The organism is Cupriavidus taiwanensis (assembly GCF_900249755.1).
Taxonomy (GTDB): domain Bacteria; phylum Pseudomonadota; class Gammaproteobacteria; order Burkholderiales; family Burkholderiaceae; genus Cupriavidus; species Cupriavidus taiwanensis_D.
Genome location: NZ_LT976853.1, coordinates 3,326,034 through 3,381,175 on the forward strand (window position 1 = coordinate 3,326,034; position 55,142 = coordinate 3,381,175).

58 protein-coding genes and 1 tRNA gene (1 of these 59 only partly in view) are annotated in these 55,142 nt (G+C 65.3%); 12 read left to right on the top strand and 47 right to left on the bottom strand.

The window, feature by feature from the left end; all coding sequences use genetic code 11:
• Positions 1–578: AraC family ligand binding domain-containing protein (locus CBM2594_RS15220; protein WP_198048136.1), on the bottom strand; the 578-nt coding region annotated here is incomplete at its 3' end.
• A 513-nt stretch (positions 579–1,091) separates the two neighbouring features.
• On the opposite strand from CBM2594_RS15220, the gene CBM2594_RS15225 reads away from it, so the two are divergent.
• Positions 1,092–2,441, top strand: a complete 1,350-nt coding sequence (locus CBM2594_RS15225; protein WP_116357555.1) for a nucleobase:cation symporter-2 family protein — start codon at positions 1,092–1,094, stop codon at positions 2,439–2,441.
• Positions 2,442–2,445: 4 nt separating this feature from the next.
• Positions 2,446–3,867: an amidohydrolase family protein gene (locus CBM2594_RS15230; RefSeq protein ID WP_116357556.1), complete on the top strand. Its 1,422-nt coding sequence runs from the start codon at positions 2,446–2,448 to the stop codon at positions 3,865–3,867.
• 26 nt (positions 3,868–3,893) lie between these two features.
• On the opposite strand, the gene CBM2594_RS15235 is transcribed toward CBM2594_RS15230, so the two are convergent.
• From CBM2594_RS15235 to CBM2594_RS15260, 6 genes are all read right to left on the bottom strand, one after another.
• Positions 3,894–4,538, bottom strand: a complete 645-nt coding sequence (locus CBM2594_RS15235; RefSeq protein ID WP_198048137.1) for a hypothetical protein — start codon at positions 4,536–4,538, stop codon at positions 3,894–3,896.
• 18 nt (positions 4,539–4,556) lie between these two features.
• Entirely contained in the window at positions 4,557–4,862 is a 306-nt protein-coding gene (locus tag CBM2594_RS15240) for a hypothetical protein (protein WP_198048138.1), read from the bottom strand.
• Positions 4,863–5,240: 378 nt separating this feature from the next.
• A complete protein-coding gene (locus CBM2594_RS15245) occupies positions 5,241–5,915 on the bottom strand; it encodes a hypothetical protein (protein WP_198048139.1) in 675 nt (224 codons plus the stop codon).
• Positions 5,916–5,923: 8 nt separating this feature from the next.
• Positions 5,924–6,589 carry a hypothetical protein gene (locus CBM2594_RS15250; protein ID WP_198048140.1) on the bottom strand — a complete coding sequence of 222 codons (666 nt, stop codon included), beginning with the start codon at positions 6,587–6,589 and terminating at the stop codon, positions 5,924–5,926.
• Positions 6,577–8,829, bottom strand: a complete 2,253-nt coding sequence (locus tag CBM2594_RS15255; RefSeq protein ID WP_116357559.1) for a M23 family metallopeptidase — start codon at positions 8,827–8,829, stop codon at positions 6,577–6,579. The genes CBM2594_RS15250 and CBM2594_RS15255 overlap by 13 nt, the downstream gene beginning before the upstream one ends.
• Before the next feature lie 13 nt (positions 8,830–8,842).
• A complete protein-coding gene (locus CBM2594_RS15260) occupies positions 8,843–11,728 on the bottom strand; it encodes a type VI secretion system Vgr family protein (RefSeq protein WP_116357560.1) in 2,886 nt (961 codons plus the stop codon).
• A gap of 531 nt (positions 11,729–12,259) precedes the next feature.
• On the opposite strand from CBM2594_RS15260, the gene CBM2594_RS15265 reads away from it, so the two are divergent.
• The 3 genes from CBM2594_RS15265 to CBM2594_RS15275 all read left to right on the top strand — a co-directional run bounded on the left by CBM2594_RS15265 (position 12,260) and on the right by CBM2594_RS15275 (position 13,449).
• A complete protein-coding gene (locus CBM2594_RS15265) occupies positions 12,260–12,448 on the top strand; it encodes a DUF1484 family protein (RefSeq protein ID WP_116296266.1) in 189 nt (62 codons plus the stop codon).
• A 268-nt stretch (positions 12,449–12,716) separates the two neighbouring features.
• Positions 12,717–12,974, top strand: a complete 258-nt coding sequence (locus CBM2594_RS15270; RefSeq protein ID WP_116357561.1) for a DUF4258 domain-containing protein — start codon at positions 12,717–12,719, stop codon at positions 12,972–12,974.
• Between the two features lie 4 nt (positions 12,975–12,978).
• Complete coding sequence (locus tag CBM2594_RS15275; RefSeq protein ID WP_116357562.1) at positions 12,979–13,449, top strand: hypothetical protein; 471 nt, start codon at positions 12,979–12,981, stop codon at positions 13,447–13,449.
• Positions 13,450–13,993: 544 nt separating this feature from the next.
• Here the strand turns inward: CBM2594_RS15275 and CBM2594_RS15280 are convergent.
• From CBM2594_RS15280 to CBM2594_RS15290, 3 genes are read right to left on the bottom strand one after another with little or no spacing between them, the layout of a single operon-like run.
• The gene (locus tag CBM2594_RS15280; RefSeq protein ID WP_116357563.1) at positions 13,994–15,868 is read right to left on the bottom strand and encodes a TRAP transporter large permease; all 1,875 of its coding nucleotides are present in this window, start codon (positions 15,866–15,868) and stop codon (positions 13,994–13,996) included.
• A gap of 38 nt (positions 15,869–15,906) precedes the next feature.
• Positions 15,907–16,926, bottom strand: a complete 1,020-nt coding sequence (locus CBM2594_RS15285; protein WP_116357564.1) for a TRAP transporter substrate-binding protein — start codon at positions 16,924–16,926, stop codon at positions 15,907–15,909.
• A gap of 35 nt (positions 16,927–16,961) precedes the next feature.
• Positions 16,962–18,407, bottom strand: coding sequence for a mannitol dehydrogenase family protein (locus CBM2594_RS15290; RefSeq protein ID WP_116357565.1), 1,446 nt, complete (start codon positions 18,405–18,407; stop codon positions 16,962–16,964).
• Positions 18,408–18,677: 270 nt separating this feature from the next.
• Here CBM2594_RS15290 and manD point away from each other — a divergent pair, with 270 nt between their 5' ends.
• From manD to CBM2594_RS15310, 4 genes are all read left to right on the top strand, one after another.
• Positions 18,678–19,886, top strand: coding sequence for a D-mannonate dehydratase ManD (manD, locus tag CBM2594_RS15295; RefSeq protein WP_116357566.1), 1,209 nt, complete (start codon positions 18,678–18,680; stop codon positions 19,884–19,886).
• Between the two features lie 34 nt (positions 19,887–19,920).
• Positions 19,921–20,955 carry a Zn-dependent oxidoreductase gene (locus tag CBM2594_RS15300; protein ID WP_116357567.1) on the top strand — a complete coding sequence of 345 codons (1,035 nt, stop codon included), beginning with the start codon at positions 19,921–19,923 and terminating at the stop codon, positions 20,953–20,955.
• A gap of 1 nt (position 20,956) precedes the next feature.
• Complete coding sequence (locus CBM2594_RS15305) at positions 20,957–21,889, top strand: sugar kinase (protein WP_116357568.1); 933 nt, start codon at positions 20,957–20,959, stop codon at positions 21,887–21,889.
• A 141-nt stretch (positions 21,890–22,030) separates the two neighbouring features.
• A complete protein-coding gene (locus CBM2594_RS15310) occupies positions 22,031–22,351 on the top strand; it encodes a 2TM domain-containing protein (RefSeq protein WP_062801911.1) in 321 nt (106 codons plus the stop codon).
• A 37-nt stretch (positions 22,352–22,388) separates the two neighbouring features.
• Here the strand turns inward: CBM2594_RS15310 and CBM2594_RS15315 are convergent, their stop codons facing one another.
• From CBM2594_RS15315 to petA, 8 genes are all read right to left on the bottom strand, one after another.
• Complete coding sequence (locus tag CBM2594_RS15315; protein WP_116357569.1) at positions 22,389–23,150, bottom strand: LytR/AlgR family response regulator transcription factor; 762 nt, start codon at positions 23,148–23,150, stop codon at positions 22,389–22,391.
• Positions 23,151–23,163: 13 nt separating this feature from the next.
• Positions 23,164–24,078 (bottom strand): sensor histidine kinase, encoded by a 915-nt coding sequence (locus tag CBM2594_RS15320; RefSeq protein ID WP_116357570.1) that lies wholly within the window; start codon positions 24,076–24,078, stop codon positions 23,164–23,166.
• A 192-nt stretch (positions 24,079–24,270) separates the two neighbouring features.
• Positions 24,271–24,346 (bottom strand) — tRNA-Thr (locus CBM2594_RS15325).
• 52 nt (positions 24,347–24,398) lie between these two features.
• Positions 24,399–24,887, bottom strand: a complete 489-nt coding sequence (locus CBM2594_RS15330) for a ClpXP protease specificity-enhancing factor (protein WP_116357571.1) — start codon at positions 24,885–24,887, stop codon at positions 24,399–24,401.
• Positions 24,888–24,944: 57 nt separating this feature from the next.
• Positions 24,945–25,556, bottom strand: coding sequence for a glutathione S-transferase N-terminal domain-containing protein (locus CBM2594_RS15335; protein WP_010812311.1), 612 nt, complete (start codon positions 25,554–25,556; stop codon positions 24,945–24,947).
• A 213-nt stretch (positions 25,557–25,769) separates the two neighbouring features.
• Positions 25,770–26,513 (bottom strand): cytochrome c1, encoded by a 744-nt coding sequence (locus CBM2594_RS15340; protein ID WP_116357572.1) that lies wholly within the window; start codon positions 26,511–26,513, stop codon positions 25,770–25,772.
• Between the two features lie 36 nt (positions 26,514–26,549).
• Positions 26,550–27,953, bottom strand: coding sequence for a cytochrome b (locus tag CBM2594_RS15345; protein WP_116357573.1), 1,404 nt, complete (start codon positions 27,951–27,953; stop codon positions 26,550–26,552).
• A gap of 2 nt (positions 27,954–27,955) precedes the next feature.
• Positions 27,956–28,573: a ubiquinol-cytochrome c reductase iron-sulfur subunit gene (gene petA / locus CBM2594_RS15350; protein WP_116357574.1), complete on the bottom strand. Its 618-nt coding sequence runs from the start codon at positions 28,571–28,573 to the stop codon at positions 27,956–27,958.
• A 214-nt stretch (positions 28,574–28,787) separates the two neighbouring features.
• On the opposite strand from petA, the gene mscL reads away from it, so the two are divergent.
• Positions 28,788–29,213 carry a large conductance mechanosensitive channel protein MscL gene (mscL, locus tag CBM2594_RS15355; protein ID WP_116357575.1) on the top strand — a complete coding sequence of 142 codons (426 nt, stop codon included), beginning with the start codon at positions 28,788–28,790 and terminating at the stop codon, positions 29,211–29,213.
• A gap of 56 nt (positions 29,214–29,269) precedes the next feature.
• Here mscL and CBM2594_RS15360 read toward each other — a convergent pair whose 3' ends face one another.
• On the bottom strand, positions 29,270–30,016 hold the full coding sequence (locus tag CBM2594_RS15360; RefSeq protein ID WP_116357576.1) for a Nif3-like dinuclear metal center hexameric protein: 747 nt from the start codon (positions 30,014–30,016) through the stop codon (positions 29,270–29,272).
• 20 nt (positions 30,017–30,036) lie between these two features.
• Here CBM2594_RS15360 and CBM2594_RS15365 point away from each other — a divergent pair, with 20 nt between their 5' ends.
• The gene (locus tag CBM2594_RS15365; RefSeq protein ID WP_112776715.1) at positions 30,037–31,230 is read left to right on the top strand and encodes a Do family serine endopeptidase; all 1,194 of its coding nucleotides are present in this window, start codon (positions 30,037–30,039) and stop codon (positions 31,228–31,230) included.
• Positions 31,231–31,660: 430 nt separating this feature from the next.
• On the opposite strand, the gene CBM2594_RS15370 is transcribed toward CBM2594_RS15365, so the two are convergent.
• The 27 genes from CBM2594_RS15370 to CBM2594_RS15500 form a co-directional block, all read right to left on the bottom strand.
• Entirely contained in the window at positions 31,661–32,755 is a 1,095-nt protein-coding gene (locus CBM2594_RS15370; RefSeq protein WP_116357577.1) for a porin, read from the bottom strand.
• 234 nt (positions 32,756–32,989) lie between these two features.
• Positions 32,990–33,796, bottom strand: coding sequence for a twin-arginine translocase subunit TatC (gene tatC / locus CBM2594_RS15375; RefSeq protein ID WP_116357578.1), 807 nt, complete (start codon positions 33,794–33,796; stop codon positions 32,990–32,992).
• A 124-nt stretch (positions 33,797–33,920) separates the two neighbouring features.
• Positions 33,921–34,442 (bottom strand): Sec-independent protein translocase protein TatB, encoded by a 522-nt coding sequence (tatB, locus tag CBM2594_RS15380; protein ID WP_116357579.1) that lies wholly within the window; start codon positions 34,440–34,442, stop codon positions 33,921–33,923.
• A 95-nt stretch (positions 34,443–34,537) separates the two neighbouring features.
• Positions 34,538–34,771: a Sec-independent protein translocase subunit TatA gene (gene tatA, locus CBM2594_RS15385; protein WP_010812321.1), complete on the bottom strand. Its 234-nt coding sequence runs from the start codon at positions 34,769–34,771 to the stop codon at positions 34,538–34,540.
• Positions 34,772–34,918: 147 nt separating this feature from the next.
• Entirely contained in the window at positions 34,919–35,275 is a 357-nt protein-coding gene (locus CBM2594_RS15390) for a histidine triad nucleotide-binding protein (RefSeq protein ID WP_116357580.1), read from the bottom strand.
• Between the two features lie 61 nt (positions 35,276–35,336).
• Positions 35,337–35,726 carry a DUF4870 family protein gene (locus CBM2594_RS15395; RefSeq protein WP_115705107.1) on the bottom strand — a complete coding sequence of 130 codons (390 nt, stop codon included), beginning with the start codon at positions 35,724–35,726 and terminating at the stop codon, positions 35,337–35,339.
• A gap of 62 nt (positions 35,727–35,788) precedes the next feature.
• Complete coding sequence (locus tag CBM2594_RS15400; protein ID WP_116357581.1) at positions 35,789–36,160, bottom strand: phosphoribosyl-ATP diphosphatase; 372 nt, start codon at positions 36,158–36,160, stop codon at positions 35,789–35,791.
• The gene (hisI, locus tag CBM2594_RS15405; protein ID WP_116357582.1) at positions 36,157–36,561 is read right to left on the bottom strand and encodes a phosphoribosyl-AMP cyclohydrolase; all 405 of its coding nucleotides are present in this window, start codon (positions 36,559–36,561) and stop codon (positions 36,157–36,159) included. Before hisI ends, CBM2594_RS15400 begins: the two co-directional genes overlap by 4 nt.
• A 2-nt stretch (positions 36,562–36,563) precedes the next feature.
• Positions 36,564–37,334, bottom strand: coding sequence for an imidazole glycerol phosphate synthase subunit HisF (gene hisF / locus CBM2594_RS15410; RefSeq protein WP_116357583.1), 771 nt, complete (start codon positions 37,332–37,334; stop codon positions 36,564–36,566).
• Between the two features lie 70 nt (positions 37,335–37,404).
• On the bottom strand, positions 37,405–38,151 hold the full coding sequence (gene hisA, locus CBM2594_RS15415; protein ID WP_116357584.1) for a 1-(5-phosphoribosyl)-5-[(5-phosphoribosylamino)methylideneamino]imidazole-4-carboxamide isomerase: 747 nt from the start codon (positions 38,149–38,151) through the stop codon (positions 37,405–37,407).
• Positions 38,152–38,307: 156 nt separating this feature from the next.
• Positions 38,308–38,961 carry an imidazole glycerol phosphate synthase subunit HisH gene (gene hisH / locus CBM2594_RS15420; protein ID WP_174079115.1) on the bottom strand — a complete coding sequence of 218 codons (654 nt, stop codon included), beginning with the start codon at positions 38,959–38,961 and terminating at the stop codon, positions 38,308–38,310.
• Positions 38,958–39,581: a YchE family NAAT transporter gene (locus CBM2594_RS15425; protein ID WP_116357585.1), complete on the bottom strand. Its 624-nt coding sequence runs from the start codon at positions 39,579–39,581 to the stop codon at positions 38,958–38,960. Before CBM2594_RS15425 ends, hisH begins: the two co-directional genes overlap by 4 nt.
• An 89-nt stretch (positions 39,582–39,670) precedes the next feature.
• Complete coding sequence (gene hisB / locus CBM2594_RS15430) at positions 39,671–40,258, bottom strand: imidazoleglycerol-phosphate dehydratase HisB (protein WP_010812330.1); 588 nt, start codon at positions 40,256–40,258, stop codon at positions 39,671–39,673.
• A gap of 4 nt (positions 40,259–40,262) precedes the next feature.
• Positions 40,263–41,363: a histidinol-phosphate transaminase gene (gene hisC / locus CBM2594_RS15435; protein ID WP_116357586.1), complete on the bottom strand. Its 1,101-nt coding sequence runs from the start codon at positions 41,361–41,363 to the stop codon at positions 40,263–40,265.
• A gap of 29 nt (positions 41,364–41,392) precedes the next feature.
• The gene (gene hisD / locus CBM2594_RS15440) at positions 41,393–42,730 is read right to left on the bottom strand and encodes a histidinol dehydrogenase (RefSeq protein ID WP_116357587.1); all 1,338 of its coding nucleotides are present in this window, start codon (positions 42,728–42,730) and stop codon (positions 41,393–41,395) included.
• A 33-nt stretch (positions 42,731–42,763) separates the two neighbouring features.
• Positions 42,764–43,438 carry an ATP phosphoribosyltransferase gene (gene hisG / locus CBM2594_RS15445; RefSeq protein WP_012354092.1) on the bottom strand — a complete coding sequence of 225 codons (675 nt, stop codon included), beginning with the start codon at positions 43,436–43,438 and terminating at the stop codon, positions 42,764–42,766.
• A 20-nt stretch (positions 43,439–43,458) separates the two neighbouring features.
• Entirely contained in the window at positions 43,459–44,709 is a 1,251-nt protein-coding gene (gene murA / locus CBM2594_RS15450) for a UDP-N-acetylglucosamine 1-carboxyvinyltransferase (RefSeq protein WP_116357588.1), read from the bottom strand.
• A 74-nt stretch (positions 44,710–44,783) separates the two neighbouring features.
• Positions 44,784–45,032: a BolA family protein gene (locus CBM2594_RS15455; RefSeq protein ID WP_062801931.1), complete on the bottom strand. Its 249-nt coding sequence runs from the start codon at positions 45,030–45,032 to the stop codon at positions 44,784–44,786.
• A 51-nt stretch (positions 45,033–45,083) separates the two neighbouring features.
• Positions 45,084–45,905: an ABC transporter permease gene (locus tag CBM2594_RS15460; RefSeq protein ID WP_373457576.1), complete on the bottom strand. Its 822-nt coding sequence runs from the start codon at positions 45,903–45,905 to the stop codon at positions 45,084–45,086.
• Entirely contained in the window at positions 45,902–46,852 is a 951-nt protein-coding gene (locus CBM2594_RS15465) for an ABC transporter ATP-binding protein (RefSeq protein WP_112776708.1), read from the bottom strand. The genes CBM2594_RS15460 and CBM2594_RS15465 overlap by 4 nt, the downstream gene beginning before the upstream one ends.
• A gap of 255 nt (positions 46,853–47,107) precedes the next feature.
• Entirely contained in the window at positions 47,108–47,416 is a 309-nt protein-coding gene (locus tag CBM2594_RS15470; protein ID WP_116357589.1) for an STAS domain-containing protein, read from the bottom strand.
• 145 nt (positions 47,417–47,561) lie between these two features.
• On the bottom strand, positions 47,562–48,191 hold the full coding sequence (locus CBM2594_RS15475; RefSeq protein ID WP_116357590.1) for an MlaC/ttg2D family ABC transporter substrate-binding protein: 630 nt from the start codon (positions 48,189–48,191) through the stop codon (positions 47,562–47,564).
• A 207-nt stretch (positions 48,192–48,398) separates the two neighbouring features.
• Entirely contained in the window at positions 48,399–49,319 is a 921-nt protein-coding gene (locus tag CBM2594_RS15480; protein ID WP_116357591.1) for an MlaA family lipoprotein, read from the bottom strand.
• On the bottom strand, positions 49,316–49,828 hold the full coding sequence (gene mlaD / locus CBM2594_RS15485) for an outer membrane lipid asymmetry maintenance protein MlaD (RefSeq protein ID WP_116357592.1): 513 nt from the start codon (positions 49,826–49,828) through the stop codon (positions 49,316–49,318). The genes CBM2594_RS15480 and mlaD overlap by 4 nt, the downstream gene beginning before the upstream one ends.
• 82 nt (positions 49,829–49,910) lie before the next feature.
• Positions 49,911–50,690 (bottom strand): lipid asymmetry maintenance ABC transporter permease subunit MlaE, encoded by a 780-nt coding sequence (gene mlaE / locus CBM2594_RS15490; RefSeq protein ID WP_116292589.1) that lies wholly within the window; start codon positions 50,688–50,690, stop codon positions 49,911–49,913.
• Between the two features lie 8 nt (positions 50,691–50,698).
• Positions 50,699–51,517: an ABC transporter ATP-binding protein gene (locus tag CBM2594_RS15495; protein ID WP_116357593.1), complete on the bottom strand. Its 819-nt coding sequence runs from the start codon at positions 51,515–51,517 to the stop codon at positions 50,699–50,701.
• A 175-nt stretch (positions 51,518–51,692) separates the two neighbouring features.
• Positions 51,693–52,784 (bottom strand): tripartite tricarboxylate transporter substrate binding protein, encoded by a 1,092-nt coding sequence (locus CBM2594_RS15500; RefSeq protein WP_116357594.1) that lies wholly within the window; start codon positions 52,782–52,784, stop codon positions 51,693–51,695.
• Between the two features lie 219 nt (positions 52,785–53,003).
• Here CBM2594_RS15500 and CBM2594_RS15505 point away from each other — a divergent pair, with 219 nt between their 5' ends.
• Positions 53,004–53,543, top strand: coding sequence for a GNAT family N-acetyltransferase (locus CBM2594_RS15505; RefSeq protein WP_116357595.1), 540 nt, complete (start codon positions 53,004–53,006; stop codon positions 53,541–53,543).
• Positions 53,544–53,781: 238 nt separating this feature from the next.
• Here the strand turns inward: CBM2594_RS15505 and CBM2594_RS15510 are convergent, their stop codons facing one another.
• On the bottom strand, positions 53,782–55,142 hold the 3' portion of the coding sequence (locus CBM2594_RS15510) for a glutamate synthase subunit beta (RefSeq protein WP_116357596.1). Its footprint extends 103 nt past the window's final position; 1,361 of the gene's 1,464 nt are visible here — the last part of the coding sequence; its start codon lies beyond the right edge, outside the window; it ends in the stop codon at positions 53,782–53,784.

Consider the following 55,142-nt stretch of genomic DNA (forward strand, 5'->3'; position numbering starts at 1 on the left):
CTGGCATCCACCGCCGGCACGCCGCTGCCTTCACGCCGCACGCGCGTTTCCGCGCGCAGGTAGCTGACCAGCGCCTGCCAGCGTTCCGCACGGCCATCGTCGGCCACCGGCTGCATGTCGAATTCGATCGGCGCCGGCGGCTCGAAGCTGAACTGCTGGCGGAACGCCTCTTCGATCAGCTGGCGCCGGATCACCACGCTGAAGCGCTCGCAGCCCGGGTCCAGCGACAGCGTGGCCGGCACCGTCGGCGAGAACACGAAGGTGGCGCCCGGCGGCATCAGCATCGCGCCACGCGGCGTTTCCACGCGGCAGGTACCGGCCAGCACGGTCTGGATCACGAACTCGTCCTTGTTCGGCTGCGGCTCGATCTGCACCGCCTGGTTGTAGGCGATCGTCACCAGCGTCAGCCGGCCGATGGTGCTGGTATCGATGCGCGCATCGAGCGCCGCATCCGCCTCCGCCGCGCGCAGCCGCGTGGGGCCGAACACGCGGCCGGACAGCGACTGGATGCGGTCGAGGTCGCCACCGCGGCTGAAGGGCGAGCGGGAGGCGGCGGACCATGCTGCGGTGGGTGGCATAGGCGATGGCGACGGAAAGTTGGGGAACACAAACGCTTGCCTACCGAGACGCATGGCACTGCAGACGGCCGCGGTGGACGCACCCTTTCCCGCGCGCGGGAGAGGGGTGGGGGTGAGGGCCAGAGCGTCGACGAAGTTCACCCCGTCGGTATGCCGGCGCCTGCCCTCACCCCCTGCCCCTCTCCCGCAAGCGGGAGAGGGGAGCAAACCAGCAGCGAGCGGCACGCCCTCGCCACGAAACACGTCCATCCATCGTATGACCCCCGCCCCCCTCACGCAACCCAAGGGAAACCCCTGCCCCCCCGGCGCGCATTTTGCAAGCGCGATTGCGGCCCGGTGCCAGGGCCTTCGCAATAACGCTATGACGGCATGCCGCGCATCACTACTGTGCAAGGCATGCGTGGGCCATGCGCCGCGCATGGCACCGTGACGGACCGAGCCCGGCATCCACAGACCGGGCCAGCCGCCGCCGGCATGGCGCACTTTCCCCAGCACGCGGCAGGAGACAACATCATGCAAGCAGCGGTTCACCCCGTCGACCAGATCCTGCCGGCACGCGCCATGGCGTCGCTCGGCTTCCAGCACATGCTGGTCAGTTACCTCGGCGCCATCGCGGTGCCGATGATCGTTGCCGGCGCGCTCAAGATGACGCCGGCGCAAACCACCATGCTGATCAGCACCGCGCTGTTCACCTCCGGCATCGCCACGCTGCTGCAGACCGTGGGCTTCTGGAAGTTCGGCGTGCGCCTGCCGCTGATGCAGGGCGTGGCGTTCAGCTCGGTGGGCCCGGTCATCGCCATCGGCACCGACCCCACGCTGGGCTTCAACGGCGTCTGCGGCGCGATCATCGCCGCGGGCGTGATCGCGATGCTGCTGGCGCCCGTGATCGGCAAGCTCAAGCGCTTCTTCCCGCCGGTGGTGAGCGGCTGCACCATCACCGCGGTGGGCCTGTCGCTGTTCCCGGTTTCGTTTCACTGGTTTGGAGGCGGAAGGGGCGCGCCGGATTTCGGCGCGCCCATCTTTTTCCTGGTCGCCTTCGGCGTAGTCGCGCTGATCCTGCTGATCAACCGGCACGGCGGCGAACTGGTACGCAACCTGTCCGTGGTGATCGGCCTGCTGGTCGGCGGCGCGGTGGCGTGGATGCTGGGCATGGGCAGCTTCGATGAAGTCGCGCGCGCGCCGTGGTTCACCATGGTGACGCCGTTCGCGTTCGGCATGCCCACCTTCAATATCGGCGCCATCACCACCATGGTGATCGTGATGGTGGTGCAGATGGTGGAATCGATGGGCCTGTTCATCGCCGTCGGCGACATCGTCAAGCGCCCGCTGACCGAGCGCGACGCCACCCGCGGCCTGCGCGCCAACGGCCTGGCCAGCGCCATCGGCGGCATGTTCGCGGCGTTCCCGTATATCGCCTTCATGGAGAACGTGGGGCTGGTGATCGTCACCGGCGTGCGCAGCCGCTGGGTGGTCGCCACCTGCGGCGTGATGCTGTGCGCGGTGGCGCTGGTACCGAAGATCGGCGCGCTGTTTGCATCGATTCCCGCCGCGGCGCTTGGCGGTGCCACCATGGTGATGTTCGGCGTGGTCGTCGCCGCCGGCATCAAGACGCTGGGCGAGGTGGAATACGAGCGCAATCCCAACAATCTCTCCATCGTCTCCATCACGCTCGGCTGCGCGATGATGCCGGTGATGCTGCCCGGCATGCTGGAGAAGCTGCCCGGCTTCCTGCAGCCCTTTGTCCACAGCAGCGTGATCATCGCCTGCGTGGTTTCCGTGGTCCTCAACCTGATTCTCAACGGCCTGCCAGCCCGTGAAGCCGACGAGCTGCCCGCCAGCGCCGACAACGTCCAAGGGGTCTGAAAACATGGTGCAGAACATCAACACCAACGCCAACACTAACGCCACCACCGCGCCGGCCGGCGCCCTGCTGATCCGCAATGCCGCCGCCGTGATGACCGGCCGCGCCGGCACTGCCGCACGCGCCGGCGCCGCCGACATCCGCATTCGCGACGGCCGCATCGCCGAGATCGGCCCCAGCCTGCCACGCCACGACGGCGAAGCCGTGCTCGACGCCAGCGGCTGCGTGGTCTACCCGGGCTGGGTCAACACCCACCACCACCTGTTCCAGAACCTGCTGAAGGCCGTGCCCGGCGGCATGAACGTCGGGCTCGAGCAATGGCTCGCCGCCGTCGCCTACCCGCGCCTGGCACGCTTCAGCCCAGAGATCTTCCGCACCGCGGTGCGGCTCGGCATGGCGGAGCTGCTGCTGTCCGGCACCACCACTTGCGCCGACCACCACTACCTGTATCACCACGGCCACGGCGCGGAAACCGGCGACGTGCTGTTCGAGGTTGCGGAGGAACTGGGCATGCGCCTGGTGCTGTGCCGCGGCGGCGCGATCCAGTCCGCCGCCGACCATCCCGGCATGCGCGCCACCGCACTGGTGCCCGAGACGCTGGACGAAATGCTGGCCGATATCGAACGGCTGAAAACCCGCTACCACGACGCCGCCCCCGACGGCCTGCGCCGCGTGGTGGTGGCACCGACAACCCCCACCTTCTCGCTGCCGCCCGCGCTGCTGCGCGAACTCGCCGCCTTTGGCCGCGGCATGGACCTGCGGCTGCATTCGCACCTGTCCGAGACCGACAACTACGTAAAGTTCTGCCGCGAGAAGTACCAGTGCACGCCAGTGCAGTTCGTCGCCGACCACGACTGGCTGGGCCCCGATGTCTGGTTCGCGCACCTCGTCACCGTCAACCCGGAAGAGATCCGCATGCTGGCCGTGACCAATACCGGCATGGCGCATTGCCCCGTCAGCAATGCGCGGTTGGGCAGCGGCATCGCGCCGGTCAGGGCGATGGCGGACGCGGGCGTGCCGATTTCATTGGGCGTCGACGGGGTGGCGTCCAATGAATCGGGCAGCATGGTGCATGAGGCCAACTTTGCCTGGCTGGTGCATCGCGCGCTCGGCGGCGCCGCGCAAACGCGCGTCGAGGAAGTGATCCACTGGGGCACTGCCGGTGGCGCGCAAGTGCTTGGGCTGCCGGGAATCGGCACGCTGGCGCCAGGGCAGTCGGCGGACCTGGCGATCTATGACGTCCGCGGGCTGCGGTTCCACGGGTTCCATGACATCGGCACCGCGCCGGTTGCCGCCGGAGAGCCGACGCCGGTGCGGGATGTGCTGGTGCGGGGGCGGCAGGTGGTGCGTGATGGGGCGGTTGTGGGGCTGGATCTGGAGAAGCTGAGGCGGGAGGCGCGGGAGGCTTTGGTGGGGTTGGTGGATTGAGGGGGCGATTGGGGGTGGCTTGGGTGTTATGGGTTGGCGATGAACCGCATCGAGCGGATGATGGCTAGGACGTCGGGGAGTGCGTGTTCCGAGCGTTTCAAGATCGGCTTGCCGCGCGTTTCGGTGATCGCGCGCGGGTCGTAGCCCAACAGCCAGTCGCCGTTCTGAGTCATCACTGCACGATGTTCATCACCCATGCAAAAACTCAATGTCCGAGGACGAGGTGGCGCTACGGCGCTCCATGTCTGGATGTACGCTTCGCTGTAGTAGTGCGGGTTTAGATCGCCAAGGCGTCGGAGTTGTACATCCTGGGCATAGCCTTTTTCAACGCCACGGTATGCTTCCATTAGCTTGGTGCATATCTCCCTCGCGCTTCCAGGGTGGCAACTGATCGAAAAGGACATCTCACGTGATAGCCGACCCTTGGGATAATAATTGTCGTGTTGGAAATATCCCGATGCTAAAGGACCGGACCTGACGATGTCAGTGTAGCCCCCCGCTTTTGCGCTGAACTCCACCGCACAATCCTTGATCGGGATTACATAGCGCCGGGTCCATTTTTGGGCCGACGCATCATGGTCTTGTGCCGCGACTTGCGCATTCAGGCTGACGGCTAGGACACCAAACGCTATCCTCCGTCGCGCCAATGCACTGCGATCTTTTGGTGCCATCTCAATGCATTCCCATGCCTACCGGCTGTCTTGTTTGGGTGCAGGATCAGGTACGAACCGCATCGACCGGATGATGGCTAGCACATCGGGCAGTGCGTGTTCCGAGCGTTTTAAGATCGGCTTTCCGCGCGTTTCGGTGAGTTCGCGCGGGTCGTAGCCTAATAGCACGTCGCCGTTCTCACTCATAACCGCGCGCCGCTCGTCACCCATGCAAAAACCCAATGTCCGAGGACGTGGCGGTGCAGTCGCGCTCCATGTCTCTATGTACGCTTCGCTGTAGTAGCTTGGGTGCAGATCGGCAAGTCGTCTGAATTGAATATCCATGGCATGGTCCTTATCAACGCCGCGGTATGCTCTCATTAGCTTCGGACATATCTCTTTCGCATCCCCGGCATGGCAGCTGATCGAGAAAGCCATCCGACGCGTGTAGCGGCTCTTGGGGAAGTAGTTGTCGTGATGAAACCAGCCTATCGGGCGTTGAGGCCGTTTCATCGATCCTTGCCATTCCGCCGCCTTTGGCCAAGAACGCCACCGTGCAACCTTTCATTGGGATCACGTAGCGCTGCATCTCTTTCGGGACAGACGCATCGTGGTCTTGCGCTCTGACTTTCGCCGCCAGACCGACAGTAAGGATGCCAAACGCTATCCACCGCCGCGCCAATGCACTGCGACCTTTTCGCGCTATCTCATGCATTCCCATCCCTACCGGCTGTCTTGTTTGGGTGCTGGATCAGGTACGAACCGCATCGACCGGATGATGGCTAGCACGTCTGGCAGTGCGCGCTCCGAGCGCTTCAAGATCGGCTTTCCGCGCGTTTCGGTGATCTCGCGCGGGTCGAATCCAACGACGATGCCACCATTCATCGTCACGATCGTACGCGTTTCGTCGCCTAGACAAAAATGGAGGTCACGGCTGCGCGGTGTCGCTACAGCTGTTGCAGTGGCAATGGCGGCATCGGAGTAATACCGCGGGTTAAGGCTGGTGAGGTCACGCTGTTGAGTATCCCGGATCATCATCGGGTCAGACTCCCGGCGTTCGCTCATTTCTCGCGGGCACAACTCGTGCGCATTGCCATACTGGCAACTGATGGAGAAGGACATCGCACGTGAGTACCGATCCTTGGGATAGTAATTGCCGTGTTGGAAATATCCTGATGCTAAAGGACCAGACCTAATGATGTCAGTGTAGCCTCCGACCTTTGCTATGAACTCCACTGCGCAACCCTTGATCGGGATTACGTAGCGCCGCATTCCTTTGGGGATAGACGCATCATGGGCTTGTGCCTCGACTTGCGCATTCAGGCTGACAGCAAGGATGCCAAACGCTATCCGCCGTCGCATCAATGCACGGTCAGCATTTGGGGCTATCTCGTGCATTCCCTGGCCTACCGACTGTCTTGTTTGGGTGTTGGATCGGGTACGAAGCGAATCGACCGGATGATGGCGAGCACGTCTGGCAGTGCGTGCTCCGACTGCTTCAGGACGGGCTTGCCACGCGTTTCTACAATCTCCCGGGGGTCATAGCGTAAGTTGATGCCGCCGTTCTCGGTAAGAATCGCCTTCGTTTCATTCCCCATACAAAGGTCCAGATCGCGCCTGCGTGGGGTCGGAACGCCACTATCGGATGCTATGTACGCCTCCCCATAGTAGCGGGGGTTCAACCTGGTCAGACGGCGAAGCTGGATATCACGTGCTTGCAATTTGTCGAGATTTCTATAATCAGCCAGTAGCTGTGGGCATAGGTCTCTCGCATTGCCGGCATGGCAGCTGAGCGAAATAGACAGTGACCGGGAATAGCGGTCTTTCGGATAGTAATTTTCATGATGAAACCATCCCACCGGGAGAGAGGCCGCTTTGTCCGCGGCAACCCGGCCACCTGCCTTCGCCACAAACTCCACCGCACACCCCTTAATTGGAATGACGTAGCGTTGCATCCCCTTGGGCACATGCGAGTCAGCGCCCGCCTGCGCACTCAAGCTAAGGACCAGTAATGCAAGCACCTTCCAACGACTGGCCAGTGCTAGCCATCCTTGCTGTTTCACTTCTTCCATTCATAGTCCTCTGGTTTAAATTGCAGCACACCGGTCTCGTCTGGGAAAGTGGGGTGGTCGAACAGCAGAACCTGAGCATATCCATATGCATGGTACCGGTCCACAAGGCCATTCAGCGAAGGAGTCTCCCGTTCCAGGTGCCCTGGCAGGTTTACGATGCAGGCCACGCGCCAGAAGGGAACGTTTTCATAGAATGCGAACAGCGCTCCCTTCTTGAGCTGGCTGCTGAGGTGAATAGTGAAGGTTCGGCGTGTACTTCCTGCGTTCACGTCGGCTTCCTTGTAGGCGCGGTTCTTGAGCCAATAGTAGCCGGCGCTGTCTGCTGCATCGTATGTCATATCGGTAACATCCCCGCGCCATTGGCGTATGGCGGAAGGCAGCGATTCTTCAACGCTATGCAATGGCACGTTACTGCGCAGTTCATCCGCTCTTGCATGAGCCCGCGCAAGCCGCGCGCTTACCGCGGAATCGATGCTGCGCCCTCTGAACTTCCAATAGTTGATGTAGTTGCCCGGGTGGGTTAATTGAAGAAACCCACGCCCGTACCAAGGGGCATACCATTTGCCACCCGACTCATCCTCAGACGTGGCACGCAGCCAGCCGGTCTCTTGCACCGAATTCCCCAAGAATGCTGCTAGCCGCGCGCGGCTCGTTATGCCGTACTTGCGCCAAGAGGCATTCAAGGTGTTCTTATTTGGCATGACCAGCCGGCCGGCAGATGGACGAGCGTTCTCATAGACGATCCTCTTCGGAACGCCGGTCCCCACACCCCGCAAGGCTCTTGCGGGTACGGCTTGCTTTAACTCGTTGGCACTAAGCCACAGCGCCCGACGCATATGATGAATGAACTGCAGCGGATGGAAATGCCATACCGCACGGGGCAATCCTGTGTGCTGCCAGAATCCCAGTTTCTGCGCCTGCTCCTTGAACCGCTGCCAGCTATCTTCCGCAACCAGCGGCAGGCCCGGCTTGCACAGGCGCGCAAAGCGTGCATCCAGGTCAGCGACATCCCATTCAGTCGGATGCTTGACCACCAGATGACGCAGCGCCGCCTTGCACGCATCGCCGTTGTCGCCCAGCATCTGTAGCGTCGCTGGATCGTCGACGATGGCATCGCCCGGACTCAGCATCGTGCCTTCTTCCACCTTCTTCCAGCCCAGCCAGTGCGGGAAGTCCGCGTCAGACAACTGCACGATGCCGGCCTGCGACAGGTCGATATAGCCTGCTGATCCGGGGGCATAGGGCACCAATTGCCAATTATCGGTGTGGCGGCTGCGCTCTTCGCTGAGCACGCGCCCGAAGGTCAGCCACTCCAGGCCGGCGCTTGGGTTGTCCGGATACAGCGCCTCCGCCAGAGCCAGCATGGCATACGCATAACCTGGCTGCACTAGCCGGCCGATTTCGCGGTACTGGCCCTGCGCTGTGCGTATGCGTGTGGTGGTGATGCGCTTGTCCTTGTCCAGTCGGACGCTGACATAGAGGCACTGCCCGGTATTGCTCCCCGCTGTGCCGGCCGGAAGCATCGGGTTGCCCTCCTTTTCCGCCGTCCGCCATACCCCGTTGCCCGCCGGCAAGCGCGGATGCGCCGCCACAAATGACTTGTCTTCCGGGATAACGAAGTGCATGTCGCCATAGACATCGGCGCTGCCCTTGTCCGTGATGCGGCTGCTGTCGTGGAAAAAGCCGGCGAGTGCTTCGTCGGTACAGAAGATCTCGAAATGGAAGCCGCTGCGACCGGTCTGGTGCTGGCTTCCCGGATAGCCGAGTATGTCGCGCCGGTAGACCTTGGCTTTCCTGGGATCGTCCGGCATGCGCGCGTCGTGGCTGGTACGGGTTCGGTAACACGCCGGCAGCGTGTCGGTACGACCGTGCAAATGCTCAGCGGCGGCCAGGTTCATGTACAGCGAATAGAACACCACTGGCGTGGCGGCGCCGGTTTCGGTCTCATGGCGCAGCAGCACGAAACTGGTGTCGTAGGGCTGGCCTTCGTAGGCTTCGGTCCTGGGCGCCAGCCGGTAGGCCACGATGGTGCCATCTGCGATGGCCCGAACCGGCGTGGCCTGATTGGCGCCGATATGCAGACCGCCGTGCCAACAGTACGTGGCGCCGATCCTGCGTGCCGGATACGCGCCCTTCGGGTCGTCCGATTCGGCCAGCAGCCGCGCCAGCCAGGCGTCCTCCGACTCTTCCATGGCGTTGCCCGTCGGCGGCATTGTAATGATGGGATAGCTGATGATCATGAGGCAATGCGGCTCAGGAGTATGGGAAGGAACCGGGTATCTCCCATGGAGTGGCCGGCGCCATGGGTAGCGGATAGTCGTGGCGGACGCCTGGCTCAAACTTCCTCTGCGCTGCCTTATAGGTAATCGGCCCCGGACATTCAAAGGTGATATTGCCGCCCTCAATCGTGCTGGCAGCCCCACCGGCGGTCGCAATACGAATGCGCTTGGCGGCCGCAAAATCCACATTCATATTGGCCGAGACAATGGTCAGATCCTCCCGCGCCGCCAGCTTCAACAAATCATGCTGCGCCTGCAGATCGATATCGTCCTGGCCCGCCGTCAGTTGCAGGCCGACATTTCCTTCGCCAGCCGCAGACAGTCCCGCCGCCACGCCAATCGCGTGACCCGCATGCACGCGCGCCTGCCCCGCGACGGCGATACTGTGGTCCTGCCCGCTGGCCATTACGACGCTTTCGCCGCTGGCAATCTGCAAGTCCTGTCCCGCGACAACTGCCACACCAGCCCTGCCGTTGAGGTGGACCATCGGCTCGCCCTGATGCGGCACCTTGCCTGGCGTGCTGGTATTGCCGCTGGCCGCGTCCTCCCTGGCCGCTTCGAGCGATTGCCCATCGACCATGCCGGCTGCGGCCTTGGCCTGCTTCGCCAGCGGCGCCTCGTCATCCTTCCCCGTCGAGAGGGCTTGGCTCTGGTGCGTGGTAGCGCCATCGCTCAGCGTCCTGACCAGATCGCCCGCCTGTCGCAACAGCGCGATGCCGGCAGCGTTGTCGCCTGTCGGCAGCACCCGCTTGGTGACGGCATCGCGATAGGTCGTCAGCAATAACCCCGCTTGCCCGCGCACCGCGGCATAACCGTCGGTGCGCAGCTCGAACCCCTGCCCGCGGAAGCTGCCGCGGCGGTTGTCCTGCTGGTGAATCACATGGCCGAGGTTGAGTTGGGTGGCCTGTTCCGTCGTGGCGAGTTGCGTGCGCAGCTGGTCATCGGTGTCGTCGAACACCAGCTGGCTGTAGCCCTTGCCGCCGTGTTCCTGGCTTTTGAAGCCAGTCAGCGCGGCGTCGTTGCGGTGGCCGTCCGGGTCGGCACTCATGCCGTGCCACGCCGGGCTGTTGCCGCCGGCAAGGTTGCCCTGCGCGCTGGGCCGGCTGTCGGAACCCATCGCATAGAGACCGCTGGCGTCGTAAGGCTGGAAGAACGTGGTGGCGGCCATCGATTTGCCGCCCGGCGTGGGCGCGATGCCGGCTTCGCCGTGCCCGTTGTAAAGCGCGCCGATCACGAAAGGCTGGTCGATATCGTTGTCCGCAAACTTGACCACCACCTCCTGGCCGATGCGCGGCAGCCATTGCCAGCCCATGCCGGCGCCGGCTTGCCGTTGTGCGACGCGCACCCAGCGGCTGCTGCGGTCGTCGGCGCGTTCTCCGCGCTGCCAGGGGAAGCGCACACGGATCTGGCCGCTTGGGCTGGCGTGGTGTTCGGCATTGCCGTCCGGCTGCGTCTGCCCGTCGGGGCCGACCACGATCGCGGTATGAACGCCCAGCGGGGTGGAATGGCTGTAGAGGCGCGGACAATCGCCCTCCAGCACGGCGGCGCGCCGGGGGCGGCGTGCATCGAAGGCCCGGAAAGGCGCCGCATAGCCGTGTTCCCGTGCGGCCTTCCGCAGGGATTCGGTCGGTACCAGCCGCTCGGCTGTGTCGTCGAAGACGCTGCGCATCAGACCGGTGGTAGTCGCCGCAACATCCGGCGCCGGTGGTGGCATCTCGAAACACAATGCCGCTTCCAGCGGCCCGATCCGGTCGGCGAGCGCGGCACGCGTTTCCACGGGGAGGTTGTTGATGCCGCAGTGTTCGACCGCATCGAGCAGCAGCGGGTAGCCGGCCGTATCGTCTTGTTGCGGCGGCAGGTGCGGGCAATCCGTGACGGTCAGGCGCGTGCCGCTGCGCAAGGTACGTACGGAGGCGCTGCCGGTGAACACCAGCGCGCGGGCTTCGATGGCTTCTATTACCTGCTCGGCGATGCGCTGCGCGCTGACCGTGTCCGGCGCCAGCGACAGGCTGACGGACAGGTAAGGATCCGGACTGGCGGCATGGCTGGCAAATCCGCCGTAGCGCGCCGGCGCGTGACCGCGGATGGTGCGCTTCGTCTCAGGGTCCCAGGCGCCCACCGCGACACCGCCGACCGCCGCACGCGTTTCACAGATCAACTGCTGGATCGCGTCGGCCGATTCCTGGCTATGTGCGCGGTGATAACGGATGCCGCCGCCAGCCGCTGATTCGGGATCATCGGGCAGTTGTGTGCTGTCGGCGAAGATCACCACGGCATGCCCGAAGGGCGCTTCGTCGTCTTCCACCACGGTATATCCGAGCCCGGCCTCGGCCAGCAGGCGGGACAGGAAGTGGTGGTCGGTCTCGCGGAACTGCGCGATGTGGTCGCGTTCACCGAACACGTCGATGCGGGCTTCGGCGCCGGCGGCATAGCGCCATCGCGCATACGGCGCGTAGTCCTGTAGAACGGTTTCGATGATGCTGTCGAGCTTGCGGTGCTGGAACACCTGGCTGTGGCGCTGCTGCGTGGTCAGCCACAGCCATGGCACCACGGTCAGGCGGTAGCGCGCGAGGCTGCCGTCGGCACCGAGCTTCTCCGCCTGCCGGATAAGCCCCGTGCGGCGCAACTGGCCACCGCCGGCAAGCGTGGTCAGCAGCGTGACGCGTTGGCCAAGCAGGCTGTCGAGCGCGATATCGACCTTGGCACTGACCGCGACGATGCGCCATTCGGACAGCGCAGAGATGGCATCGCGGCCGATCCAGGCTTCGACGCCCAGTTCACCCAGCGCGCCTTCACCTTCCAGCGCATACAGGCGATGGGTAGAGGAAAAGGGCTGTTGGTGGAAGCGTGCAAGATCCATTTTGTCGATGCGTCAAACCGCCTTGGTGTTCGAACGCGCTATGGCGATCTCGCGCATAGCAATCGGCTATTTGTGCGCTTGCATCTAACGGAAATCAACGGAGGAATGCCGATTCGAAGCGCGATCTTCATCTCGATCAAATACCCGGAAGTTCTCCCTTCAACGGCACGAGCTTTCGCTTCGCATGCGCTCTTAGGATTTCGGCTATTTGCTGGCGGGCGGGGCTCGGGCAGGATGAGGCGTCCGTATGGGAATGCGAACTGTCTTATCGCGCTGCGTGTCGCGGCGAGGGAGACTGGGGCTGTCATCGAACAACGGTGACCGAGTGTGGAAACTCGAATGTCTCAACCGAACGGTCGTCCGTGACGACCGTTCCAGCCTATACGTGCAAGCCATCCATGGCGGGCCGGATGAGGCAGCCGCAAGGCTGACCGGGCAATGGTTGTGACACCGGTTTCCACCCTCATCGTCAGGCCCGCCGCCCTCCCCTTGCGTCGCGCGGCGGACCTTCATGTAACGATAGGAGGTCCTATGTCGGAAATCGATCTATCTACGGCGCGGTACAGTCTTTTGGCGGTGGCAGCGGGAATAGATGGGGTGCTTGCGCTGCTGGAGCAGCAGAGTGAATGGTGGGAAGGCGGCTTTGCGGCGTTTTGCCTGTTGGGATTGGTGAAGGCGCAGTTGGAGCGGGTGCTGGAGGACGAGTTGCCGGCTTGCTGATGTAGACCGCTTGCCGGCGCGAACGCATTGCGGTTAGGCGCCGTGAAGCGCGTCTCCTCCCGCTTGTTCGCGCCCCTCTCCCGCGCGCGCGGGAGAGGGGCGCGGAGGGCCAGAGCATCCACGAAGTCACGTGGAATGCGAAGTGTCCTATCGCGCCAGGCACCACGAAGCGTGAAACTGGGATACACTTCAACCTATCAAAATAATAGGTGGCCCGGTGAGGCACCCATCGACACGTCAGTTGGAAAAGCACATTCACGCATGTGCAATGGAAACGTCGAACATCGTCTTCGTCCCTCATGCGCGAGAGCGAATGTGGCTACGGATGATCAACGACCCGATGGTTCTCGAAGCGCTTCGTAAAGGCGTCATCTCGCGTGAACCGGAGCTCGACATGCGGGCACCCGGTCTTCGCTGCGTGATGGAACGCTATGTTTCGGGAATCAACGTTGGCGTCGTTGTTCTGGTCGATTATCCCGCGTCCGACTTGACGGTCATTACGGTGATGGATGTGACCAAAAGGTAAGAAGATGTACCACTACACAGACGGCGGCCTCAAGAACGTGTGGCTGGTCAATGGATACAAAGTCCAGAAAACGCCCTATGGCGAAGGCGTGTCTATCGAGGACCTGGATGGTCTTTGCGTCGCCATTTGCCTGGCTCTGGCAAAGAAGCCCTCCCCTCTCACCGGTACGGAATTTCGCTACATCCGCAGCGCCGGGTTGATGCAATCGCAAGCCGGCCTGGCGAAATTACTTGGCAACAATGAGCAGGCCATTGCGCGTTGGGAAAAAACCGGCAAGTTGCCAGGCTGGGCTGACAAACTGGTGCGCCTGCTTTACCTGGCGCGCGCAGAAGGCAATGCACCGATTGCCTCTGTGATTGAGCGCATCAACACAATCGAACGCGCGGAGAAGCAGAAGATCGTGCTACGCGCCGCAAAGTCGGGATGGGCATCCAAGGTGGAGTCGCAAGGCAGCGACGGAAACGTTGCGGCATAAGACTGCATGCCCCGCTGCCGGCAGTAGTCGATGCAGTCCGTAGGGCGCCTTAGGATTTCGCATCGTTGTCGAACCATCAACCCTTGTGGCTGCTGCCTGCGTAGCGGTACATCTTCCATGTTTGTTAGGTTGGTGACTTCGTGAAGCGCGTCTGCTCCCGCCTGCTTGCTCCCGCTTTGGTAGAGTCGCACGCTGGCCATGCCGACTTGCTCCCAGTAACCGACACGTCGTCCCCGCGTAGGCGGGGACCCAGTGTCTTTGAAGCGCAAGCGCTTCTTAAAGTCGCTGGGTTCCCGCTTTCGCGGGAATGACGGTGGGCTTCGGTTTTCTGGTGGCACTAACCAAATCAAACGCTTGGCGAAGGTGGTCACTTCGTTGATGCGCCCGGCCCTCACCCCCGCCCCTCTCCCGCAAGCGGGAGAGGGGAGCAAACAAGCGGAACGGAAAGCCTTTTGGGCCCGCCCGCGACAGCGCGATGCACGCGCAGCCCTGCACTCCCGCGCTAGAGCCTGAAACCCGCAGTGCCGAGCCACCCAGAATCCAATCACAAAAACCCAATCGAAAACCAGGGCACCAACGTCAACAACACCAAGGCCACAAACAGCGCCGCCATATGCGGCCACACCCGGGGCATCGCTACGTCCGGCGAGACCCGCCCGATCGCGCAGGCGGCATAAAACCCCACGCCAAATGGCGGTGCGAACAGCCCTAGTCCCATCGCAAATATCACCACCATGGCATAGTGCACTTCATGCACGCCAACCAGCTTCGCAATGGGAAACAATAACGGCCCGAACAACACAATGGCGGGTATGCCTTCCAGCAAGCTGCCGAGGATGACGAAAGCCAGCGCCGATACCAGCAGGAAACCGGTCTTGCCGCCAGGGACTGCGGACAGAATCCCCACCAGGTCTTGCGCGAAGCCGGATTGCGTCAGCGCCCACGCCATCGCGGTCGCACAGCCGACAATCAGCAAGATCGCACCAGACAGCGCCGCGGTATCCACCAGCATCGGATAGATCCGACGCAAATCGAACCGGCGATACACCAGCACCCCCGCCACCACGGCATAGAAGATGCCGATGGTGGACACCTCGGTCGCGGTAGCCACACCCTCCACCACAGCCGTGCGGATGATGACGGGCAGGGCCAGCGCCGGCAGCGCGACCAGCAGCGCTTTCACGATCGCCTGGCGCGACGGCCTTGGTACGCGGCTCATGTCTTCCTTGCGGGTCTGGAACCACACCACCAGCGCCATCATCACCAGCCCCACCGCCGCGGGCATCAGCCCGCCGATGAACAGCGACGTGATCGATACCCCCGTCACCGATCCCACCGTGATCAGCACGATGCTGGGCGGGATGGTCTCCGACATCGCGCCCGAGGCCGACAGCAGCCCGATCAGGTCGCCGTCCCTGGCGCCGCGCCGCTTCATTTCCGGGAACAGGCTTGGCGCCACCGCGGCCATGTCGGCGGCCTTGGCGCCCGAAATGCCGGAGACGATATACATCGCGCCCAGCAGCACATACTGCAGGCCGCCGCGCAGATGGCCGATCAGGCTGACCAGGAAATGGATCATCGCCCGCGCCAGTCCGGTCATCTCGATCAGCGCGCCCAGGAAGACGAACAGCGGCACCGCCAGCAGGATCAGGTGCGACATGCCCTCCTGCATGCGGTTCGGGATGATGGACAGCGGCGTGGCCGTGGACAGCGACAGATAGCACAGCGTCGCCAGCCCGAAGGCGAAGGCGATCGGTACGCCGATGGCCACGCATGCGACCAGCATCAGCAGGAAAAAGATCACCAGGTTGGCATTGCCCAGCGTTATCAGCGTGGGCGACAGCAGCCACAACAGTCCGCCGCACAACGCCACCGTCAGGCCTGTCGCAACCACCGGCTTCCAGCGCGCCGCAAGCAGGCGCAAGCTTGCCGCCACCAGCATCAGCACGATGCCGGCGAGCACCGCGGCGGCGCGATAGCCTTCGCTGATTTCCAGCGTAGGTGTCGACACCTCGATATGCTCGGTCAGGTGTTCCCAGGCGGGCCGCAGCAACAGCGCCAGGAACGCCACCACCAGCCACATGCCCAGCGCATCCACCCACGCGCGCCTGGCCGGTGGCAGGTTCTTGATGAAGGTGGTCAGCTGCATATGCGCGCCGCGGTCCAGCGCGATGATGGCGCCGAGCATCGCCAGCCACAGGAACAGGATGCTGGCCAGTTCGTCCGTCCAGGGAACCGGCTGGTGCAGGGCGTAGCGCGCGAACGCACCGCCGCCCAGCAGCAGGATCTCTGCCAGCACGATCAATGCGGCCGGCACCTCGACCATGCAGGCCATCAGGCGGCGCCAGCACGCTGCGGCGGCCGGCGGCGCTGACGGCTTCAGCGGCGCTGGTGCGATGGCATCAGCGGTGTGCTCCATCGATGTCTCCTTTTCTGTTTTATCGTTGGTGCCAGCGGTCATGCGAGACGGCCGGCGTATTTCTCCAGCCGGGACCACGCCTCGTCGCCGTACTTCTTCTTCCATTCGGCATAGAAGCCGGCCCCTTGCAGCAAGGCGCGGAATGGCGCCGGGTCGGGTTGGCTGAAGACGATGCCAAGACGGGTCAGCTCGGCCTGGGCATCGGTATTCAAACGCGCGATGTCTTCGCGTTGCTTCAGCGCCGCCGCGGTGAAATGGGCGGTGATGGCGGCGCGCACCTCAGCCGGCAGCGCCTGGAACTTTTTGGCGTTGCCGAAGATGAAGTGGCCATCCCAGGTATGTCCGGTCAGCGCGCAGAACTTCTGCACTTCATAGAGCTTCGCGCTGCGGATCAGCGCCAGCGGGTTTTCCTGCCCGTCGACGACGCGCGTCTGCAGCGCCGAATAGAGTTCGCCGAACGGGATGGCGGTGGGCGACGCGCCCAGCGCCTTGAACATCGAGATCCACAGCGGGATGCCGGGCACGCGCACCTTGAAGCCCTTCAGGTCGGCCGGCGTGTTGATCGGCCGGCTGGCCGAGGTGATGTTGCGATAGCCGTTGTCCAGGCATTTGTCGAACACATGCAGGTTGACCTTGCTCAGCGCGGCCCGGACATAGGCGCCCACGTCGCCATCCATCGCGGCCCAGACCGTGGTGTAGTCCTTGAAGGCGAAGGCCACGCCGTTGATGCCGGCGGTGGGCACCAGCGTTTGCAGGTTGGTGCCGGCCGTGGACATGAAATCCATCGCGCCGGTGCGCACCTGCGCGATCATGTCCGGTTCGCTGCCGAGCTGGCTGTTGGGATAGACCTGCAGGTCGACCTTGCCGCCGGTGTCCTGGCGGATCGCCACCGCGGCCTGCTGGATGCGCAGCGTGCCCGGATGGTCGGCGGGAAAGGCGGTGCCGTACTTCAGGCGGATGGTGGCGGCCTGGGCGAATACGTGTGCCGCCGGCAGCGTCATCGCCAGCGTGCCGGCGGCTAGCGCGCCAAAGCGGCGCCGGGTGAACAAAACGGTCATGGTGTGTCGGTCTCCTTGTTATAAGGTGGGGTGGCTCAGGACGACAGCAGCGCAGCAGCGCCGCCAAGGCGCAGCACCCCCAGGTGGCTGGCCAGCCGGTCTGCCAGTGAGGCCGGCCAGGGCTCGCTGCCAAAGACCGGCGTGTGCGCGAGTGCCTGGCGCACGGCATCGGCATCGCTGTGCGCGCCACGCAGGCACGCCGCCAGCGCGGGCGCGCCGGGGTCGTCGAAGGCAAGCGGCTGGCCGCCATCGCTGCGCCCGCCGCGCAGGCAATGCAGCCAGACCGCAAGCGCGCGCTCCAGCCAGGGCCGCTCGGTGCCGGCACTGGCGCGCAGCGCGGGCAGCCAGCGCACCGGCACTTTCTGCGTGCCGTCGGCTGCAATCTGCACGGTGCGGTGGCCGAGCGCCGCATTGCGCAAGCGCTGCAGCAAGGCCTGACTGTAGGCGCCTGCGTCATACCCGGGCGGCGCTTGCACGGTGGCGCGCAGGTCTGCCATCACGCCGCAGGCGAAAGCGCCGACCAGCGGATCCTCCATGGCCTCGGCAACGGTCTGCAGCCCGCACAGTTGCCCGGCATAGGCGATGGCCGAATGCGTGCCGTTGAGCAACTGCAGCTTCATCGCCTGGAACGGCCGGACATCGCCGGTCAGCAGCGCGCCGCCCGCTTCCCATGCCGGCCGCGGTCCGGCGAAGCGGTCTTCGATCACCCACTGCGTGAAGGCTTCGCAGATGATCGCGGCCTCGTCGCGCAGGCCCAGGCGGCGCTGCGCGTCACGGCGCGATGCCGGCGTGGCGGCGGGGACGATGCGGTCCACCATGGTGTTGGGGAAGGCCACGTCGTCGCGCACGCGCCGGGCCAGCGCCGGGTCCTTCAGCATGGCGTACTGCGCCAGCAGCTTGCGCAATGTATCGCCGTTGGCGGACATGTTGTCGCAGCAGACGATGCTGAGCGGCGCGCCGGCGGGCCTGCGGCGCAAACCCGCGGCCAGTACGCCGAGCGTGCTTCTGGGCGTGTCTGGATGGGCCAGGTCGTGCCGGATATCGGCGTGGTTCGGGTCCAGGTCGGCGCTGGACGGATGCTGGCAGTAGCCCTTTTCTGTGACCGTGCAGGTCACCACGGCGACAGCGGGATCGGCCAGCGCGCCGAGCACCTCGCCCAGCGCATGCGGGGCATACCAGGCCTGCATCACGGCGCCGACGATGCGCGTGGTAGCGGCCGCGCCTTCGCACTCGGTTACCGAATACAGGAAGTCCTGCGCCGCCAGCGTGCGCGGTGTGCGCGGCTCGCGCAGGCTGACGCCGGCAATGCCCCAGCGCTTATCCCCGGCGCGGATCGCGGCCTCGGTGTACAGCGCCTGGTGCGCGCGGTGGAATGCGCCAAGGCCCAGATGCAGCACGCCGCGCGACAAGCGGCTGCGATCGTAGCCGGGCTGTTGCACTTCAGCGTTGGCGCGGCAACTGTTGCGTTGCGTGAGCCTCATCGGCGGTACCTCGGCGGGACTGTTGGCGGCAGCATCGTGCGTGCATCCGGGCAGTGTTTTCGATGCGAAGAAGTTTGCACGTAGCCGTGGTGTCGAATGTGCGGTGCTTTCGCGATTCAAACGCGGCAATCGCTGCATTTGATTGCGGAATCGGCCGTACTCCGCCGCATTCCGTCGGCAGTACTCTGGCGCCATCCACACCGATGCAGGCGTTGCGCCACCAGGCAGCGCCTTCGGGCCAACCCAACGACGATCCGGCCGGAGACACCCTTGAAGATCGAACAGATAAAAACCATCGTCACCTGCCCGGGGCGCAACTTCGTGACGGTCAAGGTGGTCACCGATGCCGGCGTGTACGGCCTGGGCGACGCCACACTCAATGGCCGCGAACTGGCGGTGCGCGCCTACCTGGACGAGCATGTGATCCCGTGCCTGATCGGGCGCGACCCGCGCCGGATCGAGGACATCTGGCAATACCTCTACCGCGGCGCCTACTGGCGGCGCGGGCCCGTCACGATGACCGCCATCGCGGCCATCGACATGGCGCTGTGGGATATCCTGGGCAAGCTGGCCGGCATGCCGGTGTACCAGTTGCTTGGCGGGCGCAGCCGCGATGGCCTGATGGTGTACGGCCACGCCACCGGCCGCGACCACGCCGAAGCCATCGACGCGGTGCACAGCCATCTCGAGCAAGGCTACAAGGCGATCCGAGTGCAGTCGGGCGTGCCGGGCTTGTCCAAGGTTTACGGCGTGGGCACGCAGCCGGGCCGCTATGAACCGGCGCAGAAGGGCCTGCCGCCGGAGGAGCCCTGGGACACGTCGCTCTATCTGCGCCACACGCCCGAGCTATTCCGCAAGGTGCGCGAAGCCGTGGGTTTCGCCCCGCATCTGCTGCACGATGCGCATCACCGGTTGACCCCGATCGAAGCGGCTGGCCTGGGCAAGGCGCTGGAGCCGTTCAGCCTGTTCTGGCTGGAAGATGCCACGCCGGCCGAAAACCAGGAAGCGTTCCGGCTGATTCGCCAGCACACCACCACCCCGCTTGCGGCCGGCGAGATTTTCAATTCGCTGTGGGACTGCAAGGACCTGATCAGCCAGCAGCTGATCGACTACATCCGCACCACCATCGTTCACGCCGGCGGCATCACGCATGTGCGCCGCATCGCGGACTTCGCCGCAACCTACCAGGTGCGCACCGGCTTCCACGGCGCCACTGACCTGTCTCCGGTATGCATGGCGGCGGCGGTCAACTTCGGGCTGTGGGCACCTAACTTCGGCATCCAGGAACTGATGCCGCATGGCGACCTGATCGACGAGGTGTTCCCGCACAACTACCGGCTGGAGGACGGTTACCTGGTGATGGACAACGTGCCGGGACTGGGCGTCGACATCGATGAGCCGCTGGCGGCCCGCTATCCATACGAGCGCGCCTACCTGCCGGTGGCGCGGCTGCGCGACGGCGCGATGTGGAACTGGTAGCCGCCGCGCCAGTTGACCGGAACAAGGAGCCAGCATGTTCAGCATAGTCGTCGAGCAACCGCACTGCATGGCCGTGCGCGAGCGCCCAATTCCCGTCCCTGCCGAAGGCGAGGTGCGCGTGCGCGTCCGTCTCGCCGGTATCTGCGGGTCGGACCTGCATATCTTCCATGGCAAAAACCCGTTTGCGACCTATCCGCGCGTGATCGGCCATGAGTTCGTCGGCCATGTCGATGCGGTCGGCGCCGGCGTCAGCGCGTTGCGCATTGGCGAGCGGGTGGTGGTCGATCCGGTGGTCAGCTGCGGCCAATGCCACGCCTGCCGGATCGGCCGGCACAATGTCTGCCAACGGCTGCAGGTGATTGGCGTGCACCGCGATGGCGGCTTCAGCCAATACGCATGCGTGCCGGCGGGTAATGCCTATGTGGTACCCGATGGCATGCCGAACGCCAGTGCCGCTGTGATCGAGCCGTTCGCCGTGGCGGCCAACGTCACGCACCGCACCGGCGTGCTGCCCACCGACGTGGCGCTGATCTACGGGGCCGGGCCGGTCGGCCTGAACCTGCTGCAGGTGCTCAAGCGCGTGTATGGGGTACGCACCTTCATCACCGACCATGTCGATGAACGGCTGGCATTGGCGCGTGGCTGCGGCGCCGGGGAAGACGAAATCATCAACACCGCGCGCGAGCCGCTTGCCCGCGCTTTGGAACGGCGCGGCGTGGCGTGGGGGCCGACGCTGATCTACGATGCGGTGTGCCATCCTGCCATCCTGGAGGAAGCCGTGGCCATCGCGGCACCGGCAGGCCGCATCGGCGTGCTTGGGTTTTCCGCCACGCCGTCGGCGCTGCCGCAGCAGGCGCTGACCGGCAAGGAACTGACGCTGTACGCGTCGCGCCTGAACTGCGCGATGTTCCCTACCGTGATCGACTGGATCACGCGCGGGCTGGTCGATCCGGGCCGGATCGTCACGCATCAGGTCGACTTCCGCGACGTGGCAGACGCGTTCGATCTTGCAGAAAGCCAGCCGCGCGCAAGCTGCAAGGTGCTGCTCGACCTGGGCGAGGACGCCTGACATGCGCGCGAGATTCGACATCGTCGCCCTCGGCGAGGCCATGGTGGAATTCAACCACGCCGGCGCGCGGGGTTCGCGCACTTACGTGCAGGGCTTTGGCGGCGATACCGCCAACGCCATCATCGCCGCGGCGCGCCAGGGGGCGCGGTGCGCCTACGTGACCCGGCTGGGCGACGACGAGTTCGGGCGCATGTGCCTCTACCTGCTGCGCGCCGAGCACGTCGATACCAGCGCCGTCGTCATCGATGCGTCGGCGCCTACCGGGCTCTACTTCGTTCATCACGGCCCCGGCGGACACACTTTCAGCTATCGGCGCACGGGCTCCGCCGCCAGCCGGATGCAGCCGTCGGCGCTGCCGGTGGCATTGCTGGAACGGGCCACGTGGCTGCACGTCTCGGGCATCAGCCAGGCCATCAGCCCGTCCGCCACGCGTACCGTGCGCGAGGCGATCCGCATCTCCCGCCAGGCCGGCAACAAGGTGGCCTACGATCCGAACCTGCGCCTCTCGCTGTGGCCGCTGGAGCGCGCCCGCGACGTGATCCTGACGACCATTCCGCTGTGCGACCTGTTTCTGCCCAGCCTTGACGACGTGCGCCTGCTCGCCGGCATCGAGGAACCCCTGAGCATCGTCGACTGGTGCCATCGGATGGGCGCGCGGCACGTGGTGCTGAAGCTGGGCAGCCAGGGATGCCTGGTGTCTGAGGGCGGACCGGTGACCGCCGTGGCGCCATACCCGGTTGACGCCGTCGATGCCACCGGCGCGGGAGACTGCTTCGACGGCAGCTATCTGGCGCGGCTGGTGGCCGGAGACGACGCCGTGTCGGCCGCGCGCTGGGCCTGCACGGCAGCGGCGCTGGCCACCACGGGCTACGGCGCGGCGGCGCCGCTGCCGCGTGCACAAGCGGTGCGGGAGGCCTTGCAAGCGCAATCATGAGGGTGCCGAAGCGGTGACATTCGCGCTGCCCGCGCGCCCGCTCGCGAACGAAATCCGTCGATTCGGCCCATGGGCCTGGAACGATGCCTGGTGGTGGCCTATACCTGTCGCATGCCAACCTTCCTGACGACGAGGTATCCCATGCACCACGCCTTCCCGCCCAACGACCCCAACGCCATGGCCTACTGGCGCGCGCGCCGCATGGTGCGCGCGCTGCGCGGCTGGTATATCCACCTGCTGGTCTACGCCGTGGTCAATGCGTGGCTGTGGTTCCGCTTCTTTTACTTCCCGTCGCCGTCATGGTCGCATTACGCCACCACGGGCTGGCCCTGGCCGCTGACCACCACGCTGGCCTGGGGCCTGGGGCTAGCGCTGCACGGGTTGCTGGTGTGGACGCGGCTGTCGCGCCGGGGCCGTGACTGGGAGCAGCGCAAGATCCAGGAATTCATGGATCGGCACTAGCCAGATCACTGGACCGGCGCTGCACGCGCCGGCCGGCTTACATCTGCCGGAACCGATGCATATAGGCGCGCGACACCGGCAGTTCGGCATCGCTGCCGCGCATCCTGACAAAAAGCCGGCCCGAGTCGTCGCGCCGCGTGCCGGCCACGTATTCCATATTGACGATGGATGAGCGGTGGATCTGCCAGAACACCTCCGGGTCCAGCCCCGCCATCAGTTCCGCCAGCGGCGTGCGGATCAGGTGCTCGCCATCGCGGGTATGCACCACGACGTATTTGTCGTCGCTCTGGAAATACATCACCTCCTGGATCGGCACATGGCTGGTGGTATTGCCGCGGCTGGCCCGCACCCACCGCAACTGGCCGCCGCCTTCCGCGCGCGGCTGGGCGCGTGTCAGCTGGTTCAGCAACTGCGCCAGCTCGGGCAGCGGCGCGGCTTCCTGCAACGCCTTGCGCAACCGCTCGATGGTGCGGCCGAGGCGTTCCTCGCCGACCGGCTTGACCAGGTAGTCCACCGCCGCGCGCTCGAACGCATCGAGCGCGAATTCGTCATAGGCCGTGACGAACACCAGCCGCGTATCGGTCTCGATGCCCTGCGCCACTTCCAGTCCGGACAGCCCGGGCATCTTGATATCGAGGAAGGCAACGCTCGGCGACAAGCGCGCAATGGCGTCGGCGGCTTCGATGCCGTTGGTCGCCTCGGCCACGATCTGCAGCTCCGGCCACAGGCGCTGCAGCTTGCCACGCAGGTACGCGCGCAGGTGCTCTTCGTCATCGGCAATCAGCGCAGTGGGCGTCATCGGCGTCTCCAATTCAGGATGCAGGCGGCAGCGGCAGGTCGATCAGCACGGCGGTACCGGGCGAGCGCTCTTCTATCCTGACGTGGGCGTCGCCGTCATACAGCACCGCCAGCCGTTCGCGCAGGTTCGACAACCCGACACCCGCACCGGCCGACGGCCGGAAGCCCATGCCATCGTCCTCGATCGTCGCCAGCATGCGCGCGCCGCGCCGCTCCAGCCGGACCAGCAGCCGCCCGCCTTCGATCTTGGGCTCCAGGCCATGCTTGATCGCATTCTCGACCACGGGCTGCAGCAGCATCGGCGCCAGCGGCATCGACTCCAGTTCAGGGTCGACCTCGACCGAATAATGCAGCCGCTCGCCCATGCGGATACGGATCAGCGCCAGGTAGTCGCGCAGCAGCTTCGCCTCCTGCGCCACCGTGCCTTGCGTCGCACGGCTGGCGGCCAGCGACGCACGCAGATAGGCGATGAAATGCTCCAGCATCATCGTGGCCTTCTGCGGCGCGGGCTCGATCAGGCTGACCACGTTGGCCAACGTGTTGAACAGGAAGTGCGGCTCGATCTGCGCCTGCAGCAGCTTCATGCGCGCCTCGACCAGCTGCTTTTCCGTCGACAGCGTGCGCACCTGTTCCTGCGCCATGTATTCGGCAATCTTGCGCTCCTCCCACCGCCGCCCGAGCAGGCCCACACGTCCCCAGGTCATGATGCCGTGCACCGCCAGGCCGATGCCCCAGCCCATCAGCGGGCCGCCCGCCCAGGGGCGATGCGACGATCCCATCAGATGGAAGCCGATCAGCATCGCGTTCACCACCACGTAGACCATGGCGTGCAGATAGAAGAAGCGCAGCGCCCGCACGCGGTGGCGGGCTTCTTCGTAGGCGCGTTGCTCGGGGGCGGGGCGCCAGAGGCGGGAGTGGGGGAAAGGCACGGGTGGGTGCGCGGGTGGACGAGTGACCTGGCGAGATTACCACCGCGTGCCTCGGCATCGATATGGCGTTGGCGGGAACCGCCAGATCGGCGGCGCGAATCGCGAGAAATCCGCCGCCAACACCCGCCGGCTGTCATCGCCGTCAGCCAAAACAAAAACGGGCTACGCAATGCGTAGCCCGTTCTTCAATTCTGGTGCCGGCTGCAGGACTCGAACCCGCCACCTGATGATTACAAATCAACTGCTCTACCTGATGAGCTAAGCCGGCATGTCTGGTGCAGACCGCGATTCTACTGCATTGCGGTCGGCTTTGGGATGGCTTACTTCACCACTTTCAGTGCCGGCTTCTTGCCGCCGATGCGGGGCACCGGAGGCGGCGTGTCGTCGTCGCCGGGGCCGGTGTCATTGGTGGTTGCCGGGGTTTCGGCTTCGACCGGGGCGAGCTTGGGCGGAGGGTTGTTTTCGCGTTCGGTGGCGGCCTGGGTTTCCGGCACGCTGCGTTCGACCGGGAAGGCCATGCCCTGTCCGTTCTCACGCGCGTAGATGGCAAGCACGTTTTCGACGGGCACGTCGATCTTGCGGGAGACACCGCCGAAGCGTGCACTGAAGGTGATCCACTCGTTGCCCATGTCCAGGCCGCTGGTGGCGTCGAAGCTGACGTTGAGCACGATCTCGTTGTTCTTGACGAACTCGCGCGGCACGTTGGTGTTGGCGTCGACGAAGACGGCGATGTACGGCGTGAAGCCGTTGTCCGTGCACCATTCGTAGATGGCGCGGATCAGGTAGGGCTTGGTGGAGGTTTCAGGCATTGTGCTTCCAATGGCGCCGCGATGGCCCGAGGGCGGATGCCGTCGGGCCGGTGCCGGTTAGCGGCGCATCACCTTTTCGGACGGGGTGAGCGCTTCGATGTACGCGGGACGGCTGAAAATGCGTTCAGCATACTTCAGCAGCGGCGCGGCGTTCTTCGACAGCTCGATGCCGTAGTGGTCCAGGCGCCACAGCAGCGGCGCGATGGCGACGTCGAGCATCGAGAACTCTTCGCCCAGCATGTACTTGTTCTTGACGAAGATCGGCGCGAGCTGCGTCAGGCGGTCGCGGATCGCGGCGCGGGCGCGTTCGTGGTTCTTTTCCGCGGCCTTGCCCTTTTCGTTCTCCAGCGTGTAGACGTGGGTGAACAATTCCTTTTCGAAGTTGAACAGGAACAGGCGGGCGCGGGCGCGCTGCACCGGGTCGGCCGGCATCAGTTGCGGGTGCGGGAAGCGCTCGTCGATGTATTCGTTGATGATGTTCGACTCATACAGGATGAGATCGCGCTCGACCAGGATAGGCACCTGGCCGTACGGGTTCATCACCGAAATATCTTCGGGCTTGTTGAACAGGTCGACGTCGCGGATTTCAAAATCCATGCCCTTTTCGAACAGGACAAGGCGGCAACGTTGGGAAAACGGGCAAGTCGTACCCGAATACAACACCATCATGGTTGGATTCCTTGGGCTTAGCCGGAGCTGGGTCGGACAGTAAGGTCTGCCATTCTGCCAAAGTCGGCTACCGAAAAGCAAATACGTGGCAAACGAGGCACTTCTTAGTACTGTTTTCGGCGTTCCGTCCGCAAAAAAGCCAGGGGCGGCGCTGCTTTACAGCGACCGCCCCTGGCTTTTTTGATCAGGGCCCGAACCGGCCCTTGTCACAACTTACTTCACGTCCTTCCAGTACGCGGCGTTCAGGCGCCAGGCGAACACGGTGAACACGCCCAGGAACAGCAGCACCCAGACGCCCAGGCGCTTGCGGTGGTTCTGCGCGGGCTCGGCCATCCAGTCGAGGAAGCTGACCAGGTCGGCCGTCATCTGGTCGTACTCGACCTTGCTCAGCTTGCCGGGGCTCAGTTGCTCGAAGCCGGCGAACTTGTGCACCTTCTCGCCGTGCTCTTCGACTTCGGTGAACTTGGCGGCGCGCTGGCCCTGCAGTTCCCACAGCACGTGCGGCATGCCGACGCTCGGGAACACCAGGTTGTTCCAGCCGGTGGCGCGGCTGTCGTCGCGGTAGAACGTGCGCAGGTAGGTGTAGAGCCAGTCATCGCCGCGGGCACGCGCAATCACCGACAGGTCCGGCGGCTGCGCGCCGAAGAAGGCCTTGGCTTCCTTCGGCTGCATGGCGATGTTCATGGTTTCGCCAACCTTCTCCGCGCTGAACAGCAGGTTCTCGCGGATCTGGTCGTCGGTCAGGCCGATGTCCTTGAGCCGGTTGTAGCGCATCATCGACGCGCCGTGGCAGTTCAGGCAGTAGTTGACGAACACCTTGGCGCCGCGCTGCAGCGACGACAGGTCGGCGGTGTTCACCGGCGCCGGCTCGAGGGGGAAGCCCCCCTCCGCAGCCATGGCGGGCGCGCCGGCAATGCAGGCGCCGGCCAGCGCGAGGATCGAAAGCAGCTTTTTCATCTTGTGTCCTTGTGCTCTTGTCGGGGTTCGCTTCGCTCAGTGCGGGTGGAACGTGACACGTTCCGGGACCGGCTTGAACTCGCCGACACGGCTCCACAGCGGCATGGTCAGGAAGAAGGCGAAGTACAGCAGCGTACCGAGCTGCGACACCTTCTCACCGACCGGCGACGGCGGTTGCACGCCGAGATAGCCGAGCACCAGGAACACCACCACGAAGACGATCAGGATGGTCTTGTGGAAAGCGGGACGATAGCGGATGGACTTGACCGGCGAGCAGTCGAGCCACGGCAGGAAGAACAGGATCACCACCGAGCCGCCCATCACCAGCACGCCCCAGAACTTGGCGTCGATGAAGTAGAAGCCCACGGCCAGGATCACCGCGACGGCAACGGCGCCGATCTTCACGCGCGCGTCCTTGCTGCGCAGGAACACCATGCCGAGCAGCAGCGCGAAGAACACCCACAGGATCGGCAGGAAGCTCGACGTGGTGGCGCGCAGCATCGAGTAGTACGGCGTGAAGTACCAGACCGGCGCGATATGCGGCGGGGTTTTCAGCGGATCGGCCGGGAAGAAGTTGTTGTGTTCCAGGAAATAGCCGCCCACTTCCGGGAAGAAGAAGATCACGGCCGAGAACAGGATCAGGAAGCCGCCCACGCCCAGCAGGTCGTGCACCGAGTAGTACGGATGGAACGGGATGCCGTCCAGCGGGATACCGTTTTCATCCTTCTTGGCCTTGATCTCGACGCCGTCCGGGTTGTTCGAGCCCACTTCATGCAGCGCGATGATGTGGGCGATGACCAGGCCCAGCAGCACCAGCGGCACGGCGATGACGTGGAACGAGAAGAAGCGGTTCAGCGTGGCGTCGCTGACCACGTAGTCGCCGCGGATGAACAGCGACAGGTCCTGGCCGATCACGGGAATCGCCGAGAACAGGTTCACGATCACCTGCGCGCCCCAGTACGACATCTGGCCCCACGGCAGCAGGTAGCCCATGAAGGCTTCGGCCATCAGGCACAGGAAGATCAGGCAGCCGAAGATCCAGACCAGCTCGCGCGGCTTGCGGTACGAACCGTACAGCAGGCCCCGGAACATATGCAGGTAGACCACGACGAAGAAGGCCGAGGCGCCGGTCGAGTGCATGTAGCGCACCAGCCAGCCCCACGGGACTTCGCGCATGATGTATTCCACGCTGGCAAAGGCTACGGGAATGCCGGCGGCGTTCAGCGTGCCGTCGGGCTTGTAGTTCATCACCAGGAAAATGCCGGTGACGATCTGGATCACCAGCACCAGCAGCGCCAGCGAACCGAAGAAATACCAGAAGTTGAAGTTCTTCGGCGCGTAGTAGCGCGACAGGTGGTCTTCCCACAGCTGGGTCGCGGGGAAGCGGGCGTCGATCCAGCCCAGCAGGCCGGTCGTCTTGACTTGTTTTTCGGCCGCCATGATCAGGCTTCTCCTTTCTCGTCCTTGCCGATCACGATCTTGCTGTCGGACAGGAACTGGTAGGGGGGAACATCGAGATTCTGCGGAGCCGGCTTGTTCTTGAAGACGCGCCCGGCAAGGTCGAAGGTCGATCCGTGGCAGGGGCAGAGGAAACCGGGATCAGCGCCGAGCTGAGGATTGGCGCCGGGGGCGAAGGGGCCCGACGGGGAACAGCCGAGATGGGAACAGATGCCCACGACGACCAGCACATCCTTGTGTTCCGGACGGGAGCGGGTTTCGTTCTTGCAGTACTCGGGCGTCTGCATGGTGAACGGAATATCGGAATTGGGATCGGCCACTTCGCCGTCCGTCTTCTTCAGCGACGCCAGTTGCTCCTCCGTGCGCCGCATGATCCAGACCGGTTTGCCGCGCCACTCGACGGTCATCATCTCGCCCGGTTTCAGGGCGCCGATATCCGCCTCGACTGGGGCACCCGCGGCCTTGGCCTTCTCCGATGGTGCAAAGGTACTGACGAAAGGAACCGCTACCGCTACGCCTCCGACGCCGCCAGCGACGGATGTCGCGATCAACCAATTGCGGCGACCTTTATCCACGCTCTTCACGTCTTGCTGGTCACTCATTCCAAACCCCAGGGGAAGTCAATTTAGATTTTGCGTCAACCATAAAGTGTACCTTAGACACCTGCGCACTAGATAGGCAGAAAATGCCACGGCCTCGCGCGATTATCGGACATGCATCCCGGAAATCCGCCTGCGCGCTTGATTTCCGGTGAGTGATGCGGCAGGCTTCCAGCTTGAAACCGTTCATCCATAGCCACAAGAAGGAGAACCCCCCATGGGCATGATCTCGGAATTCAGAACCTTCGCCGTACGCGGCAACGTCATCGACCTGGCGGTTGGTGTGATCATCGGCGCGGCCTTCGGCAAGATCGTGGATTCGGTGGTGAACGACCTGATCATGCCGTTGGTGAGCCGTGTTGTGGGCAAGCTGGATTTCTCCAGCCTGTTCATTGTTCTGGCGGATCCCCCTCCCGGGACACCGCAGACGCTCGATGCCATGAAGAAGGCCGGCGTACCGGTGTTTGCCTATGGCAACTTCCTCACCATCGTCGTCAACTTCATGATCCTGGCCTTCATCATCTTTCTGATGGTGCACGCCTTCAACCGGATGCGTGCCGAAGAACCCGCACCGCCGCCCGCCGCGCCTCCTGAGGAAGTCACGCTGCTGCGTGAGATCCGGGACAGCCTGAAAGCACGCTGATTTCGAATCCCGAACGATAGAACGGCCCCGCTGGGGCCGTTTTGTTTTTTGTCAGATCAGACCGGATTCGGAATATCGATAAAGGTATGGCGCAGGCCGAAGCGCTCGGCCACATGCTCGCCCAGCGAGCGGATGCCATAGCGTTCGGTGGCATGATGGCCTGCCGCCAAGTACGCCACGCCGCTCTCGCGCGCCAGGTGCGTGGTCTGCTCCGAGACCTCTCCACTGAGATAGGCATCGACGCCCGCGGCCACCGCGGCATCGAAATACCCTTGCGCCCCGCCCGTGCACCAGCCGACGGTGCGGATCATCTGGCCCGGCTCGCCGATCGCCAGCGGCTCGCGCCCGAGCACGCCGCCGACATGCGCTGCCAGCGCGGACAGCGGCATCGGTGCGGGCAGCGTACCGGTCCAGCCCAGCTGGTCGTCGCTGAAGCGGCCGGTGGGAGTAAAGCCGAGCTGCAGGCCAAGCTGGGCGTTGTTGCCGAATTCCGGATGGTTGTCCAGCGGCAGGTGGTAGGCGAACAGATTGATATCCGCCCCGAGCAAACGCTTCAGGCGCGCATGCTTCTGCCCCACCACGCGCGCATCCTCGTTTTTCCAGAAATAGCCGTGATGCACGAGGATGGCATCGGCGCCCGCCTCGACCGCGGCATCGACCAGCGCCAGGCTCGCCGTGACCCCCGTCACCACGTGTGTGATCTCCGAGCGACCTTGCACTTGCAGCCCGTTGGGACAATAGTCCTTGTAGCGGGAAACTTCCAACAGGTCGTTCAAGTACAATTCAAGCTCTTTTGTTTTCATTTTCTGCTCAAAACTCCAATATGTTGCGGCGCTTTTGGCTGTTCTTTGCCCAGGCTGTCACCGTCGTGCTGGCGGTCTGGTTCGTCGTGGCAACGCTCAAGCCAGAATGGCTGCAGAGGGGGCGCGTCGCGGTCCAGTCCGGCTCGCCCATCGTGGCGCTCAAGGAGGTTGTGCCCAACGTGTCAGGCCCTGCGGCCGAAGGGTCATACAGCGAAGCCGCCCAGCTGGCCATGCCGGCGGTGGTCAATATCTTTACCAGCAAGAACGGCAACAAGCGCTCGCCCAACCCGCAGGCCGAGGATCCGTGGTTCCGCTTCTTCTTCGGCGACCGCCTGCCGGAGCGGCAGGAGCCGGTCTCCAGCCTGGGCTCGGGCGTCATTGTCAGCGCCGAGGGTTACATTCTAACCAACCATCACGTGGTGGACGGCGCCGACGAAATCGAGATTGCGCTGACCGATGGCCGCAAGGCCAATGCCAAGATGGTCGGCTCCGACCCGGAAACCGACCTGGCCGTGCTGAAGGTGACGCTCAAGGACCTGCCCGCGATCACGCTGGGCCGGCTCGAGAATGTGAAGGTGGGCGATGTGGTGCTGGCCATCGGCAATCCGTTCGGCGTGGGCCAGACCGTGACCATGGGCATCGTGTCCGCGCTGGGCCGCAGTCACCTGGGCATCAACACCTTCGAGAACTTCATCCAGACCGATGCCGCGATCAACCCGGGCAACTCGGGCGGCGCACTGGTGGATGCACAGGGCAACCTGCTGGGCATCAACACGGCAATCTATTCGCGTTCGGGCGGTTCGCTGGGTATCGGCTTCGCCATTCCGGTATCGACGGCCAAGCAGGTGATGGAGTCGATCATCTCGACCGGCAGCGTGACGCGCGGCTGGATCGGCGTGGAACCGCAGGACATGACACCGGAGATTGCCGAATCGTTCGGGCTCGATGCCAAGGAAGGCGCACTGATCGCCGCCGTGGTCCAGGGTGGTCCGGCCGACAAGGCGGGCGTGCGGCCCGGCGATGTGCTGACCAAGGTGGATGGCTTGTCGATCACGGACACCACGGCGCTTCTCAATGCCATTGCGCAGCTCAAGCCCGGCGTAGACATCAAGATGACGGTGATCCGCCGCGGCAAGCCGACTGACCTGACAGTGACCATCGGCAAACGGCCGCCGCCGCCGCGCCGCTCGCTGCCGTTCGAAGAGGAAGAGTAAGCCGGACCTTCGTGTACCGGAGTGAGCAAACCCGCCAGCGATGGCGGGTTTTTTTTATGGCCGTGTCGATTCCGGAAGCCTGGATCGTGGCAACGGCAAGAGGCGGGGACGGCTTGCGCCCGCATTTGGCAGAGTCGCATGCGTCATGCCTCACGACAGCAGTTGTGCAGGCGATTGCAACGCATCCATATGGGTCCGCCGGCATGCAATGCTTGACGACCCAACCCGCGCAGCCTGCGGGGAATATGCCGACCGGTCCTGCCTCAATGGAGAGCCGCGCCGGCTGACAGAGAACGCGAAAGCCGCGCAGGGCGCGCCGCCATGTTCACCGACTGTCCAACCGTGGAGTAGCACAAAAGAAAACGCCGGCATCCTTGCGGATGCCGGCGTTTTTCAAGCCAACCTTAAGCGGGCGGAAGCCCGCGTCAGATTAGAACTTGTGGCGCAGGCCGACCACAGCACCGAACTGGTCCTTGCCAGCCTGGACGGTGTTGAAGCCGTTCACGCCCAGCAGCGAACCGTTGTCGTTCAGAGCGTACGACAGCGAGGTGTACACGTCGGTGCGCTTCGACAGCGCGTAGTCGGCGGTCACGACGAATTGCCACGGATCGGCGTCGGTCTTGCGGAAGTCTTGGTAGTACGCAGCGCCCGACAGCGAGAACGCCGGGGTCAGCTGGTAACCCAGACCCAGCCAGTACAGGTTGGAGGTACCGTTGATGCCCAGCGGGTTGGCGGTAGTTGCGACTTGGCCCGGCAGGCTCGCGCCGTCAGCAGCCTTGGCCCAACGGTAGCCAGCGTAGACCTTGGCCGGGCCGAAGGCGTAGTTGGCACCAACGGTGGCGCGGCGGATACGCTGACCGCTTGCGTCGACAGGAGCAGCGGCGGGGCCGGTGGTCGTGCCGTGCACTTCGTCATAAGCAGCACCAACCGAGAACGGGCCGGCTGCGTAGTTCAGCATGGCGCCATACTCTTGGCCGCGGCGGAAGGCGCCGGCAACTTCTTGGCCGTTGTTGTTGAAGCTGTAGAAGGCCGACGCGGTCAGGCCACCGAACTTGCCGATGTACTTGACGGTGTTGTCAGCGCGCGAAGCGAAAGCGGCGTCCTGAGCCAGGATACCGTAGCGCGACGAGATGGCCATCGGGTCATAGATCAGACCGAAGTCGTAGAAGGCGGTCTGTTGACGGCCCAGCAGCAGCGAACCGAAGTTGCTTTGCAGACCGACATAGGCTTGACGACCAAACAGACGACCACCTTGAGCCGAACGGCCGTCATCGAGGTCGAAACCGCTTTCCAGGACGAACACGCCCTTCAGACCGCCACCCAGGTCTTCCACGCCACGCAGGCCCCAGCGCGAACCGGACTGGTTACCCGACGACATGCGGAACAGATCGTCGCCGGCAGCGTTGGCCTTGCTGACGTATTCGAGGCCGACGTCAGCCACGCCGTACAGGGTCACGCTCGACTGGGCATACGCGCCACCAGCGGCCAGAGCGGCGACGGCAGCAGCAAACAGTTTCATCTTCATATCGACACTTTCCTTGTCAACTGATTGGGAAATCTTGGTTGCCCAAGTGCTTGGGCGACGCATTTACATTCACGTCTGCTGCGTATTATGTGCCAGCCCCCCCGGCCGTCAGAAGGCTTTTTCGGCGTAAACCATGCTTACTGGCGGTTTTTGTTGTCGGGGAGCAACAGGAAAGCGGGCAAAAATCCCCACTTTGGTGCAAACACGCGCAGCGGCCTCCGAAAAAGCCCTGCCTCAGCGCGATTCGTCGGGCTGCGTTTCTGCTGAAGTGGCTTCTCCGGCGGCGGGGCGGCCGACAAAGCGCGCCAGGATCAGGCCAAGTTCATAGAGCGCCACCAGCGGAACGGCCAGCAGCAACTGCGAAAGCACGTCCGGCGGCGTCACGATGGCGGCAATGATGAAGGCCCCGACGATCACATAGGGGCGGATCTGCTTGAGCTTTTCCAGTTCCACCACGCCAAAGCGCACCAGCACGATCACCACCACCGGCACTTCGAAGGTAATGCCGAAGGCCAGGAACGTGGTCATGGCAAAGCTGAGGTATTTGTCGATGTCGGTGGACATCTCCGCCCCCAGCGGCGCGTTGTAGTGCGCCATGAAATGGAACACCGTGGGAAACACCAGAAAATACGCAAACGCCACGCCGCACAGGAACAGGAAATAACTGCTCGATACCAGCGGCAGGATCAGGCGTTTCTCATGCTGGTACAGGCCGGGCGCGACAAACTGCCAGACCTGGTACAGCACCCACGGCAGCGCGATCAGGAACGCCACCAGCAAGGTCACCTTCATCGGCACGAAGAACGAGCCGGTCACGTCCGTGACGATCATCTTGCCGCCCTTGGGCAGCGATTCCATCAGCGGCGCGGAGAACAGGTTGAAGATGACCGGCGCCCAGTAGACCAGCGAGACGAACACCAGGATGATGCCGGCCACCGCCTTGACCAGGCGCTGGCGCAACTCGATCAGGTGGGAGATGAAGGTTTCCTGCTGCGACTCGTCTTGCGGGTCTTGGGGATCGGAGGACCGGGTGTCGCTCATGGCGTGAACCGCTCAGCCGCGAGGGCTGGCAAGTGGATCGATGAAACCGCAACGGGGCGGCGTGGGGAGGCGGACACAACGACAGCGGCCATGGCGGCCGGCAGGATTTCGCCGCGCGCCATGTTTATTCGAAGAAGGAACGGGATGGCCGGGTGGCCGGCCGGTGCCGCTTGACGCGTGCCGCGCCGGACTGCACCCAGACGCGGACATTGTGCTGGCGCTTGAACCACAGCGGACGGGCGCCCTGCTTGACGCGCCAGCTCTTGCGCCCGTTGTGCGCCTTGTGCGCGGCGTCCCAGCTGGGCACGAAGCCGCCGCTGGCGTCACTGCCGGCGCCAGCGCCGGTGGCTGCGCCGGCTTCCGTGCCGCCCAGCGCTTCGTTGAGCGCCTGGGTCTGCTCGCTGACTTCCTTGTGGATAGTGCGCTCGACATCGCGCGCGGCATCCTCGAATTCCGTGCGCATCTTGCGCAGTTCTTCCAGCTCGACCTCACGGCTGACTTCGGCCTTGACGTCGTTGATGTAACGCTGGGCGCGGCCGACCAGCGCGCCCACCGTGCGCGCCACCTTGGGCAGCCGTTCGGGACCGATCACGATCAGTGCCACGGCGCCGATCAGCGCCAGCTTGGAAATGCCGAGATCAATCATGCGGACACATCATGCGGACAACATGCGGAATAGCGCGGGCGCGGGACAACACGCAGGCAGCGAGGTTTGCGTAGAAGGGATGGCACACCGCCGGATTACTGCTGGCGGGTCTTTTCCTTGGCTTCGACGTCGATGGTGGTGGAGTCGCGCAGTTCCTTGGACTGGGCAGGATCGGCGGCCGCCTTGCCTTCGCCGTCCTTCATGCCGTCCTTGAAGCCCTTGACCGCGCCGCCCAGGTCCTGGCCGATATTGCGCAGCTTCTTGGTGCCGAACACCAGCATGACGATCACCAGCACGATCAGCCAGTGCCAAATGCTAAACGAACCCATTTTTTGCTCCTGATGCAGCCGCGGGCGCAATCATTGATGCCCGGACCCGTTGTTCCGTCCCGTGATGGCCGCGCCGGGCGACGGTTGCCGGCGCAGCTTCTGCCCGGGCGTTGCCGCCGCGGACGCTCCCCTGCCAAGGCTGCCCGGTCAGGGCAGCGGCCCACCCCAGGCGTGGCGCGGTCCACCGAGCACATGCAGGTGCAGGTGGTAGACCTCCTGTCCGCCGTCCGGCCCGGTGTTGATCACCGTCCGGAAGCCGTTGGAACAGCCGGCCGCGCGCGCCAGTTCAGGCACCTTCAGCATCATTCTAGCAAGCACCTCTCCTTCGCCGGTGCCGCAATCGGCCAGCGAGTCGACATGCGCTTTGGGAATGACCAGCAAGTGTACCGGGGCCTTGGGATGGATATCGTGGAAAGCCAGCATGTCGTCGTCTTCATAGACTTTGCGCGACGGTAGCTGGCCGGCCACGATCTTGCAGAAGATGCAATTATCCTGAGCGTTCATGAAAGTTTCATTGCGACGACCGCGGCACCGGCGACCACCCGATGCATCGGTGCGCCCGACATCAGAACTGCTGGTCCGGATACATCGGCTTGCTGTCGTTCAGATACAGCCAGCCCTTGACGATACGATACAGCATCCACAGCGACAGCACGCCCCAGACTGCGAAGGCCAGCGGCATCAGCACGACTGTCGCGAACAGCACCCCGCCCAGCACGCCCCACGCCACAGACCACCAGAACGAGCGGATCTGCCAGGCGAAGTGCGACGCATACAGCGACCCGCGCGCGTCGTCGCGCTTGACGTAGTCGATCACGATGGCGATCAGCGCGGTGATGCCGCCGGTGAGCCAGAAGATCGCATACAGCGCGTAAAGAATGTGCAGCAGCTTGCGCAGGCTGCCCAGCTGCTCGCCGCTGGGGGTGGTGACCTGCCCGGTGTAGTCGTTCGCCATGATCGCCCTCGGTTGGAAGCCTGCCTTGCGGCAGGCGGGAGACCGGCCGGCATGCGCGCCGGCTAGTCCTTGCGCCGGGCCTTCTCTTCCAGGCCGGACAGCCCTTCGCGCCGCGCCAGCTCGTTGACCACGTCAGCCGGCGTCAGGCCGAAGTTTGCCAGCAAGACCATGCTGTGGAACCACAGGTCGGCCACTTCATAGACCAGCTTGCCGGCCGCGGCGCCGCTTTCGCCGGCGGCGCGCGCGTCCTTGGCGGCCATCACGGTCTCGGTGGCTTCCTCGCCGATCTTCTTCAGGATGGCGTCGTCGCCCTTGCTGAACAGGCGCGCCACGTAGGACTTGTCGGGGTCGCCGCCGTTGGCGGGCTTGCGCGATTCCAGCACCTCGGCCAGGCGCGCCAGGACATCGTTGCTGCTGAGTACGTTGTCGCTCATGGCTTGGTGTAGATCTGGGCAGGGTCCTTCAGCACCGGCTCGACGGTCTGCCAGTCGCCGGTATCCGCATCGCCCTCGAATTTCTGGAAGAAGCAGGAATGGCGCCCGGTATGGCAGGCAATGCTGTCGACCTGCGTTACCTTCAGCAGCACCACGTCTTCATCGCAGTCCAGACGGATCTCGTGCACCTTCTGCACGTGGCCCGACTCTTCGCCCTTGTGCCACAGGCGCTTGCGCGAGCGCGACCAGAACACGGCCTCGCCCAGTTCCGCGGTGCGCAGCAGCGCCTCGCGGTTCATGAATGCGAACATCAGCACGTCGTTCGAGCCGACTTCCTGCACGATCACCGGCACCAGGCCGTTGTCGTCCCATTTCACCTTGTTGAGCCACTTCTTCGGCATGATCAGATCCGCACCGGAATGCCCTTGCGGGCCATGAATGCCTTGGCTTCGCCCACGGTGTGTTGGCCGTAGTGGAAGATGCTGGCGGCCAGCACCGCGTCGGCGCGGCCCTGGGTGATGCCGTCGGCGAGGTCCTGCAGGCCGCCGACACCGCCCGAGGCGATCACCGGCACGGGCACCGCATCGCTGACCGCGCGGGTTAGTTCAAGATCGAAGCCGCTTTTGGTGCCGTCGCGGTCCATGCTGGTCAGCAGGATCTCGCCGGCGCCGCGCATGGCCATGTCACGCGCCCATTGCACGGCGTCCAGCCCCGTTGCCTTGCGCCCGCCGTGGGTGAAGACCTCCCAGCGCGGCGCTTCGCCCGGGGCGGAGCTGCGCTTGGCGTCGATCGCAACCACGATGCACTGCGAGCCATAGCGCGCGGTGGCGTCCGACACCAGCTGCGGGTTGGCGATCGCCGACGAGTTGACGCTGATCTTGTCGGCGCCGGCATTGAGCAGGCGGCGCACGTCTTCGACGGTGCGCACGCCGCCGCCGACCGTCAGCGGGATGAACACCTGAGAGGCGACGTCCTCGATGATATGCAGCATCAGGTCGCGCCCGTCGCTGGTCGCGGTGATGTCGAGGAATGTGATCTCGTCGGCGCCCTGCTCGTCATAGCGGCGCGCGATTTCCACGGGATCGCCCGCGTCGCGCAGCTCGACAAAGTTGACGCCCTTGACCACCCGCCCGTTGGTCACGTCCAGGCAGGGGATGATACGTTTGGCTAGCATGAGATTCCTTGTCCGCCACCGCTGCCGTACCGGCAGCGGCCAGGCGGCCGCGCCCCGCGGCGCCGTTGCCTTATTGCCCGTTGCGCAGCTTGTCGGCGCGCGCCTGCGCGTCGGCAAAGTTGAGGTCGCCGGAGTAGATCGCGCGGCCGCAGATCACCCCTTCGACGCCCTCGCCTTCCACCGCGCAAAGGTTGTCGATATCGGCCAGGTTGGACAGCCCGCCGCTGGCGATCACCGGGATCGACATCGACTGCGCCAGCTTGACGGTGGCATCGATGTTGATCCCCTGCAGCATGCCATCGCGGCCGATGTCGGTGTAGATGATGGCCTCGACGCCGTAGTCTTCATACTTGCGCGCCAGGTCCGCCACTTCGTGGCCGGTCAGCTTGCTCCAGCCATCGGTGGCCACCTTGCCGTCCCTGGCATCGAGCCCGACGATGATATGGCCGCCGAAGGCCGAGCAGGCGTCCTTCAGGAACCCCGGGTTCTTCACCGCCGCGGTGCCAATGATGACGTAGGAAAGCCCGTCGTCCAGCCAGCGCTCGATGGTATTCAGGTCGCGGATGCCGCCGCCCAGCTGCACCGGGATCTCGTCGCCGACCTCGGCGATGATGGACTTGATGGCCGCCTCGTTGCGGGGCTTGCCGACGAACGCGCCGTTCAGGTCCACCAGGTGCAGGCGGCGGGCGCCCTGCTCCACCCAGTGGCGTGCCATGGCGGCGGGATCTTCGGAAAAGACGGTGGCCTGGTCCATGTCGCCTTGTTTGAGGCGTACACACTGACCGTCCTTCAGGTCGATGGCCGGAATGAGCAACATATGCGTGACGAGCGTGGTTGAGTGAGTGAGATTGAGCGAGACCGGCGCGTGCCGGTCAGGTCGGGTCGATAGTCGATCGGAAACGGTTCAGGTGCCGGGTCGGTTAGCGGTCGAGCATCGGGTAAACAAGCGAATCGCGAATGGCAAGGCTGCGCTTCAGGGATTCCAGTGGACGAAGTTCCGGTACAGCTGCAGGCCCAGGGCCGCGCTTTTCTCGGGGTGGAACTGCGTCGCGAAAATATTATCGCGCGCTACCGCGCTGGTAAACACGACTCCGTATTCCGTTTCGCCGGCAATATGGGCCGGATCCTGCGCCTGCACATAGTAGCTGTGGACGAAATAGAACCAGCTGTCGTCCGGAATGCCGTGCCACAGCGGGTGCGGCCTGGCCTGGCGCACCCGGTTCCAGCCCATCTGCGGCACCTTGTAGCGCGAGCCGTCGGGCTGCGTCATGCCGTCCAGCGCAAAGCGTACGACTTGTCCGGGCATCAGGCCCAGCGCCGGGGTGCGATCCGCGCCGGCGCGGCTTTCGGTGCTGAATTCGAACAGCATCTGCTCGCCCACGCACACGCCCAGCATCGGCTTGCTGGCGGCGGCCTCGACCACCGCTTGCTGCAATCCGGACGCACCCAGCGCCGACATGCAGTCAGGCATCGCGCCCTGGCCCGGCAGCACCACGCGGTCCGCCGAGCGGATGCCTTCGGGCGCATCCACCACCCGCACATCGGCTTCAGGCGCCGCGGCACGCAGCGCCTGCGCCACCGAGCGCAGGTTGCCCATGCCGTAATCCACAATTGCTATGGTAGTCATGATTTCAAAACAGGCAACAATGTCTTCAGCCCGTCCACAATGAATTCCACGGCCAGCGCCGACAGGATCAAGCCCATCAGGCGCGTGCCGATATTGATGCCGGTGCGCCCGATCACCCGCGCGATCGGGTCCGCCGCGCGGAACACCAGGTACACCACCGCGCCCAGCAGCGCGCCGATGCCGACCAGGATCAGCAACTGGTACCAGTGCTGAGTCTTGCCGGCATAGACGATCACCGTGCTGATCGAGCCCGGCCCGGTCAGCAGCGGCAGCGCCAGCGGCACCACCGCGATGCTGGACTTTACCTCGGCCTCGTCCTCTTCTTCCGGCGTCGCCTTGGTGCGGCTGGTTTGCGCATTCAGCATGTTCATGGCCATCATGATCATGATGAGCCCGCCGCCCACCTGCAGCGACGCCACCGAGATATTGAAGAACTCGATGATCTGCTGCCCCAGCAACGCCGATACCGCCACCACGATCGCCACCGAGATCGACGCGATCTTGATGGTACGCAGCTTTTCCGCTTCGGTCTGCAGGCTGGTCAGGCTGATGAAGAACGGGATCGCCCCGATCGGGTTGATCAGCGCCAGCAGCGAGATAAACGACTTGAGCGTATCCATCGGTTGCGGTTGCCAGCATTGCTGGCCGTATGGGCTAGAGAGGTGGGCGGGCGCCGCAACCAGCCGGCACGCCTACGGGTTCAGAAGGCTCAGAGCGTACCCTTGGTCGACGGGATCGTGTTGGCCGCGCGCGGGTCCAGCTCCACCGCCATGCGCAGCGCCCGGCCAAAGGCCTTGAATACGGTCTCGCACTGGTGATGGGCGTTGATGCCGCGCAGGTTGTCGATATGCAGCGTGACGCCGGCATGATTGACGAAGCCGCGGAAGAACTCGATGGTCAGGTCCACGTCGAAGCTGCCCACGCGCGCACGCGTGAAGGGCACGTGGAATTCCAGGCCCGGGCGGCCGGAGAAATCGATCACCACGCGCGACAGGCATTCATCCAGAGGAACGTAGCTGTGGCCATAGCGGGTGATGCCCTTCTTGTCGCCGATGGCGCGGGCCACCGCCTGGCCGAGCGTGATGCCCACGTCTTCCACCGTATGGTGGTCGTCGATATGCGTGTCGCCGGTGGCTTCGACCTCCAGGTCGAACATGCCATGCCGGGCGATCTGGTCCAGCATGTGGTCGAGGAACGGCACGCCGGACGCCAGTTTCTGGCGGCCGCTGCCGTCGAGATTCAGGGAAACGCGAATTTGCGTTTCCGAAGTATTGCGGGTGACCTCTGCAACACGCATGGTGTTAATCCTGCAGCGACGCTGCGAATGCCTCAAGGAACTGCGCGTTTTCTTCGGGCGTGCTGACCGTGACGCGCAGACAATTGGCCAGCAACGGGTGCATTTTACTCACGTTCTTGATCAATACCTTCCGCGCCAGCAGGCGCTCGAAGGTCTGTGCGGCATCCGGCACGCGCACCAGCAGGAAATTGGCGGCGCTGGGGAACACGGTAACCCCGGCCTGGGCGGCCATGCCGTCGGCCACGCGGGTGCGTTCGGCACGCAGCTGCGCGGCCTGTTCGTCGAGCACCGACACATGCTCGAGCGCGAACAGCGCGGCGGCCTCGGTCAGCACGTTGACGTTGTAGGGCGGCCGCACCTTGTCCAGCTGCGCCAGCCATTCGGGCGCGCCGGCCAGGTAGCCCAGGCGGATGCCGGCCAGGCCCAGCTTCGATACGGTGCGCATCACCAGCAGGTTGCCGAACTCCGTCAGGCGCGGCATCCAGCTGTGCTGGGCGAACGGCTGGTAGGCCTCGTCGACCACCACCAGGCTGTTGCAGACCTCGCCCTGGGCGGCGCGGATGATGGCCTCCATGTCGGCGGCGTCGAACAGGTTGCCGGTGGGGTTGTTCGGGTAGGCCAGATAGATGATGGCGGGCTGCTGCGCGGCCATCTCCGCCAGCATCGCGGCGCGGTCAAGCGTGAAGTCGGCGCGCAGCGGCACGCCGACGAACTGCAGGCCGGCAAACTGCGCCGACATCGCGTACATGACGAAGCCCGGCACCGGCGCCATCACCTTCGCGCCCGGCCTGGCCGCGGCCAGCGCCAGCATGCTGATGAGCTCGTCCGAGCCGTTGCCGAGCAGCACGTCCATGCCGGCCGGCACCTGCATCACGCGCTTGAGCGCGGCGCGCAGCGCTTCGCTGCTGGGCACCGGGTAGCGGTTCAGCGCCACCTCGCCCAGCCGCTCGGCCAGCTGCCGGCGCAGCGCGGGCGGCAGGCGGTACGGGTTTTCCATCGCGTCGAGCTTGACCAGACCGTGCGAATCCGGCACGTGGTAGGCGCCCATGGCGCGCACGTCGTCACGGATGATGCGTTCGATCAGGGAGGGCTCTACGACTGACATGGAAGCTCCAGGTGGGTTGGGTCAGGGATTCAGCTACGCTTGAAACGGTATTCCGCGCTGCGGGCGTGGGCCTGCAGGCCTTCGCCGTAGGCCAGTTCGGCGGCGATCTGGCCCAGCATCTGCGCGCCGCCCTCGCTGACCTCGATCAGGCTCGAGCGCTTCTGGAAGTCATAGACGCCCAGCGGCGACGAGAAGCGCGCGGTGCGCGAGGTCGGCAGCACGTGGTTGGGGCCGGCGCAGTAGTCGCCCAGCGACTCGCTGGTATAGCGGCCCAGGAAGATGGCGCCGGCGTGGCGGATCTTCTCGCTCCACTGGCGCGGGTTCTCGGCGGAGATCTCGAGGTGCTCCGGCGCGATCGCGTTGGCGATCTCGCACGCTTCTTCCATGTCGCGCACCTTGATCAGCGCACCGCGGCCGGAGATCGACGCGGCGATCACGTCGCGGCGCGGCATGGTGCCGAGCTGGCGCTGGATGCTGGCGTCGACGCGGGCGATATAGTCCGAGTCCGGGCACAGCAGGATCGACTGCGCCAGTTCGTCGTGCTCGGCCTGCGAGAACAGGTCCATCGCCACCCAGTCGGGGTCGGTGGTGCCGTCGCAGATCACCAGGATCTCGGAGGGGCCGGCGATCATGTCGATGCCAACGGTGCCGAACACGCGCCGCTTGGCCGCGGCGACATAGGCGTTGCCCGGGCCGACGATCTTGTCGACCTGCGGCAGCGTCGCGGTGCCGTAGGCGAGCGCACCAACTGCCTGCGCGCCGCCGATGGTGAACACGCGATCGACGCCGGCGATCTGCGCCGCGGCCAGCACCAGTTCATTGCGCACGCCGCCGGGCGTGGGCACGACCATGATGATTTCCTTGACGCCCGCCACGCGCGCGGGAATCGCGTTCATCAGCACCGACGACGGATACGCGGCCTTGCCGCCCGGCACGTAGATGCCGACGCGGTCCAGCGGCGTCACCTTCTGGCCCAGCATGGTGCCGTCGGCCTCGGTGTATTCCCAGCTGTGGCTGCCGCACTCGATCTTCTGCTTCTCGTGGTAGGCGCGCACGCGCGCGGCGGCGGCCTCCAGCGCGGCGCGGCGCTTGGGCTCGAGGTCTTCGAGCGCGGCCTCCAGCTGCTGCTGCGATATCTCGAGCGCGCCCATCGACGCCGCTTCGACGCGGTCGAAGCGGCGGGTGTATTCCAGCACCGCGGCATCGCCGCGCGACTTCACGTCGGCCAGGATCTGCGCGGCGGCGCGATCGATGGCCTCGTCCTCGCCGGCCTCGAAGGCCAGCACCTGGCGCAGTGCCTCGGCAAAGCCCGGTTCGCTGGAATCGAGCCGGCGGATCGGCAGGCTTTCCATATCGGTTGGGTTCATGACTTCTGTTCCTGTCAGGCGGCGACCCCGGCCTCAGGCCAGCGCCGCTGAAGCGCGTTCGAAGGCGTCGAGGATCGGTGCCAGCCGCTCGCGCTTGAGTTTGAGCGCGGCCTGGTTCACCACCAGCCGCGACGAGATCTGCACGATCTCTTCCACTTCCACAAGATTGTTGGCGCGCAGCGTGCTGCCGGTGCTGACCAGGTCGACGATGGCGTCGGACAGTCCCACCAGCGGGCCCAGCTCCATCGAACCGTACAGCTTGATCAGGTCGACGTGAACGCCCTTTTTCGCAAAATGCTCGCGCGCGGTCTGCACGTACTTGGTGGCCACGGCCAGGCGCGCGCCCTGGCGCACGGCATTGGCGTAGTCAAACCCGGCCGGCACCGCCACCGACATGCGGCAGCGCGCGATGTTCAGGTCGATCGGCGCGTACAGCCCGGCCATGCCGTTTTCCATCAGCACGTCCTTGCCGGCCACGCCGAAGTCGGCCGCGCCGTACTGCACGTAGGTCGGCACGTCCGACGCGCGCACGATCACCACGCGCACCGCCGGGTCGGAGGTCGGCAGGATCAGCTTGCGCGAGGTCTCGGGGTCCTCGGTGACGCGGATGCCGGCGGCTTCCAGCAGCGGCAGCGTCTCGGTGAAGATGCGGCCCTTGGACAGCGCCAGCGTCAGCTGGTTGGGCGATGCATTGAAAGCGGGGCTCATCGGGCTTCAGTCCTTGGTGCTCAGGCAATGCGGCGGATCTTCGCGCCCACTGCCGACAGCTTGTCTTCCATGCGGTCGTAGCCGCGGTCCAGGTGGTAGATGCGGTCGATCACGGTCTCGCCGTCGGCGACCAGGCCGGCGATCACCAGGCTGGCCGAGGCGCGCAGGTCGGTCGCCATCACGTTGGCGCCGGACAGGCGCGGCACGCCGTTGACCACCGCGGTATTGCCTTCGACGGTGATGTCGGCGCCCAGGCGGTTCAGCTCCTGCACGTGCATGAAGCGGTTTTCGAAGATGGTCTCGGTCACGCGCGCGGTGCCTTCGGCCACCGCGTTCAGCGCCATGAACTGGGCCTGCATGTCGGTCGGGAACGCCGGGTATTCCGAGGTGCGGAAGCTCACGGCCTTGGCGCGGTGCGGCATCGCCAGGCGGATCCAGTCGGCGCCGGTCTCGAGCCTTGCGCCGGCTTCGCGCAGCTTGTCGAGCACGGTGTCGAGGATCTCGGGCTGCACGCCGCGCAGCACCAGGTCGCCCAGCGTCGCGGCCGCCGCGCACAGGAAGGTGCCGGCCTCGATGCGGTCGGCGATGACGCTGTGGCTGGCGCCATGCAGGCGCTCGACGCCATGCACCACCAGGCGGTCGGTGCCGATGCCGTCGATCTTCGCGCCCATCTTGACCAGCAGGTGGGCCAGGTCGGTCACCTCGGGCTCGCGCGCGGCGTTTTCCAGCACGGTCTCGCCTTCGGCCAGCGTGGCGGCCATCAGCAGGTTCTCGGTGCCGGTCACGGTGATCATGTCGGTGACCACGCGCGCGCCCTTCAGGCGTTTGGCGCGGGCATGGATAAAGCCGTGCTCGATGGTGATCTCGGCGCCCATCGCCTGCAGGCCCTTGATGTGCTGGTCGACCGGGCGCGCGCCGATGCCGCAGCCGCCCGGCAGCGACACGCGGGCCTCGCCGAAGCGCGCCACCAGCGGGCCCAGCACCAGGATCGAGGCGCGCATGGTCTTGACCAGCTCGTACGGGGCCTCGAGCACATTGACGTCGGCGCCGTTCAGGGTCACGCGCGCGCCGTCGAATTCCGCCTGCATGCCCATCAGGCGCAGCAGCTTGAGCGTGGTGCGCACGTCCTGCAGGTTCGGCACGTTGTCCAGCGCGACGGTGTCGGCCGTCAGCAGGCCCGCGCACAGGATCGGCAGGGCGGCGTTCTTGGCGCCCGATACGCGGATTTCACCCTTGAGCGGGCCGTTGCCGTGAATCTGGAATTTGTCCATGTTCTGAGGTCTGGTCCGGGCACGCGCCCGGCATCATTGTTCTGGAGCCGCGCAGGGGCGCGGCGCATTGTGCCTTACTTGCCTTCGCCCGCCTGCCACTCCGCCGGGGTCAGGGTCTTCATCGACAGCGCGTGGATCTCGGCGCGCATGCGGTCGCCCAGCGCCGCGTAGACACGCTGGTGGCGCTGGATCAGGCGCTTGCCTTCGAATTCGTTGCTGACGATGGTGGCAAAGAAATGCTGGCCATCGCCCTCGACCTGCAGATGTTCGCAGGGCAGTCCCTGGGCAATGTAGTCCCTGACTTGTTCCGGTGTAGGCAGCATGGGGGTTCTCTTCAGCGTGATTCAGCTTGATTCAACAGGGCCGGCCACAGTTCAGTGGCGCAGCTTGTACCCGGACTTCAACAGGCGCAGCGCCAGCGCGGCCAGCACCACGAATGCCGATCCGACCACCGCCAGGCTGAACAGCGGCGACACGTCCGAGACGCCGAAGAAGCCATAGCGGAAGCCGTCGATCATGTAGAAGAACGGATTGGCGTGGGATACCGCCTGCCAGAAGGCCGGCAGCGAATGGATCGAATAGAACACGCCGGACAGGAAGGTCGCCGGCATGATCAGGAAATTCTGGAACGCGGCCAGCTGGTCGAACTTCTCGGCCCAGATGCCGGCGATCAGCCCCAGCGTGCCGAGGATGCCCGCGCCCAGCAGCGCAAACACCAGGATCCAGCCCACGTTGGCGAAATGCAGGTTGGCGAACCAAGCGGTCACCAATAACACGCCGAGGCCGACGGTCAGCCCGCGGATCACCGACGCCACCACGTAGGCGCCGAACATTTCCCAGTGCGACAGGGGCGGCAGCAGCACGAACACCAGGTTGCCGGTGATCTTGGACTGGATCAGCGACGAAGAACTGTTGGCGAACGCGTTCTGCAGCACGCTCATCATCACCAGCCCGGGCACCAGGAAGGCGGTGTAGCTGATCTGGTCATAGACCTTGACCCGGTCTTCCAGCACATGGCCGAAGATCAGCAGGTACAGCACCGCGGTCAGCACCGGCGCGGCCACGGTCTGGAAGCTCACTTTCCAGAAGCGCAGCACTTCCTTGTACAGCAGGGTGCGGAAGCCGACCAGGCCGCCGACGGCCATCGGCCCCAGGCCGGTGTCTTCCAGGACTTCGATTTCGCCAGGCTGCTTCATGCCGCGGCCTCCATCGCCGGGTCGGGCAGCGCGCCGGGCATATGCCCCTCGCGGCGCATGATCTGCACGAATACGTCCTCGAGGTCGGCCTTGTTGATTTCCATGTCTTCGATGTCACAGCCCGCTTCGCGGCAGGCGGCCAGGATCGGCTCCACCGCCTGGTAACCCGACAGCCGCAGCCGCACCGCGCGCTCGCCGGGGTTGGCCGGCATGCGCAGCGGCTCCAGCGCGGGCGGCAGGCCGCCGCGCGCGAAGGTCAGCACCAGTTGCAGCCCGGCAAACTGGGTCAGCAGGTTGCTGGTGCGGTCCAGCGCCACCACTTCGCCGAACTTGAGCATGGCGATGCGGTCGCACAGTGCCTCGGCCTCTTCGAGGTAATGCGTGGTCAGGATGATGGTGTGCCCTTCGCGGTTCAGGCGCGAGATGAATTTCCACAGCGTTTGCCGCAACTCCACGTCGACGCCGGCGGTGGGCTCGTCGAGCACGATCACCGGCGGGCGGTGCACCAGCGCCTGCGCCACCAGCACGCGCCGCTTCATGCCACCGGACAGCTGGCGCATATTGGCGTCCGCCTTCCCGGTCAGGTCCAGGTTGGCCATGATCTCGTCGATCCAGTCGTCGTTGCGGGTCAGGCCGAAATAGCCGGACTGCAGCCGCAGCGTCTCGCGCACCGTGAAGAACGGATCGAACACCAGCTCCTGCGGCACCACGCCCAGCATACGCCGGGCCATCCGGTAATCGGCGACGACATCGTGCCCAAGCACACTGACGCGGCCGGAATCGGCCCGGTTCAGGCCGGCGAGGATCGAGATCAGCGTGGTCTTGCCGGCGCCGTTGGGCCCGAGCAGGCCGAAGAATTCGCCGCGTTCGACGGTGAAGCTGACGCCCTTGAGCGCCTGCAGGTTGCGGTAGCGCTTGCGAACGTCGTGGATTTCAATGGCTTTCATGGCCGATTGTTTGTGGCGGGTCCGGCTCTTTCGGGGCTGGCCGCCAGGAAATGGCGAGCAACTGCGTGCCCGGGTATCCTGCTCCGGCATGGATCGGGCCGGCAACAGGCGGGGGATGGGCGAACAACCCGGAATTATAGGGGATGCGGGGTTGGTCCCGCTTGATCCCTGCCGGATGCGCCCGGGCTCGGCAACCGCGCCGGCGGTTGCCGCGGCATCGCGTGCGGCCGCCTGCTGGCGACCGGCGATGCCGGATCAATGTCGGTGGTGGTGTCCCGGTGGGGTGGCGGCAGGCGCTGCTGCGCTTGCCAGGCCGAGCAGGCCGTCGACGCCGTACAGGCTGGCCAGTTGCGCCAGCTCCGCCGGCACGCCGCGCAGCACCAGCGCCTGGCCGCGCGCCACGGCGGCCCGGTGCCACGCCAGCAGGACGGCGACGGCAGCGGAGTCCACCTGTGCCAGGCCGGTGCAGTCCACCTCGACATCGCCCTGGGCCACGCGCGCCAGCCCGTCGCGCAGCACGGCGGCGGCATTCTGGTTGGTCAGCGAGTTACCCGTGGAAAGCATGGCGTCAGTGGCCTGGATGGGAAATGAAACAAGAGGTCCGAAACGACGGCTCCCGCCTGAAGGCGGGAGCCGGGATGGCGAACGGCCATTGTAGAGCACTTCGGCGCGCCGTGCTGCATTGCAGCGGCGCAGCGCGCGGCGCGCGTCAGCTCTTGGCGTTGGCCAGCTGGCGGTTGCGGTCCTGCAGCGTCTTGATCACGCCCTCGACGCCCTGCTGGCCGACGATGGTGTTGAAGCTGCCCTTGTAGGCCTCGGTCAGCCACGCGCCCAGCACGTTGATGTCGTAGACCTTCCAGCCATTGGCGGTCTTTTCCAGGCGGTAGTCCATCTGGATCGGCTCGCCCTTGTTGATCACCTGGGTGCGGATGGTGGCATCGGTATCGTCGGCGGTGCCGCGGTACGGACGATATTGCACGGTCTGGTCGCGGATCTGCGCGATGGCGCCGGCGTAGGTGCGGATCAGCAGGGTCTTGAATTCCTCGGTGATCTGCTTCTGCTGCTCGGGCGTGGCCTTGGACCAGTTGCGGCCCATGGCGATCTGCGTGGTCTTCTGGAAGTTGGCGTTGGGGATGATTTTCTGTTCGACCAGCGCGGTGATCTTGCCGATATTGCCGGCCTGCATGTCCTTGTCGGCCTTCACCGTCGACATCACGTCATTGACCACGGCCTTGACCAGCCCGTCCGGGGTGGCCGCGTCCTGAGCCGACACCTGGGCCTGCGCGGTCCCCGCGAAGGCAACCGCCGTCAGGAGGGGGAGCAACAGTCGCTTGAGCATGTGAGTTTTCCTTCTTTATCTAAGAGGTCTTGGTTCGCACGCCGGCGCACGGTCGATGCCGGCAGAGCGCGGATCCTTGCTGATTGGAACATAGCGGCGGGGCGCGTGTTGTCTTCCAAAGCGCACCTGACGCCACCTATAAACAAATTGTTTCAGCGCTGACAGCGCATTCACAGCGGCGGTGACGCCTTCGCCGCCTTAACTGTCTTAGCGGAAGCGCACACCCGGCAGCCCGCCCGGCAGCACCGGTGGCAGCGGCATGCTCTGCCCCTCCGGCTGGGTTTCGCCCGCGGCGCCAGGCTTGGGCGGCTCGGCGGCGGGGGCGGAAGCGCCATCCGCCGACGGGGCCGGTTGCGGTGCGGAAGGCGCGCCCGCTTCGGTGGCGGCCGGCGCCGCGCCTTCGGCATCGGCATCCGCGTCGTCGTCGGCCCCCGGCGGATTGCCGTCGTAGATCAGGTACTGGCGCCGCTGCAGGTAGGAGTCACGCAGGAACGAGTACTTGTCCAGCGCGGCCTGCTCCAGCAGGCTACTGGCCCCCAGCAACTGGGCGCGGCCGGCGACGATGCGCACGCCGACCAGCGAATTGCGCAGCGAGACCGGGTAGAAGTACGCCGACGGGTCCGCCTGGCGGTCCACCAGCATGCCGGCGGTGTCGCGGAAGGTGCTGGGCCCGAACAGCGGCAGCACCAGGTACGGGCCAGCCGGCACGCCCCATACGCCCAGGGTCTGGCCGAAGTCTTCCTTGTACTTGGGCAGGCCGGCCGGGGTGGCGATGTCGATCAGGCCGCCGATGCCCAGCACCGTGTTCATGGCGACGCGCATGGTGTCTTCGGCCGCGCGCGTCGGCTTGCCCTGCAGCAGGTTGTTCACCGCCGAATAGACGTCGCTGACATTGGAGAAGAAATTCTCCACCGCGCGCTGCACCGGGGTGGGCATGTAGTCGGCATAGACCTCGGCCACCGGGCGCAGGATGCCCTTGTCGAAGTCCTCGTTGATCTTCGAGACCTCGCGGTTGAACGGCTCCAGCGGGTCTTTCGGGTTGGCGGTGGGGCCGGTGGCGCAACCGGCAAGCGCCGCCGCGGCGGCGGCCGTGGCCACGATGTGGCGGAAATGGCGGGCCGCGTTCACTTGAGGTCTCCAGCCGGGGCCGGCGCGCTGGCGCCGGGCGACGAGCCGCCGCCGGCATCGGCGGCCTTGTTGTACAGGAACTGCCCGATCAGGTTTTCGAGCACCACCGCCGACTGCGTCATGGTGATGCGCGCGCCGTTGGCCAGCATGGCGGTATCGCCGCCGGCTTCGAGGCCGATGTACTGCTCGCCCAGCAGGCCCGAGGTCAGGATCTTGGCCGAGGTGTCCTTCGGGAACTGGTAGCGCGTCTCCAGGCTCATCTCGACGGTGGCCTGGTAGGTCTTGTCGTCGAAGCGGATCGCCGCGACCCGGCCGACCACCACGCCCGCGCTCTTGACCGGTGCGCGCGGCTTGAGCCCGCCGATATTGTCGAAGCGGGCCTGCACGGTATAGGTGTCCTGGAAGCTGAAGGCGCTCATGTTTCCTGCCTTGAGGGCCAGGAAGAGCAAGGCGACGAACCCTGCCGCCACAAACAGCCCCACCCAGAAATCGAGTGTGTTCTTTTTCATTGGAATCTCTTTCTTCAACCCCGTAGTGTCTGTCGCAGTCTTGTTATCGCAGTTACCGCATTGTGGCCCGCGTTCACCCGCCTCAGTTGCTGAACATCAGCGCCGTCAGCAGGAAATCCAGCCCCAGCACCGCCAGCGACGCGATCACCACGGTGCGGGTGGTCGCGCGCGAGACGCCTTCCGGCGTGGGCTTGGCCTCGAAGCCCTGGTACAGGGCAATGAACGTCACCGCGATGCCAAAGATAAAGCTCTTGATCACGCCGTTGAGCACGTCGGCGCGCACATCCACGCCGCCCTGCATCTGCGACCAGAAGGCGCCGGCATCGACGCCGATCAGCTGCACCCCGACCACGTAGCCGCCCAGGATGCCCACCGCGCTGAAGATCGCGGCCAGCACCGGCATGGCGATCACGCCCGCCCAGAAGCGCGGCGCGACCACGCGCTGCAGCGGATTGACCGCCATCATTTCCATCGCCGTGAGCTGCTCGCCCGCCTTCATCAGCCCGATCTCGGCGGTCAGCGACGTGCCGGCGCGGCCGGCGAACAGCAGCGCGGTCACCACCGGGCCCAGCTCGCGCACCAGCGACAGCGCCACCAGCAGCCCCAGCGCCTGCTCCGAGCCGTAGCGGTTGAGCGTGTAGTAGCCCTGCAGCCCCAGCACGAAGCCGACGAACAGGCCCGACACCGCGATGATCACCAGCGACAGGTTGCCGACAAAGAAGACCTGGTCGGTCACCAGCCGGAAGCGGCGCAGCAGCGCCGGCGACAGCGCCAGCACTGTCAGGAACATGCGCGTGGCGTGGCCCAGCCCGGAGATGCTGCGGCGCACGGCCGCGCCGATGGCGCTGAAGAAGCCCGTCAGCAAGCCGCTCATCGTGCACCCCCGACGAAATCCTCGGCCAGCGACGGTCCGGCGTAATGGAACGGTACCGGGCCGTCGGCCTCGGCATGGACGAACTGATGCACGAACGGGTCGGTGGAGGCCCGCAGCGCCTCGGGCGCGCCTTCGGCGGCGATGCGCCCGTCGGCAATGAAATAGACGTAGTCGGCGATCTGGAAGGTCTCGTGCACGTCGTGCGAGACGATGATGGTGGTGGCGCCGAGCGCGTCGTTGAGGCTGCGGATCAGCCGCGCGGTCAGCCCCAGCGAGATCGGGTCCAGGCCGGCGAAGGGCTCGTCATACATCAGCAGCGCCGGATCCAGCGCGATCGCGCGCGCCAGCGCCACGCGCCGCGCCATGCCGCCGGAGATCTGCGACGGCATCAGGTCGCGCGCGCCGCGCAGGCCGACCGCGTTGAGCTTCATCAGCACCAGGTCGCGGATCATCGACTCGGGCAGGTCGGTGTGCTCGCGCAGCGGGAACGCGACATTGTCGAACACCGACAGGTCGGTAAACAGCGCGCCGAACTGGAACAGCATGCCCATCTGGCGGCGCACCGCGTACAGGCCGGTAGTGTCGAGCCGGTGGATGTCCGTGCCGGCAAAGCGCACCGCGCCCGACTGCGGCCGCACCTGGCCGCCGATCAGCCGCAGCACCGTGGTCTTGCCGCAGCCCGAACCGCCCATCACCGCGATCACCTTGCCGCGCGGGAATTTCATGGTCAGGCCGGACAGGATCGGCTTGCCGTGGTCCGCATAGGCGAAATCCACCGCAGTCAGTTCGACAAGGTTTTGAGCAGAATCGGTCACGTTGGCACCGGTCGGGACAGGGGCGCATTATAAGGTGTACTACCTAGCCCTGCTGGCACCCGTGTTTCCCGCGCCACATGAAGCGTGCCTGTGGTGACTCGGAATTCTCCTTGCATCCCGTCAAGTTGCCGATTTTCCCAGGAAACCGGCAAATCCCCTCCTGTCGCAGTGTCGCTCAAGGCTCCTGCGCGATCGGGACGTCCTTCAGGATGACCTGCCACTGGATCGATTCCGAGCGGATCGCGGTGGCGAACGCCTCCGGCGAGTCGCGCAGCGGCGTCAGCCCGGCGGCCTGCAGGCGCGAGCGCACCTCGCGCTCGGACATCACGCCATCCAGCTCGCCGGCCAGCCGCGCCACGATCGCACGCGGGGTCTTGGCCGGCGCCATCACGCCGAACCAGGCCGCGGCGGCGTAGCCATCCTGCCCCGATTCCTGCAGCGTCGGCACCAGCGGCGCCAGCGGCGAACGCGCCACGCCGGTCACGCCGACCAGCCGCAGCCCGCCGCTCTTGACCTGGCTCTGCACCGCGGCGAACGAACAGAAGCAGGCGCTGATGCGGCCGGCAAGCATCTCCTGCACCACGGCGGCCTCGCCCTTGGCGGTGACCAGCGGCACGCCGCCGCGCAGGCCGCGCACCGCGTATTCGGCGTACAGGTGCGAGGGGCTGCCGGGCTGGCCGTAGCCATAGCTGTAGGAACCCGGGCTCGACCTGACCGCGGTCACCCATTGTTCCGGGGTGCGCATCGGCAGCCGGGCGTCGATGACCAGGAACAGCGGCGTGGTGGCGACGCGCGCCACCGGCGTGAAGTCGCGCACGACGTCGTACGGCACCGGCTCCAGCCCCGGCTGGATCAGCATGTTGGCCTGGTGGAACAACAGCGTATGGCCGTCGGAGCTGGCCTTGGCGACGACATCGCCGGCGATGGTGCCGGCGCTGCCGGGACGGTTGTCGACCTCGACCGGCACACCCAGCCTGGCCGACAGGCGCTCGGCCAGCATCCGCGCCACGGCGTCGGCGACGCCGCCGGCCGGGAACGGCACGATCAGCCGCATCGGGCGGTCGGGGAACGACATGCTGCGCGCCAGCGGCTGGGTGCCGGCATGCGCGGGCCTGGCCGGCACGGCAGACGCCAGCGTGGCACATCCCAGCGCGACCAGGCACAGCACGGGCGGCAGCCAGCGCCGGGCGGCGGCGGCCGCGGGCAGGCGCGGCGCGAACTTCGCTTTACCTCGCCAAAGCCGCGACAAATTGCGCACTTCGGACATCGTTTTCCTCCGGTCCGTCTCCTGAGGAGGCGGCAAACTGGTTCTGGGGAAAAAGGATTGGCGAGGCAGTTTCCGTTAATTGTTTTAGAAAATTGTAAGGACAATGCCCGGGCCGCCACAGGCACGTAAACCATAGCCGGGAGAACCCTGAAAGCCTTGCTGCGCCTTGCCAAATGCGCCCTGAGCCGAGTGCCCGGAGCGCGCGGCTATAATCCGCCGATGACGAAATTCACCGTGCGGCCAATGGTCTCGTCCGACCTGCCGGCCGTGCTGGCCGTGCAGGCCAGCTGCTATACCGGGGGCCTGCTGGAAAGCCAGGCGGCGCTGGCCAGCCGGCTGGCGCTGTCGCCGGCCACCTGCTGGGTCGCGCACGATCCCGCGCAGCGCGGCACCCTCGCCGCCTACCTGTTCACCCACGCCTGGCCCGAACACAGCCTGCCGCCGCTGGATGGCGTGCTTGACGATGGCTGGCGCCGGCAAGCCGCCGCCGACACCCTGACCTGGTTCGTGCACGACATGGCCGTGGCCCCCGCCGGCCGCGGCGCCGGGCTGGCGCCGCGCCTGTACGCGGCGGCGCAGGCGGCTGCGCTTGACGCCGGGCTGCGGCGCTCGCGGCTGATCGCGGTGCAGTCTGCCGCGTCATGGTGGCGCAGGCTTGGGTACGCGCCGGTGGCTGCCGGAACGGCGTCGCGGCATGCGGTCAAGCTGGGTGACTATGGAGTGGATGCGGTGTTGATGGAGCGGGTGTTGGCGGCTTGAGGGCCGGGCATCGGCCTTAATGAAAAAGCCCGCCGGTTTGGGGCGGGCGGGCTCAGAGTGCGTTTGCGATCCCGTTTGGGTGCTCCCTCTCCCGCTTGCGGGAGAGGGTCGGGGTGAGGGCCAGGCCTGTCAACGAAGTCCGCGCCGGTCGTCTGCCGGCGCCTGCCCTCACCCCCTGCCCCTCTCCCGCGAGCGGGAGAGGGGAGCAAAGCCGCAGCGGATGACGCTTGTCAGCAAATCAGCGCGGCAGGTCGCTATGCCCCATCAGGAAGGCGTCGACCGAGCGCGCGGCCTGGCGGCCTTCGCGGATCGCCCACACCACCAGCGACTGGCCGCGGCGCACGTCGCCGGCGGCGAACACCTTGGGTACGTTGGTGTGGTAGGCGCGTTCGCCTTCGGTCGAGGCCTTGGCATTCTTGCGCGGGTCGGTGTCGACGCCGAAGGCTTCCAGCATCGAGCCCACCGGGTTGGTGAAGCCCATCGCCAGCAGCACCAAGTCAGCCGGCAGGATGAATTCGCTGCCTTCCACTTCCTGCATGCGGCCATCCTTCCATTCGACGCGGCAGGCCTTCAGTGCCGTCACCTTGCCGTTCTCGCCGATGAATTCCTTGGTGGCGACCGACCAGTCGCGCTCGCAGCCTTCGTCGTGCGACGACGAGGTGCGCAGCTTGATCGGCCAGTACGGCCACACCAGCGGCTTGTTCTCTTCTTCCGGCGGCTGCGGCAGCAGCTCGAACTGGGTCACCGAGGTGGCGCCGTGGCGGTTGGAGGTGCCGACGCAGTCGGAGCCGGTATCGCCGCCGCCGATCACGATCACGTTCTTGCCTTCGGCGCGGATCTCGTTGGCGCCGTCGCCGGCGACTTCCTTGTTCTGCGGGATCAGGAATTCCAGCGCGAAGTGGATGCCGGCGAGGTCGCGGCCCGGCACCGGCAGGTCGCGCGGCACTTCCGAGCCGCCCGCCAGCACCACGGCGTCGAATTGCTCCATCAGGGCCTGGGCCGAGATGGTTTCGCGCGCATAGTTCTTGATGCCGGCCGGCAGTTCGCCGTCGGTCACCATCACGCCCGGACGGAAGGTCACGCCTTCGGCCTGCATCTGTTCCATGCGGCGGTCGATCAGCGACTTCTCCATCTTGAAGTCGGGGATGCCGTAGCGCAGCAGGCCGCCGATGCGGTCGTTCTTCTCGAACACGGTCACGTCATGGCCGGCGCGTGCCAGCTGCTGCGCGGCAGCCATGCCGGCGGGGCCGGAGCCGACCACGGCGACGGTCTTGCCGGTCTTGTGGCGCGGCAGCTGCGGCTTGACCCAGCCCTCCTCCCAGGCCTTGTCGATGATGGCGTGCTCGAGCGACTTGATGCCCACCGGCAGCTCGTTGATGCCCAGCGTGCAGGCGGCCTCGCACGGGGCCGGGCAGATGCGGCCGGTGAACTCGGGGAAGTTGTTGGTCTGGTGCAGCACCTCGATCGCCGACTTCCAGTCCTGGCGGTACACCAGGTCGTTGAAGTCGGGGATGATGTTGTTGACCGGGCAGCCGTTGTTGCAGAACGGGATGCCGCAGTCCATGCAGCGCGCACCCTGGAGCTTCGCTTCGCTGTCGG

What these genes read in the sequence shown, in the direction of transcription:
- CBM2594_RS15225 (WP_116357555.1), top strand. Translation starts at nt 1,092, where the DNA reads ATGCAAGCAGCGGTTCACCCCGTCGACCAGATCCTGCCGGCACGCGCC.
- CBM2594_RS15230 (WP_116357556.1), top strand. Translation starts at nt 2,446, where the DNA reads ATGGTGCAGAACATCAACACCAACGCCAACACTAACGCCACCACCGCG.
- CBM2594_RS15235 (WP_198048137.1), bottom strand. Translation starts at nt 4,538, where the DNA reads ATGGCACCAAAAGATCGCAGTGCATTGGCGCGACGGAGGATAGCGTTT.
- CBM2594_RS15240 (WP_198048138.1), bottom strand. Translation starts at nt 4,862, where the DNA reads ATGGATATTCAATTCAGACGACTTGCCGATCTGCACCCAAGCTACTAC.
- CBM2594_RS15245 (WP_198048139.1), bottom strand. Translation starts at nt 5,915, where the DNA reads ATGCACGAGATAGCCCCAAATGCTGACCGTGCATTGATGCGACGGCGG.
- CBM2594_RS15250 (WP_198048140.1), bottom strand. Translation starts at nt 6,589, where the DNA reads ATGGAAGAAGTGAAACAGCAAGGATGGCTAGCACTGGCCAGTCGTTGG.
- CBM2594_RS15255 (WP_116357559.1), bottom strand. Translation starts at nt 8,829, where the DNA reads ATGATCATCAGCTATCCCATCATTACAATGCCGCCGACGGGCAACGCC.
- CBM2594_RS15260 (WP_116357560.1), bottom strand. Translation starts at nt 11,728, where the DNA reads ATGGATCTTGCACGCTTCCACCAACAGCCCTTTTCCTCTACCCATCGC.
- CBM2594_RS15265 (WP_116296266.1), top strand. Translation starts at nt 12,260, where the DNA reads ATGTCGGAAATCGATCTATCTACGGCGCGGTACAGTCTTTTGGCGGTG.
- CBM2594_RS15270 (WP_116357561.1), top strand. Translation starts at nt 12,717, where the DNA reads ATGGAAACGTCGAACATCGTCTTCGTCCCTCATGCGCGAGAGCGAATG.
- CBM2594_RS15275 (WP_116357562.1), top strand. Translation starts at nt 12,979, where the DNA reads ATGTACCACTACACAGACGGCGGCCTCAAGAACGTGTGGCTGGTCAAT.
- CBM2594_RS15280 (WP_116357563.1), bottom strand. Translation starts at nt 15,868, where the DNA reads ATGGAGCACACCGCTGATGCCATCGCACCAGCGCCGCTGAAGCCGTCA.
- CBM2594_RS15285 (WP_116357564.1), bottom strand. Translation starts at nt 16,926, where the DNA reads ATGACCGTTTTGTTCACCCGGCGCCGCTTTGGCGCGCTAGCCGCCGGC.
- CBM2594_RS15290 (WP_116357565.1), bottom strand. Translation starts at nt 18,407, where the DNA reads ATGAGGCTCACGCAACGCAACAGTTGCCGCGCCAACGCTGAAGTGCAA.
- CBM2594_RS15300 (WP_116357567.1), top strand. Translation starts at nt 19,921, where the DNA reads ATGTTCAGCATAGTCGTCGAGCAACCGCACTGCATGGCCGTGCGCGAG.
- CBM2594_RS15305 (WP_116357568.1), top strand. Translation starts at nt 20,957, where the DNA reads ATGCGCGCGAGATTCGACATCGTCGCCCTCGGCGAGGCCATGGTGGAA.
- CBM2594_RS15310 (WP_062801911.1), top strand. Translation starts at nt 22,031, where the DNA reads ATGCACCACGCCTTCCCGCCCAACGACCCCAACGCCATGGCCTACTGG.
- CBM2594_RS15315 (WP_116357569.1), bottom strand. Translation starts at nt 23,150, where the DNA reads ATGACGCCCACTGCGCTGATTGCCGATGACGAAGAGCACCTGCGCGCG.
- CBM2594_RS15330 (WP_116357571.1), bottom strand. Translation starts at nt 24,887, where the DNA reads ATGCCTGAAACCTCCACCAAGCCCTACCTGATCCGCGCCATCTACGAA.
- CBM2594_RS15335 (WP_010812311.1), bottom strand. Translation starts at nt 25,556, where the DNA reads ATGATGGTGTTGTATTCGGGTACGACTTGCCCGTTTTCCCAACGTTGC.
- CBM2594_RS15340 (WP_116357572.1), bottom strand. Translation starts at nt 26,513, where the DNA reads ATGAAAAAGCTGCTTTCGATCCTCGCGCTGGCCGGCGCCTGCATTGCC.
- CBM2594_RS15345 (WP_116357573.1), bottom strand. Translation starts at nt 27,953, where the DNA reads ATGGCGGCCGAAAAACAAGTCAAGACGACCGGCCTGCTGGGCTGGATC.
- petA (WP_116357574.1), bottom strand. Translation starts at nt 28,573, where the DNA reads ATGAGTGACCAGCAAGACGTGAAGAGCGTGGATAAAGGTCGCCGCAAT.
- mscL (WP_116357575.1), top strand. Translation starts at nt 28,788, where the DNA reads ATGGGCATGATCTCGGAATTCAGAACCTTCGCCGTACGCGGCAACGTC.
- CBM2594_RS15360 (WP_116357576.1), bottom strand. Translation starts at nt 30,016, where the DNA reads ATGAAAACAAAAGAGCTTGAATTGTACTTGAACGACCTGTTGGAAGTT.
- CBM2594_RS15365 (WP_112776715.1), top strand. Translation starts at nt 30,037, where the DNA reads ATGTTGCGGCGCTTTTGGCTGTTCTTTGCCCAGGCTGTCACCGTCGTG.
- CBM2594_RS15370 (WP_116357577.1), bottom strand. Translation starts at nt 32,755, where the DNA reads ATGAAGATGAAACTGTTTGCTGCTGCCGTCGCCGCTCTGGCCGCTGGT.
- tatC (WP_116357578.1), bottom strand. Translation starts at nt 33,796, where the DNA reads ATGAGCGACACCCGGTCCTCCGATCCCCAAGACCCGCAAGACGAGTCG.
- tatB (WP_116357579.1), bottom strand. Translation starts at nt 34,442, where the DNA reads ATGATTGATCTCGGCATTTCCAAGCTGGCGCTGATCGGCGCCGTGGCA.
- tatA (WP_010812321.1), bottom strand. Translation starts at nt 34,771, where the DNA reads ATGGGTTCGTTTAGCATTTGGCACTGGCTGATCGTGCTGGTGATCGTC.
- CBM2594_RS15390 (WP_116357580.1), bottom strand. Translation starts at nt 35,275, where the DNA reads ATGAACGCTCAGGATAATTGCATCTTCTGCAAGATCGTGGCCGGCCAG.
- CBM2594_RS15395 (WP_115705107.1), bottom strand. Translation starts at nt 35,726, where the DNA reads ATGGCGAACGACTACACCGGGCAGGTCACCACCCCCAGCGGCGAGCAG.
- CBM2594_RS15400 (WP_116357581.1), bottom strand. Translation starts at nt 36,160, where the DNA reads ATGAGCGACAACGTACTCAGCAGCAACGATGTCCTGGCGCGCCTGGCC.
- hisI (WP_116357582.1), bottom strand. Translation starts at nt 36,561, where the DNA reads ATGCCGAAGAAGTGGCTCAACAAGGTGAAATGGGACGACAACGGCCTG.
- hisF (WP_116357583.1), bottom strand. Translation starts at nt 37,334, where the DNA reads ATGCTAGCCAAACGTATCATCCCCTGCCTGGACGTGACCAACGGGCGG.
- hisA (WP_116357584.1), bottom strand. Translation starts at nt 38,151, where the DNA reads ATGTTGCTCATTCCGGCCATCGACCTGAAGGACGGTCAGTGTGTACGC.
- hisH (WP_174079115.1), bottom strand. Translation starts at nt 38,961, where the DNA reads ATGACTACCATAGCAATTGTGGATTACGGCATGGGCAACCTGCGCTCG.
- CBM2594_RS15425 (WP_116357585.1), bottom strand. Translation starts at nt 39,581, where the DNA reads ATGGATACGCTCAAGTCGTTTATCTCGCTGCTGGCGCTGATCAACCCG.
- hisB (WP_010812330.1), bottom strand. Translation starts at nt 40,258, where the DNA reads ATGCGTGTTGCAGAGGTCACCCGCAATACTTCGGAAACGCAAATTCGC.
- hisC (WP_116357586.1), bottom strand. Translation starts at nt 41,363, where the DNA reads ATGTCAGTCGTAGAGCCCTCCCTGATCGAACGCATCATCCGTGACGAC.
- hisD (WP_116357587.1), bottom strand. Translation starts at nt 42,730, where the DNA reads ATGAACCCAACCGATATGGAAAGCCTGCCGATCCGCCGGCTCGATTCC.
- hisG (WP_012354092.1), bottom strand. Translation starts at nt 43,438, where the DNA reads ATGAGCCCCGCTTTCAATGCATCGCCCAACCAGCTGACGCTGGCGCTG.
- murA (WP_116357588.1), bottom strand. Translation starts at nt 44,709, where the DNA reads ATGGACAAATTCCAGATTCACGGCAACGGCCCGCTCAAGGGTGAAATC.
- CBM2594_RS15455 (WP_062801931.1), bottom strand. Translation starts at nt 45,032, where the DNA reads ATGCTGCCTACACCGGAACAAGTCAGGGACTACATTGCCCAGGGACTG.
- CBM2594_RS15460 (WP_373457576.1), bottom strand. Translation starts at nt 45,905, where the DNA reads ATGAAGCAGCCTGGCGAAATCGAAGTCCTGGAAGACACCGGCCTGGGG.
- CBM2594_RS15465 (WP_112776708.1), bottom strand. Translation starts at nt 46,852, where the DNA reads ATGAAAGCCATTGAAATCCACGACGTTCGCAAGCGCTACCGCAACCTG.
- CBM2594_RS15470 (WP_116357589.1), bottom strand. Translation starts at nt 47,416, where the DNA reads ATGCTTTCCACGGGTAACTCGCTGACCAACCAGAATGCCGCCGCCGTG.
- CBM2594_RS15475 (WP_116357590.1), bottom strand. Translation starts at nt 48,191, where the DNA reads ATGCTCAAGCGACTGTTGCTCCCCCTCCTGACGGCGGTTGCCTTCGCG.
- mlaD (WP_116357592.1), bottom strand. Translation starts at nt 49,828, where the DNA reads ATGAAAAAGAACACACTCGATTTCTGGGTGGGGCTGTTTGTGGCGGCA.
- CBM2594_RS15500 (WP_116357594.1), bottom strand. Translation starts at nt 52,784, where the DNA reads ATGTCCGAAGTGCGCAATTTGTCGCGGCTTTGGCGAGGTAAAGCGAAG.
- CBM2594_RS15505 (WP_116357595.1), top strand. Translation starts at nt 53,004, where the DNA reads ATGACGAAATTCACCGTGCGGCCAATGGTCTCGTCCGACCTGCCGGCC.